Raw genomic sequence first — 57671 nt, 5'->3', positions numbered from 1 at the left:
AACATCCTCTAATAAGTGCTTTTCTATTTCTAAAAATAAGTTTTGATTAGTCATTTTGTACCCCCTAATTAATACTTATTTTAATGATTAACAATAGTTAGCATTTTTAAACAGATAATTTTAAAAAAAGGAACATATAAATAATATAGGAGGTAATTTTCTATGAGTAATACTATTAGATTATCAGGAATAGCCTATGAGAGCTTAGTAAATGGTCCTGGAATAAGAAGAGTTTTCTTTTCACAAGGATGTAAACATAATTGTATAGGTTGTTTCAATCCAGATACTCATGATTTTAATGGTGGAGAAGAAAGAGACATAGATGAATTAATAAAGGATTTAGCTGATAATCCATTTATAGATGGAGTAACATTTAGTGGTGGAGATCCACTAGAACAAGCTAATAAATTTATATATATTGCTAAAGCTGCAAGAGAATTAGGATTAAATATTTGGAGTTATACAGGTTATAAATTTGAATATCTATTAGAACATGCTAATGAATTTAATAAGTGGAAAGAATACTTAGAAAACATTGATGTTTTAGTTGATGGAAAATTTGATATAAATAAAAAAGAAGATGGATTAAAATTTAGAGGTTCTTCAAATCAAAGAATAATAAATGTTAAAGAAAGTCTAAAAGAAGGAAAAGTAATTGAACTAGAATTTTAAGATTAAAATTTTAATAAATTTCAATTGTAATATGTTCATAATAGTTTATTTAAAAAAGCTATGGTAAAATTATTTATATAAATTTTGGGAAAGTGGAGATTAAATGCTTAAGGGGAGTAGAAAGCGCATATGTTGGAATTTGTTTTAAACAAAAATGAATTTGTAAAATGTAGAAAAGAGTTTATAAGCAGAGAAATTTTCTTTTGGACTTTGTTTGAAATCATAGGGGCTGTATTTGTATTTATAATGACCATGGTTTTTATTAAAGCCAGCAAAGATTTAAACAATAGTTTTTATTTTGTTACATTATTAGCATGGTTTATTTTTTCTATAGTATGTAATATTAAAAATAAAAAAATAATAGAGCGTGATATAGAAGAGAAGGTTAGATTCTTAGAAAATAAAAATATGTTTGGTAACTGTAAAGTAGAGATTTTAGGAAATGGAATAAGAATTGAATATAATGAAGGAGCAGTAGAGAGAATATATCCTTGGAAAATTATAAGAGAGGTATTTTCTTTTAAGGAGAATATATATTTATTTATATCTTCAATTGATTATGTTTCAATTCCAAAAGGAGCTTTCAAAAACAAAGAAGAGCGTATTTCTTTTTTAAACAAGATAAGTAGTGATAGAAATAATGTTAGAGAACGTATATTATCTATTATTGGATTAGCATAAGCTTAACTTTTTAGTTAAGCTTTTTTTCTTATATTGATTTGGTAATCTAGGTTACATATTTTTTTATAAATTAGGTATATATTAAAGATAGATTATTAAAGGTAAGTGTGATATATTAATTATAAAAATTTAAAGAGGTGGAAAATAAATGTATAATTTTTTAGTGAAAAAATCAAAGTGTACAGAGACAGATGCATTATTAATCCCATATTTTGAAGAAAAAACGAATATACCTAATGAAGAAATAAACAATAAGATAAATATACTTAAGAAAAAAGAACAATTTAAAGGCTCTTATGGAGAAATATTTAATATAACTAGAACAACTGAGGATAATATACAAGATATTATATTATTAGGTCTTGGAAAAGAGACAGAGATAACTAAAGAAAAAATTAGAAGAGCTTTTGGTAAAGCTGTAAATGAGATTAAGAGATTAAAAAGTAAAAGTGTATTTTTAAGGTTTGATTCAGTAGAGGCTATTGGATTAGAAAATACATTAAAAGCAATGGTTGAAGGATTAGCCTTAGGATCATATTCATTTAATAAATATAAGAGTGATAAAAAAGAAGAGATTGAAGTTACAGTTCATATTGGTGGACACAATATAAAGGAAGAAGAGGTAGAGCTTTGCGAGAAAGCTATTGATGAGGCTATTATTCTTTCAGAGACTACTTGTTTAGCAAGAGATTTAGTAAATGAACCTGCTAATAATATGTATCCAGAAACTTTAGCTAAAGAGGTTAAAAACATAGGTTCTAAATATGGATTTGAAGTTGAAGTATTTAATGAAAATCAAATAGAAGAATTAAAAATGGAATCTTTCTTATCAGTAGGAAAAGGATCAGATAATTTACCTAGACTTATAGTTATGAGATACTTTGGAGATAAGGATAATATGGATCAAAGGTTAGCCTTAGTAGGAAAGGGACTAACATATGATTCAGGCGGATATTCTTTAAAAACTAATGCTGGAATGGTAACAATGAAGGCTGATATGGGTGGAGCTGCTTCTGTAATAGGAGCAATAAGTGCCATAGCTAAAAGAAATTTAAAAATAAATGTAATAGCCGTGGTAGCTGCTTGTGAAAACTTAATATCAGGTCATGCTTATAAGCCAGGGGATATTATAGGTTCAATGGCAGGAAAGACTATAGAAATATTAAATACAGATGCTGAAGGAAGACTTACTTTAATAGATGCTGTAACTTATGCTATAGAAAAAGAAAAGGCTAGTGAGATAATCGATGTGGCTACATTAACTGGGGCTGCTGTAGTTTCCTTAGGAGAGGATGTTACAGCCGTAATAACTAATAAGGATGAATTCTATGGAGAGCTAAGAGAAGCTTCTTATGAGACTGGAGAAAAGGTATGGCAAATGCCTAGCTTTGAAGATTACGGTAAGCTTATAAAATCTAACATAGCAGATTTAAAAAATATAGGTGGAAAGTATGCAGGAACAATAACTGCAGGATTATTTATTGGAGAATTTGTTCAAAATAAACCTTGGTTACACTTAGATATAGCTGGCCCAGCATTCTCAGAGAAAAAAGGAGATTATTGTCCAGCTGGAGGAACAGGTGCAGGAGTTAGAACTTTATATGAATTAGCTAATAGAAGATGTAAATAAGATAAAAAGTAAGAATTAAGATTATAACCTTTATTAATTTTAAAAGCTAATAGTTAATAAATAAAAAATATGTGTATCAAAATAACTTTTTATAAAACTTACAAACAGTATGAAGAGAATATCTAGATAAGCTTTAGAATTTAAATTATTACGGAGAAGATATTACGTTAAAAAACTGAGACTGTTCGAAGCGTAGCAAGTTTCGAAGTTTTAGTAATATCTTCGGAGTAATAATTATAAATTCTTAGCGAAATCTAGTAATTCTCAGAATATGTTTGTAAGTTTTATTTGTTATATTTTGATACAGACCATTTTAGAATTCTGCAGTACCAGTAGTTCTTGGGAATGGTATTACGTCTCTTATGTTAGCCATTCCAGTAATGTACATGATTAATCTTTCAAAACCTAGACCAAATCCAGAGTGAACAGTTTCACCGTATTTTCTAAGTTCTAAATACCACCAGTAATCTTCTTCATTTAAGTTTAATTCAGCCATTCTAGCTTTTAAGACATCAAGTCTTTCTTCTCTTTGGCTACCACCTATGATTTCTCCTATTCCAGGAACTAAGCAGTCCATAGCAGCAACTGTTTTTCCGTCTTCATTTAATCTCATGTAGAATGCTTTAATATCCTTTGGATAATCAGTTACAAATACAGGTTTTTTGAATATTTGCTCTGTTAAATATCTTTCATGTTCAGTTTGAAGATCTATTCCCCACTCAACAGGATATTCGAATTCTTTACCTGATTCTTGAAGTAATTTAACAGCTTCAGTATAAGTAACTTTTCCGAATTCTGAGTTTACAACATGGTTTAATCTCTCTAATAAGCCTTTGTCAACAAATTGGTTGAAGAAAGCTATTTCCTCTGGACATTCATCCATAACGTATTTTATAACATATTTTAACATGTTTTCAGCAACTTCCATGTCATCTATTAAATCAGCAAAAGCCATTTCAGGTTCTATCATCCAGAACTCAGCAGCATGTTTTACTGTGTTTGAGTTTTCAGCTCTAAATGTAGGACCAAATGTATAGATATTTCTAAATGCTAAAGCAAAACATTCAGCGTTTAATTGTCCTGAAACTGTAAGGTTAGTTTCTTTTCCGAAGAAGTCTTGTGAGAAGTCAATTCCACCTTCTTCTGCTATAGGAGGAGCCATCATGTCTAAAGTTGTTACTCTAAACATTTCTCCAGCACCTTCACAGTCTGAACCAGTTAATATTGGAGTATGAGTGTAAACAAATCCTTGATCTTGGAAGAATTTATGGATAGCGTAAGCTGCAACACTTCTTACTCTGAATGTAGCTGAGAAAGCATTACTTCTTGGTCTTAAGTGAGCTATTGTTCTTAAGTACTCAAAAGTATGTCTTTTCTTTTGTAGAGGATAATCTGAATCTGACATTCCTTCTACTATTATTTCTTCTGCCTGAATTTCAAATGGTTGTTTTGAATCTGGAGTCTCAACTAAAGTTCCTATAACTGATATTGATGAACTTATAGGTAATTTAGAAATTTCTTTGTAGTTTGATATCTTAGCGCTATCAAAAACTACTTGAACGTTTTTAAAGAATGAACCATCGTTAACTTCTATAAATCCAAAAGCATTTGATGCTCTTAAAGTTCTTATCCAACCTGAGATTTTTACTTTCTTATCACTATATTCACTAGTGTTTCTGTAAAGACTTTTTACTAAAACTACATCTTTCATTATTATTTCCTCTCTTTCCTAATTAAGTTTTATTCCAAATAAAAAAGCCCTTCATCCACATAATTAATGGGACGAATGGCATTATTCGCGGTACCACCCAAATTGCTATAAAATAGCCGGCTTTATGAACACAAAAATGTTCTTCAAGTATAACGGCCTGAAACCGTCTAAGTCTACTCTCCTAAAAAGGATTTCGGTTAGAAACTCAGAGATGTTCTTCAAAATAGGATACACTGCAGAACTCACACCATAATCTGCTCGCTGAGAGTTACTTCCTAAGTTTACTCTTCTCTTCATAGTAAATAAAATCGTATTTAGTTCGATTAATAATGATTTTACAATAAAACATTAACATTTGCAATATTAACCACATAGAAATATATAGATATAGTGTGTAATATAGGAGTTTTTATGTGCAATTTTTTTGAAGAAAAGTTTGAGCAAATAAATAAATTGAAACATTTAATGACTTTATCTAAAGGAAATAATCAAGCTAAAACATATAAAGAACAAATAGAAGATATTTTTAAAGAATTTCAAAGGGACTATATAAGAGAAGAGAGTAATACTATGCTTATTCTGACAAAGGAGGAATTAGCAAATTTTAATGGGGAAAATGGAAATCCAGCCTATATTTCTATAGATGGTATTATATATGATATTTCAAATATAGAATTGTTTAAACAAAGTCCTTATAACAGTTTAAAACTTGGAAGTGATGTAACAGAGGCCTTTGATGAATTAAATGATGGAGATGAATCTATATTAAGAGATATTCCTATGGTAGGGCTTTTAGCAGAACCTGAGGAAGCTGAAATTATGAATGGAGTGGAAGAGTATTACCCACAACAAAGACTAAAAATAATGAGTTCAGAAGAACTTAAAAAATATAATGGAGAGAATGGAAGTTTAGCATATGTAGCTATTGAAGGAATAGTTTATGATATAACCAATTTATCAGTTTTGGAGCTATTTAATGGGACAAAATTAAGATTAGGCTCTGATATTACTGAAGAATTTAAAACTTATTACAGAGGGGATAAGGAGCTTTTAAAGGATGCTAAAGAAGTAGCAATATTACATGATTTCAATGAAAGTCAAAGGGGAAAACATATTGAACGCAATCTTAAGGAGTTAACTTTAAAGGAATTATCAAAATATGATGGAAAAAATGGGAACCCTGCTTATATAGCAGTTAATGGCATAATATACGATGTTACAAATGAAGCTGTTTTTAAAAAAAGTCCACATAATTCAGTGAATTTAGGAGTTGATATTACTAAAGAATTTAATGGATGTTATAATGCAGATGAAGGCGTATTATCTAAGCTTCCTATAGTTGGAACTGTTATGTTAAAAAAAGAGCCTTTAGTGAAGGATACGGGTTCTAAGGAATTTAATATAAATGAACTTAGTAATTATAATGGAAAGAATGGAAAGCCACCTTATATAGCAGTATTTGGGACAGTATATGATTTAACTGATGTAGATAAATGGCAAGAAAAAAACATAAAAGTAGGATGTGATTTAACTGGAGAATATAAAGAGGTTTATGGGAATGATAAATCTCATTTAAAAAATTTAAAAGTTGCAGGGGTCTTAACTTGTAGTTTAAATGATTATTAAAAAAATAAAAGCTAGATTCACTTATGAACTACTTATTATAAAATTTAAAGAGAGAATTCTATAAAGTTTTTACACAAAAAAATTAAAATTCTCATCTATTGAAGTATAGTAGTTTAAGTTTAATCTAGCTTTTTATTTATTCTTTACCAAATTCATAAGAGTATATTAACTTTTGAGGGAAGTTTTTTAATTCCATATCTTTCATAGTTCTTCTAAATTCATAAGGAACAGTTTTCATTTCTACCTTTAATTTAAATTCATTTGAAAAATCTAATATAACGTAAGTAGCATGAGGTTTACCGTTTTTAGGTTTACCAACACTACCATCATTTATAATAACCTTATTACCTATTTTTTTAGCATATGGAATATGAGTATGAGCACAAACTAACACATCTTCCTTAAGCTCATCCATTATCTCATCTAATTCAGAATAATCTTCACTTAAATATTCATTTATTTTTCTTGGACTACCATGGACAAATTTTATTGATTTTCCACAAACATTCATTGAAAGATCATCAGGTAAGTTATCTAAATAGTATCTATTAGATGTTCTTAGTTCTTCTACAGTCCAAGGAAGAGAAAATGAGTTTATATCTGTGTCTCTAATGTATGTATAATCATTATCCACAACAGAAGCATCATAGTTTCCTTTTAAACATAAAATATTTCTTCTTTTTATAAGAGCTATTACTTCATTAGGATGAGGTCCATAACCAACTAAGTCTCCTAAACATATTATAGAATCAATATTTTGGTTATCTATATCTTCTAAAACTTCTCTTAAGGCATATAAGTTTCCATGTATATCTGATATTACTGCTATTCTCAATTTAAAGACCTCCTATTTGTTAAAAAATTTTACTATAAATATTATATAACAATTTAGTGGACAAAATAAAAAAATAAATATTACAAATAAATGTATATTATTAGATAATTTGAAATTATGATATAATTTATTTAATGAATTTTAACTATTAGAGAGGAGCGATCAAGGTGAAAGAAGGAAGAGTAAAAAGAATTTTAGAAGCTATGAAGGCAAATGATATACCTCAAATGTTAGTTTCTTCACCTGCATCAATATTTTATTTAACAGGTAAGTGGATATCACCTGGAGAAAGAATGATAACACTTTACTTAAATACAAAGGGTGAACAAAAGTTTATAGTAAATGAATTATTCCCAATAAATGAGGACTTAGGTGTTGATATTTTATGGTACAACGATACTATGAATCCAATAGACATCTTAGATAAGACAATAGATCATGAAGAAGTATTAGGAATAGATAAGGATTGGAAGGCACATTTCTTAATTCAATTATTAGATAGAAATTCAGCAAAGAAATTTGTTAATGGATCTCCTATAGTTGATAGAGTTAGAATGAGAAAAGATGATGAAGAAATAGCTTTAATGAAAGAAGCTTCAAGAATAAATGATATTGTAGTAGAAAAAGCAATAAAGAGTTTAAAAGAGGGCATGACTGAAAAAGAAGTAGTAGAAGTTTTAGGAAAAGGTTATGCTGAATATGGGTGTCAAGGATATTCTTTTGAACCAATCGTTGCTTTTGCAGCTAATGCAGCAGATCCACATGCAGAGTCAGGAGAACAAAAATTAGAAAAAGGTATGGGAGTTCTAATAGATACTGGATGTAGAAAAGATTATTACTGTTCAGATATGACTAGATGTGTATTCTTTGGTGAGCCAACAGAACATCAAAAAGAAATATTTAATACAGTTTTAGAAGCTAATAAAAAAGCTATAGATATGATTAAACCAGGAGTTAGATTCTGTGATATAGATAAAGCTGCTAGAGATGTTATAGAAAATAAAGGTTATGGCAAGTATTTCACTCATAGAACAGGTCATTCAATAGGAATAGAAACTCATGATTTTGGTGATGTTGGATCAACTAATACTGATGAAGTTAAACCAGGTATGATTTTCTCAGTAGAACCAGGAATATATCTTCAAGGAGATATGGGAGTAAGAATAGAGGATTTAGTCTTAGTAACTGAAGATGGTTGTGAAAGATTAAATCACTTAAACAAAGAATTAGTTATTATAAAATAATAGTTTAAATAAAAAGAACATTCTTCAATTGAAGAATGTTCTTTTATTTTTAAGTAATTTAAATTTTTCTAATTATTAAGCACTAAATAAGATACCTGCTATAGTAGCTGTCATACAAGTAGCTAATACACCACCTAAAAGTGCTTTGAATCCTAACTTAGCTATAGTTGGTTTCTTTTCTGGAGCTAATCCACCGATACCACCTAATTGTATAGCAACTGAACTTAAGTTAGCGAATCCACAAAGAGCATAAGTTAATATCATTATAGTCTTAGGTTCTAAAGTTCCGCTTGCTATGTAGTTTGATAATTGTGAGTAAGCTAAGAATTCATTAACTGCTAATTTAATTCCTAGTAAGTCTCCAGCTGCGAAAACGTCTTTAGTTGGAACTCCCATTATAAATGCTAATGGAGAGAATAATCTACCAAGAATCCAGTTTAAGCTTAACCAAGGTGCACCAAATATTCCACCAATTGCTCCAAATAAAGCATTGATCATAGCTATAAGAGCAACGAATGCAAGAAGCATAGCACCAACGTTTAAAGCTAATCCTAAACCTTCTGAAGCACCGTTTGCAGCAGCTTCAATAACATTTTCACTTTCAACTTTAAGTTCTAAAGTTGCGCCACCTTTAGTTTCAGGAACTTCAGTTTCAGGAACTAATATTTTAGCTAATATTAATCCAGCAGGGGCTGCCATGATTGATGCTGCTAATAAGTTACCAGCGTTAACACCCATAGCTACATAACCAGCCATAACACCACCGGCAACAGTAGCCATACCACCTATCATGATTGCACATATTTCTGATCTAGTCATGTTCTTTATGTATGGTTTAACTAGTAGAGGAGCCTCTGTTTGACCTAAAAAGATATTACCAACTGCACTGAAAGTTTCAGCACCACTTGTTCCTAATACTTTAGCAACACCCTTAGCAATAACTTTAACTACTACTTGAACTATACCTAAATGATAAAGTACACTCATTAATGATGAGAAGAAGATAATAGTTGGTAATACTTGTAGAGCAAATATTACACCGAATTTGTCTGTATCAAGTAATGATCCAAATAAGAATGAACTACCTTCTTTAGTAAAATCTAATAACTTAGTTATTCCGCTACTAATCCATTCAAATACTGCTCTACCGGCAGGAACTTTTAGGATTAATAAAGCGAAAATAATTTGTAATAAAAGACCTGTTCCAACCAATCTCCAGTTGATCTTCTTTCTGTTTTCAGAAAAAAGAACAGCTATACCAATAATACAAATAAGACCGATTACACCAATAAACCTATCCACATTTATTCTCCTTTTCTTATGTTTTTATACTAGTTTTATATTTAACAAAAGTTAAGAAATATATTAATTTAACTTTTTATTAAATCTCTTTTATAATGTTAGTCATTAATTCTATGAATGTCTTTCTAACTTTAGCTGAAGTTTCCATAACTTCTTCATGGTTAAGTGGTTGTTCTAAGATACCAGCAGCCATGTTAGTCATGCATGATACACCTATAACTTTCATTCCACTGTGGTTAGCTATTATAACTTCAGGAACTGTTGACATACCAACTGCATCTGCTCCTAATATTCTAGCCATTCTTACTTCTGCAGGAGTTTCGTAAGTTGGGCCACTAAACATAGCATATACACCTTCTCTTACTTCTATTCCTAAATTTTTAGCTATATCTTTAACTTGAGCTCTTAAATCTTTATCATATGCATTTGACATATCAGGGAATCTAGTACCGAATTCATTTAAGTTTTTACCTATTAAAGGATTTGATCCTGATAAATTTAAGTGGTCTGATATTATCATTAAATCTCCAGGAGTATAATCTTTGTTAACTGCTCCAGCAGCGTTAGTAACTACTAAAGTTTCAACTCCTAATAATCTCATTACTCTTACTGGGCAAGTAACTTCTTGCATTGAGTAACCTTCGTAGTAGTGGAATCTTCCTTGCATTGCAACAACTTCTTTACCTTGGAATTTTCCTATAACTAATCTTCCAGCATGACCTTCAACTGTAGATACAGGGAAGTTTGGAATTTCGTTGTATGGGAAATATTCAGCATCTTCTATTTGATCAGCTATAGCTCCTAACCCTGATCCTAATATTAATCCTATTGTTGGGTTATATTTACTTTTACCTTTTATGTACTCAGCAGCTGCTTTAATTTTGTTTGATAAATCCATAACTCTACACCTCTTCAATGAAATTTTATTTTAGTAATGATTTTAATTGTGGAATATTTCTAGTATGTGGTAACGCTTACTTTAAAATGTATAAAATTCTAAATTAAACTTGAAATTATTTTATTAACTTTTCTGAACCTTTCAAAACAAGTTCAGGAGTTATTATTATACTATTTAATTCTTTTTTAGAGTCATTATTTAAAGATTCTATTAGTAAATTCATACCAATCTCTCCAAGTTCTCTAGTTGGACCATTTATGTGACTAAGATTTATACCTAGTGTATCTAATATAGGTATATTATCAAAGGAAATTAATGAAATATCTTTTGATAACTCAAGGTTTGCTTCTCTTAAAGCTTTTAAGCAACCTAAAGTCATAAGATTATTACATACAAAAATGGCTGAAGGTCTATTTTTCATAGCTAAGATTTTCTTAGTACATTCATATCCACTTTCTTCTTCATAATTTCCATAAAAAATTAAGTCATTATTTATAGGAATATTATTCATTAATAATGCTTTTTCATATCCTAATAATCTGTCCTGAGCTGGTTTAGATGTCATGCGACCAGTAATTATTGCTATATCCCTATGATTAGCTTTAATTAAAGCTTCGATAGCATCATAAGAACCTTTAATGTTGTCCACAAAAACGCCGTTAAAATTATGATATTTAAGACTTCCATCAACTAATATGACTGGTATGCCTAAATTTGTAATAGCTTTTAAGTACTCGCTATTTAAATCATTTTCAACAGAGGTTGGACAAATTATAATTCCCCTAATTCTTTGTTCTTTTAATGTTTTAATAGCCTTTATTTCCCTATCGATACTCTCGTTAGAGTCACAAAGAATCAAATTAAGATTATGCACTTCTGCAACATCACTTATTCCTTTTATTATTGATCCAAAGAATGGATTTGTAATATCAGGAACTATAACTCCAATAGTATTAGTAATACTTTTTGAAAGACTTCTAGCAATAGCACTAGGAGTATAGTTATATTTATTTATAACTTTCATAACCTTTTCACGAGTTTCATCTTTAACATATCCAGAATTATTTATAACCCTAGAAACTGTAGCTAAAGAAACTCCCGCTTCTTTTGCGATATTATTTATTGTTACAGACATTTCATTCACCCCCTTGTACATTATTATAGATTAACTAGGAAAATAATTAAACAAATATTTCCCAATAAATAAATTCAATTAAAATTTGTGTGTTATCGCTTACACACAAATGTACAAAGAGAGAATCACTACATGTAAATGATAACATTATTTTTATAAGAATGCAAATAAAAAAAGACTATTTTTTTAATAAAATAGTCTTTAAATTAATTTAGTTTAAAAAAAGTTCACCAACTTTAACTACATCACCAGCTCCAACTGTTAAAAGTAAGTCACCTTTTGATAAGTTAGCATTTACATATTCTAATGCTTCTTCATGAGAGTGTACATTTGTACATTTAACTCCATGAGATCTTATAGCATCTCCTAATTGATCTGAATTTATTTCACCTAAATCTTTTTCTCTAGCTGCATATATATCCATTAAAACAAGCTCATCACAATCATCAAAACATTTAACAAAATCATTGAATAGAGTTTTTGTTCTTGTGTAAGTATGTGGTTGGAATACACAAACTATTTTATTGTGATTCATTTTTTTAGCTGTGCTTAGAGTAGCTTTTATTTCAACAGGGTGGTGAGCGTAATCATCAATAACAGTTATATCATTTTTAGTACCCTTATATTCGAATCTTTTATGAGCTCCTCCAAAAGATGAAAGTCCTGATACTATTGCATCAGCGTTTATATTGAATATTTCTGCTAAACATACAGCTGATAATGAGTTTGATACATTATGCATACCAGGTACATTTAAAGAAAGAGAAAGAAGTTTTTCTTCATTTCTAAATACATCAAAAGTAGCACAACCTTTTTCATTAAACTCTATATTTCTAGCTTGTATATCCCCATTATTAATTCCATAAGTTAATACATTGCATTTAGCTACTTCAAGAACTTCCATAACTTTTTCATCATCAGCATTTCCTATGATATATCCATCATTAGGTATAAGTCTAACGAATTGTTTAAATGTATCTTTTATGTGGTTTATGTCCTTATAAAAATCTAGATGGTCTGCATCTATGTTTAATATTATTCCAACATAAGGGAAGAATCTTAAGAAACTTTGTTTATATTCACAAGCTTCTGTTATAAAGTATTCACTGTTTCCAACTCTAAAGTTTCCATGAATAATATCTAAATCTCCACCAACTAATATTGTAGGGTCTAGATCTGCACTAAGGGCAACATGAGAAATCATTGAAGTAGTAGTAGTTTTTCCGTGAGTTCCAGCGACAGCAACATTGAACTTATGACCTTTCATAATTTGTCCTAAAAATTCAGCCCTGTCCATTAAAATAAGATTATCCTCTTTAGCCTTAATTATTTCAGGGTTATCGCTAGGTATTGCTGCAGTATATACAACTACATCAACATCTTGTAAATTATCTTTACTGTGACCTATGTATATTTTTGCACCTTCTTCTTTTAATCTATTAGTAATTTCTGATTCTTTTGAATCAGATCCTGAAACTTTGTAACCAGCGTTAAGTAATACAGCAGCTAAGCCACTCATACTAACTCCACCAATTCCTATGAAATGAACTTTTTTATTAATATCTTTTAATAAATCGAAAGACAAGATATCAACTCCTTTACTTATATACACTAATAATTATATACACTTTTTTGGAAAAGCACACAAAAAAATTCTTTTTAAAATCATTTTATGAAAATTTATTTAGTTTAGTGCTAAAAATAACTGACAAATATTTATATAGTTATTATAGAATAACTTAATAATTATCAAGAAAAAAGTCTTAAAATTCGCAATGAGTGATACATAACCGGTTAACAGTATTAACAAAGTTTGTTATAATTATTTTAAATGCAGAATAAGAAGAAAAATATTTATAAAAATATATGTGTTTTATAAAGAATAAAATATGAATTATAAGTGGAAAATATATACTGGGAAATTTATATAGGTCAGGTGATTAATATGGAGAAGTTAAGTAGAAATAGTAGAGTATCGATTATAACAAAAGTTCTTATAGAAAATCCTAATAAAATAATAGGATTAAATAAGTTTTCAGATCTTTTAAATGCAGCTAAATCAACTATAAGTGAAGATATAGTTATTGTTAGAGAAGTGTTATCTAAGTTTTCTATGGGAAAAGTTGAGACAATAGCTGGTGCTGCTGGTGGAATAAGATATATTCCAGAAGTAGGAGAAATAGAAAAAAGAAAGTTTTTAGAAGAATTATGTGATATTGCAAGTGAAAGCAATAGAGTTGTTCCAGGTAATTTTTTATATGTTACTGATATAATGTTTAATCCAAGTATAATAAGTAAAGCTTCTATTATATTAGCATCTTATTTTCAAGATATGGATATAGACTATGTGATAACTGTGGAAACTAAGGGAGTTCCATTAGCTTACGAAGTAGCTAAATGCTTAGGAGTACAATTAATAACAGCAAGAAGAGATAGTAAAGTAACAGAAGGATCTACAGTTTCAATAAACTATGTTTCAGGAACATCAGGCAAAATACAACAAATGTGTTTATCTAGAAAATCATTAAAGCAAGGAAGCAAATGCATATTTATAGATGATTTTATGAGAGGCGGCGGAACTGCTAAAGGTTTAGTTGATTTATTAAAAGAATTCGATTCTGAGCTTATGGGAATTGGAGTATTAATAGACAATAAATTATCAACAAACAAAATAACAAAAGATTATGTATCTTTAATTGATATTGTTGAGATAAATGAGGATGGAGTGAAAATGGTACCATCTATGTAATTTCTACAGTTGTTGTGTTAAAGAATAATTTACAAAAAATATGAAAAAAAGAAGGATTTCTATATTTTTCATAGAATATACATAATAACAACAACTGGAGGTGTACCATAATGAATATTACAGATGTAAGAATTAGAAAAATATCTGCAGAAGGTAAAATGAAAGCCATAGTTTCAGTAACTTTTGAAAATCAATTCGTAGTACATGATATTAAAGTTATAGAGGGACAAAATGGACTTTTCATAGCAATGCCTAGCAGAAAGACACCAGATGGAGAGTTTAAGGATATAGCTCATCCTATAAATACAGAAACTAGAGAGCAAATTCAAAAAGCTATTCTTGATGAATATGAAAAGGTTAAAAACTTAGATGTGCAAGAATAATTTTAATAAAAGGAAGATATCTTCCTTTTATTTTTTTGTCTAACATAATAAATTCCATGTAAATGGCATTAATAAGTTATTATTGAAATAAGTAATTTATTAACATATAATTGAAAATGAGAAATTTGAAGATTTCTGAAAAAAATAAGAGATTAAATTTAAATAGTATAGCTTATATAATAAAATGAGTATCACAAAGAGGTGTTTTTATGAATAAATGTGCTATAATATTAGCAGCAGGTCAAGGAACTAGAATAAAATCTAAGTTACCAAAAGTTCTACACAAAGCTTGTGGAAAAGAAATGGTTAATCATGTTATTGATGCTATGAGAAATGCAGAGATAGATGATGTTAATGTAATAATAGGAAAAGGTGCTGAATTAGTTAAAGAAAGAACTACATCAAGAAATGTTAGTTATTCTTTACAAGCAGAGCAGTTAGGAACTGGCCATGCTGTTAAATGTGCAAAAGACTTTTTAGAAGGAAAAACAGGAGTAGTAGCTATATTTACAGGAGATGCTCCTTTAATAAAGCCTGAAACTGTTAAGAATTTAGTTGATACACATATCAATGAAAAGAATTCAGCTACACTGTTAACATCAGTGATAGAAAATCCAACTGGCTATGGAAGAATAGTTAGAAATGGTGAATCAGTTGAAAAAATTGTAGAACATAAAGATTGTAATGAACAAGAAATAAAAATACAAGAAATCAATGCAGGAATGTATTGTTTTGATATAGAAAGTTTATTAACTTCTTTAGAACAACTTTCAAATGATAATGCTCAAGGAGAATATTACTTAACAGATGTTATAGAAATATTAAAGAAAGAGAACAAGAAAGTTGGAGCAATGATCACAGATTTTGAAGAAACTTTAGGGGTTAATTCAAGAGCTGAGCTTGCTAAAGTTGAAAGCATAATGAGAAATAGAATAAATAGAACTCATTTAGATAATGGAGTTACTATAATAGATCCTCTAAACACATATATAGAACCAGAAGTAGTTATTGGTAAGGACACTATAATCTATCCAGGTAATGTTATAGAAGGAAAAACAGTAATTGGAGAGGATTGTGTTTTATATCCTAATTCAAGAATTAACAATAGTACAATAGGAAATGGTGTTGAAATTCAAAGTTCAGTTATTTTAGATAGTAAAATAGGTGATGAAACAACTGTAGGACCATTTGCTTATGTTAGACCAGAAAGTAATATTGGAGAACACGTTAGAATTGGTGATTTTGTTGAAATTAAAAAATCAACAATTGGAAATAATACAAAGGTATCACACTTAACTTACATTGGAGACGCTGAAGTTGGAGAAAGATGTAACTTTGGATGCGGTACAGTTGTAGTTAACTATGATGGAAAGAAAAAACACAAAACAATCATAGGTGATGATTCATTTATAGGATGTAATACTAATTTAGTTTCACCTGTAGAAGTAAAAGATAATACTTATATAGCTGCAGGATCAACAATAACTAAAGAGGTTCCAGAAGGAAGTTTAGCAATAGCAAGAGCTAAACAACAAAACATAGAGGGCTGGGTTGAAAGAAAAAAGCTTAAATAAGCATTAAATATACAAATGCCAAAGGCTAGGTTTAATTTTAAGGAGGTCTTCACTAAATGGAAAATCATTCAAAAAACATAAAAATATTTACAGGTAATTCTCATCCAGAATTAGCTAGAGAGATTGCAAAGGCGCTAAACATTCCTCTAGGTAAAGCTGAAGTTGGTACTTTCAGTGATGGAGAAATATCAGTAAATATAAAAGAAACTGTTAGAGGTTGCGATGTATTTATAGTTCAATCAACTTGTAGTCCTGTAAATAATAACTTAATGGAGTTATTAATAATGATAGATGCCTTTAAAAGAGCATCAGCAGGAAGAATAAATGCTGTTATACCTTACTATGGATATGCTAGACAAGACAGAAAAGCTAAGTCAAGAGATCCAATAACAGCTAAGTTAGTAGCTGACCTATTAACAGCAGCGGGTGCAGATAGAGTTCTTACTATGGATTTACATGCAGCACAAATTCAAGGTTATTTTAATATACCAGTAGATCACTTATTAGGCTCACCAATTTTAGCAAAATATTTTGTTGAAAAAGGATTAGCTGATAGAGATGATGTAGTTGTTGTTTCACCAGATTTAGGTTCAGTAACTAGAGCTAGAAAGTTTGCAGATAAACTTAATGCTCCAATAGCTATAATTGATAAAAGAAGACCAAAAGCAAATGTATCTGAAATAATGAATATAATAGGAGATGTTAAGGACAAAGTTTGTATCTTAATAGACGATATGATAGACACTGCAGGAACAATAACTAATGCAGCTAATGCTCTTAAAGATTTAGGAGCAAAAAATGTATATGCTTGTTGTACTCATGGAGTATTATCAGGTCCTGCATTTGAAAGAATAAATAACAGTGCTATTGAAGAGTTAGTTATGTTAAATACTATAGCTCTTCCAGAGGGAGAAGGTTTAAATAAGTTTAAATCATTATCAGTTGCACCAATTATGGCAGATGCAATAAATAGAATTTATGATGATGAACCATTAAGTGGATTATTCCAAGACTAAAAAAAAGAGCGCATATGTCGCTCTTTTTTTTATAAAATCACTAAAAATTGAAACTTTTTTTAAACAAAAACGTTTAAATTTGATTAAAATGTAAAAATAAAATAATTTTGTTAATTATAAATTGATAAAAATCAATAAATGTTTTACACTTTATTTATATACATTAATAATATGTTAAATGAAAATATTTCATGTTTTTAAAGTATAAAACTGCATAAAATAAGGACAAATGTAGAATAGTTACAGAAAGGATTTTAAGAGGTGAATTTTATGGAAGGTTTATTAGGAAAGATTTTAATTGTAGACGACGATGAGAATATATGTGAAGTCATAAAAATGTATCTAGAAACTACAGGATATAACGTTAAAGTAGCTCATGATGGAAAGGCTGCTAAAGAAGAATTTGTTAACTTTAGCCCTAACCTAGTTGTATTAGATATGATGCTACCTGGAATTGATGGAATGGAAGTATTAAAGTGGATAAGAAAAGATAGTAACGTTCCAGTAATAATGTTAACTGCTAAAGGAGAAACTTTTGATAAGGTATTAGCTTTAGAAATCGGTGCAGATGACTATGTAGTTAAACCTTTTGAACCAAAAGAATTATTAGCTAGAGTAAAAGCGGTTATGAGAAGATATTCAGGAGAAGAGCCAGATAATGTAGTATTAAACTTCCCAGGTTTAACTATAGATGCTAACTCATATAAAGTTATATACAATGGAGAAGAAGTTAAGACTCCACCTAAAGAGTTTGAACTTTTACACTATCTTGCAAGCAACAAGAATAAAGTTTTCACAAGAGATCAATTATTATGTGAAGTTTGGGGATATGATTACCCAGGTGATTCAAGAACTGTTGATGTTCACATAAAGAGATTAAGAGAAAAATTAAACGGTGGAGAAGACTGGCAACTTGAAACTGTTTGGGGTGTTGGGTATAAATTTGAGGTGAAATAATGAGATGTCGTGGCTTAGTTCCAAAGTTAATCTTAACACTAAGCGTAACAATATGCATTACTTTCTTTATTGTAGGTATAATACTTTCTAGCTTGTTTAGAGAAGAATATTATCAAGAAAGATTAAAAACTTTATCTGGAGAAGCGGAAGTTATAGAACAAGTTGTAAATTCATTTATGAATAGTGAAACTACTTTAGGTGAATTAGATAAATCTATATCATTTATAGGAGATTCATTAAAAGCAGATATTTATTTAATTGATAGTTATGGTTACATATATTCAGTTTCTAATGAAAAATATGATTATTTAAAACGCACAAAAATAGATGATAATGATATGAAAACATTAAAGGAAAATATTCCTATAGAGCAGAAGAAAAAAAATGAATTTATATATTCTAAACCTATCTTCTACAAGGGGGTATTTACAGGCGCTGTTTCAATAGTTACTCCTTTGAGTGCTTTATCAGATTCTCTTGTTAGAATTAATCAAATTGTATGGATGTGTGTAGCTATAGCTATAATTTTTTCTGGATTAGCAATATATTTTATTTCAAAAAAGATAATCATAAAACCTTTAAAAGTTATAAATAATGCTGCTAAAAAGATTGCTAACGGAGAAATTGGAAATAGAGTTAATGTTTCTTATGATGATGAGGTCGGTGAGTTAGCTGAATCATTTAATATAATGGCAACTTCTATTGAGGAGGCAGAACTAAATAGAAGGGAATTTATATCTAATGTATCTCATGAGTTAAGATCACCAATGACATCGATTAAGGGCTTCATAACTGCCATATTAGATGGAGTTATTCCTAAAGATAAAGAAGAATATTATCTTGTTATAGTAAATGATGAGATAAGTAGATTAACTAGACTTATAAATGACTTACTAGATTTATCTGCTATGCAAGCTGGAAAACTAGAGTTTAATATAAGTGAGTTAGAATTAAATAGAATTATAGAGACAACTGTATTAAAGATGAATCAAAAGGCTGCAAGTAAAAATATAAAAATTGAAGTTCTCTTAGAGAGCGAAAAATTATATGTTTATGGAGATAATGATAGATTAATACAGGTTGTTACTAATTTAGTTGATAATGCTATAAAATACTGTGATGAAAATGGTGAAGTTAAAATATCAACTAAAACAAAGGGAAGTAAGATTATTGTTAGCATATTTAACACTAGTAAAGGAATAGATGAATATGATTTAACTCATATTTGGGATAGATTTTATAAAGTTGACAAGGCAAGAAGTAATAAAACTAGTACAGGGTTAGGATTATCTATTGTGAGAAATATAATACTGCAACTAGAAGAAGATATTTGGGCTGAAAATGTCAAAGATAAAAATGGTGAAATAAAAGGTGTTAGATTTAATTTTACTTTAACTAAAGTTAAATAAGTATTGCATAGGGGGTCTTTATGGGGAATTTTTTTAAGAACTCTAAAAAGGGGAAGGATCTCCATGGAGTAAATGAAAAAAACTATGACAATATAGTTATTAAAAAGGATAAAAAAAGGTTTTGGATAAAGAGCTTATTAAAGTTAATTAGTTTTGTTATTCTAGTTGTTTTAGTGAGTTTTATTGCCTTTAAACACTATACTAAAGATTTAACCATGAAAGAGCAAAAAGCAAATCTTTTAAATGAAATAAAAGATGGTAGATATGATATAACTAATTTAGTAAATAAATCAGGATGTAGTTTAGTTACAATCGGTGATGATAGTAATAACTTAGCTATAGGAAAAGATGATGGTAAAAATGTTTCTGGATCTATCATAAGAACAGATGGATACATAATAACTAGTTATAGTGCAATAAAGGATTTTTCAAAAGTCTATGTAAAAATATCAAGTAATGATATAAGTCCTTTTGAGGCTAGAATTGTTGGATTTGATAAGGATACTGACATTGCAGTATTAAAAATAGGGGCTAATGGATTAAAAAGTATTTCAACATCAGAATTAGAGGTTCTAGAAATAGGCGAAAAAGTTGCTACCTTAGGAAATACAACAAGTGAGGAACCTGTAGGTTTTGTATCTAATGGAATAGTTAGTGCGCCTATAAAGAAAACAAGCGTAGGAGAAGAAGGTCATTCTGATTCTAAGGTCTTTGATCTTATAGAAACTAATTCTTTAATAAATTCAGATAATAATAGTGGTATATTATGTGACTATAATGGAGTTGTTATTGGTATAAATAGTTTATATTTTACTAATAAATTTTCTAAACCAGGAATATATTATGCCTTAGAAATAAATGATGCTTTAAGAATAGCAGATTCTATAATAAGAAAAGGTGGCGTAACTGCAAGCGTAACCTTAGGAGTTACAGGATCTACTGTTGCAGATGAAAAGAGCAATATTTATGGAATTTATGTAGAAGATGTTGATAAAGGTAGCAATGCCTTTAATGCAGGAATAAAACCAACTGATATAATAGTTGAAGCTGATAATGAGAAGGTTAAGAATATAGAAAGCTTAGCTGACTTATTGAAAAAACATTCTGTAGGTGACATAATTAAACTTAAAGTTATAAGAGGAGATACCACAAAGGATATTTCTGTAACTTTAAATTGATTAAAAGAATATAACCCTTCACATAATTTAGTGAGGGGTTTTTTATTGTTTTATATTAATAGTAAAAGTATAATTAAAGAATGATTTAATTAAAAATTAAGAATTTAATCAACATGGAGGTTAATATGATTTTAATAGTTGGATTAGGAAATCCGGGAAAACAATATGAGCAAACTAGACATAACATTGGATTTGATGTAATTGATTATATGGCAAATAAGTATAATATTGATGTAAATAGGGAAAAATTTAAAGGTATTTGCGGTGAAGGATTTATAGAGAATAAAAAGGTTATTTTATTAAAACCTTTAACATATATGAATTTAAGTGGAGAAAGTATAAGAGAACTTGCTAACTTTTATAAGTTAGAAGATGATGAAATAATAGTAGTTTATGATGATATAAGTTTAGATATAGGAAGATTAAGAATAAGAGAAAAAGGTAGTGCTGGTGGGCATAATGGAATCAAGAGCATAATACAAAATCTTGGCGGAGATAAATTCCCAAGGGTTAAAGTGGGTGTAGGACAACCTAAAGATAACTTAGTAAATCACGTTTTAGGAAAATTCTCAAAGGAAGATAGGGAACATATAGAAAAGGTTATTCCAGTAGTAAGTGATGCAATAGTTGAAATTGTAAAAAATGATGCTAAGGAATCAATGAATAAATTTAATGGAGTTAATATAGAATAGTTTATTTATTTTAGAATGGTGGTGTTTAGATTGAGGTTACAGGGGTTAATGGCTCCCTTATTAAATAGTGAGGCTTTTCAAAAGGTTAAATCCTTTATGGAAAGCGGAAATTATCCAGTAATGATAAATGGTTTATCTGATTCGGGAAAATCATATTTTATAAATGGTATATATGAGGAATCAGATAAGCCTATAGTTGTTGTTACGCATAATGATATTGAAGCTAGAAATATATATGAGGATTTATCTTTTTACTTACCTAATGTGTATTATTTACCTTCAAGAGAGATTGTGTTTTACAATATAGATGCTATTTCTGGTGATTTAAGATGGGCAAGGTTAAAGGTTATAAAGGAAATGCTAAGAAGCACTAAAAAAATTATAGTTACTTCTATAGATGCTTTTGCAGCAACTTATACACCTAAGGAGCTTTATAAAAGTCATATATTAAAAATTAAAGTTGGAGATGAAGTCGATTTTAAAGAGATTTCTCATAAACTTATTGAATCAGGTTATGAAAGATTAGAGACAGTTGAAGGAAAAGGTGAATTTTCATTAAGAGGAGGAATATTAGATGTATTTCCTCCTAATTCTGCTAATCCTTTTAGAATAGAGTTATTTGGAGATGAAGTTGATTCTATTAGAACTTTTAATGTGGAGTCACAAAGAAGTATAGAAAAGGTAAAGAGGGCAGAAATATTCCCTGCTAAGGAAGTTATATTAAGTAAAGAAACTATAGAACATGCTATAGAAAAGATGAGAAAAGAACTTTCTGACTTTGAAAACAAAGTTTCTGATAAGGAAATAAAAGAGAGACTTAGAAAATTAATAGAAAGAAATATAGAATCATTACAAGAAAATTGGAGCTTTGAAACTATAGATAGTTATCTCCCATTTTTCTTTGATAAACCAGCAACATTATTTGATTATTTAAATAATTATACCTTTATAATTGATGACGCTAAAAGATGTAAGGGAAAGTTAGAAAGTACTGTATTTGAGTTTACTGAAAACTATGAAGCCTTCCTAGAAAGAGGAAGCATATTACCTTCTCAAATTAATTTAAGCTTAAGTGCTGAGGTGGTAGAAGAATCATTTAAGGGAAATAAAGTAATAAATCTAGCTCCTTTTGGAGATGGTGGATTTATAGAATCCTTAAACAAAGTTGAAGTGAAACAAAGTACTAAAAGTGGATATCAAGGTCAACTTGATATGCTTATAGATGATATAAAAGAGAATAAGAAAAATGGATTTAGAACTTTAATACTTTCAGGAACAAGACCAAGGGGAGAAAGATTAGTAAACACTTTAAGAGAATTAGAGATAGAAAGTGTATATAAAGACGAAGTTGATGAAATAAATAATGGAGAAGTTGTAATAACATTTGGAGAGCAGAATAAAGGATTTGAGTACCCAGATATAAAACTTTGTTTAATATCAGATAAGAGTGTTTTTGGTGAGGGTAAAAGAGCTAAAAAAACTAAGAGAAAAAAATCAAAAGGTGTATCTAAAATTAAGAGTTTTGCTGAGTTAAAGCCAGGAGACTACGTAGTTCATGTAAATAGTGGTATAGGTGTCTATAAAGGAATAAAACAAATAGAAGTTCAAGGACATAAAAGAGATTATTTAGACATTGAATATTCAAAAGGTGATAAATTATATGTGCCAGTTGAACAATTAGATTTAGTTCAAAAATATATTGGATCAGATAGTGCTTCTCCTAAGATAAGTAAATTAGGAGGAAATGAGTGGCAAAAAGCTAAGGCTAAGGTAAGAAAATCCATAAATGACATAGCTGGTGACTTAGTAAAATTATATGCTGAGAGATCTACTGTAAAGGGATATAAATTCTCAAAGGATACTCAATGGCAAAAGCAATTTGAAGATGAATTTCCATATGAAGAAACACCAGACCAATTATCAGCTATTGAAGATATAAAGAGTGATATGGAAGCAAACAAAGTTATGGATAGATTACTTTGTGGTGATGTTGGATATGGAAAAACAGAGGTTGCCATTAGAGCCGCATTTAAGGCCGTAATGGAAGGAAAGCAAGTAGCATTTTTAGTTCCTACAACAATATTAGCAGAGCAACATTATAAGAATATGAAAAAAAGATTTGCAGGATTCCCTATAACTATTGATATGATAAGTAGATTTAGGACTAAGAAGCAACAAACAGAAACTTTAAAAGCTTTAAAAGAAGGAAATGTTGATATATTAATAGGAACTCATAGACTTGTTTCTAAGGATATTCAGTTTAAGGATTTAGGGCTTCTTATTGTGGATGAAGAACAAAGATTTGGAGTGGCTCAAAAAGAAAAGATTAAGAGTTTTAAGAAGAATGTTGATGTTCTTACTTTAAGTGCAACACCAATACCTAGAACTCTTCATATGTCACTTACAGGAGTAAGAGATATTTCTGTAATAGAGACTCCACCAGAGAATAGATATCCTATTCAAACCTATGTTGTAGAACAAAATGATCAACTTATTAGAGATGCAATTTTAAGAGAAATTAATAGAGATGGTCAAGTTTATTTTGTTCATAATAGAGTTGAAAGTATTCAAGAGGTAGCTAATTATATACAAGAACTTGTTCCAGAGTGTAAGGCAACTGTAATTCATGGACAAATGACAGAGAGACAGTTAGAAACTGAAATGATAGACTTTATGGAAAGAAAGTATGATGTTTTAGTATGTACTTCCATAATAGAAACAGGAATTGATATTTCAAATGTAAACACAATGATAGTAAATGATGCAGATAAAATGGGACTTTCTCAGCTTTATCAATTAAGAGGAAGAGTTGGTAGAAGTAACAAGGTTGCTTATGCATATTTCTTATATCAAAGAGATAAGGTATTAACTGAGGTAGCGGAGAAGAGACTTAAAGCCTTAAAAGATTTTACAGAGCTTGGATCAGGATTTAAAATAGCCATGAGAGACCTTGAAATAAGAGGAGCTGGAAATATGATGGGATCAGCTCAGCATGGGCATATGGCGGCTATAGGATATGATTTATACTGTAGAATGTTAGAAGACACTATAAAAATTGTTAAGGGTGAAATAGAAAGAGAGCCAGTAGAGACAACTGTAGATTTAAAAGTGGATGCATTTATTCCTTCAAGTTATATAAAAGATGAAATTCAAAAGATTGAAGTATATAAGAAAATTGCTGCTATAGAAAATGAAGAGGATTATGAATATGTTAGAGAGGAATTAGAAGATAGATTTTCTAATATACCAAATACAGTTTATAATCTTATGGACATAGCTTATATAAAAAGTAAAGCTAAACTTTTAAATATTGAAGAAATAAAAGAAAAGAATGAAGATGTAATATTTATATTTGAAAGTAGAGAAAGAACAGATAAGAGAATATTTAAAGTACTTTTAGAAGAATATAAAGATGATATATTAATTGAATTTGGAGATAAACCAACAATTTTATATAGAGTGAAGGACAAGAAAAAAGAAGATGTTTTATCTACTTTTAAAGAGATGTTAGATAAGTTAATAGCTTTAAATAATTAATAATTTATAAATTGAAATATTACTGTAACATTGATATACTAAAATAGAATTTGACTAGAATATTATGTAAATTTTAATAGGAGAAAGGCGAGGTATTAGAATGGTAAGTGTAAAAAAAATAGTCGCATCTGCACTAGTGGGAGTTTTAATGTTTAGTGCTGTTGGGTGTAATATGGTAGAAAAAACTCAAGCCGCTATTGATAAGACGACTGTAGCTACAGTTAACGGAGAGAAAATAACTTTAGGAGAGGTTGATTCACATTTAAAAGGAGTCTTTGCTCAAATGAAAAGCCAATATGGTGATAAATATATGGATGACCCTCAAGTTGCACAACAAATATTACAACAAAGACAAAGTGTAGTACAGGGCTTAGTAACTGACAAAGTTTTAGGAATCGAAGCTGATAAATTAGGAATAAAACCATCAGAAGAAGAGATTAAGAAAAAAGTAGATGAGCAATTTGAGAATATCAAAAAAGGAATGGGAGATAATTTTGATAAAGCTTTAGAGGCTGAAGGATATACAGAAGATACATTCAAAGATGTAATAAAAAATCAAGTTATAAATCAAGCCGTTCAAGATTATATTATTAAAGATGTAAAGGTAACTGATGAGGATGCACAAAAATACTATGATGAGAATAAACAACAGTTTGTAGCTAAGGATTCTGGAGTTCTTACAAAACACTTATTATTTGAAAATGAAGAAGAAGCTCAAAAAGCTTATGATGAAATTCAATCAGGAAAAACAACATTCAATGATTTATTTACAAAATATGAAAATAATAAATCAGAGAATAAGAAACCTATAGCAGAAAACTTAGGAGTAGTACCTGCAGAAAACTCAGGATTAGTTCAAGAGTTTGTAGATGGATTAAAACCATTAAAAGAAGGAGAAATATCTAAGCCTATAAAAACTCAATTTGGATATCATATAATTCAAGCTGGAGCTACTTATGAAAAAGGAGCACAGTTATCATTTGATGAGGTTAAATCACAAATAATACAAATTTTAAAACAACAAAAAGATTCAGAGAAATTTAAAGCTGATATGGATCAATGGAAAAAAGATTTAAATGTTAAAGTTTATGATGATAAATTACAAGAAGGTTTAAAAATAAGCAAATAGTTTTATTAAGACTTATGGAAGTTATTCCATAAGTCTTTTTTTAGAGTTTTTTAAGAGATATTTTCTTAAATTGGCTATTAAATTTAAAGATGACATAAATATAATCAATATGCATAAAATTTCAAATAAATTAAATACTATTAGTGTAGACAAAGATTAGTGATTAGTATTTATACAGGGAGGTACATATAAATGAAAGCTACTGGAATAGTAAGACGTATTGATGATTTAGGTAGAGTTGTAATACCTAAGGAAATAAGAAGAACTTTAAGAATAAGAGAAGGGGATCCTTTAGAAATCTTTACTGATAGAGATGGTGGAGTAATATTAAAAAAATACTCACCAATAGGGGAACTAACAGATTTTTCAAAGGAATATGCTGAAGCTCTACAACAATCTACAGGACACATAATTCTGATATCAGATAATGATGCATTTATATCTGTAAGTGGAACTTCTAAAAAAGAGTTTTTAGAAAGAAAAATAAGTGATGAGTTAGAAGATATAATGGATAAGAGAAAATCAGTAGTATTAAGTGCTACTAATAAAAACTTAATACCAATCCATAGTGACGATGATGAAAGTAAATATAGTGGGCAGGTTATAGCACCTATATTAGCTGAGGGTGATGCTATAGGGTCTGTAGTTATACTTTCTAAAGAAGGTAAAGCTTTAGGAGAGGTTGAACAAAAACTAGCAGAAACAGCAGCTGCATTCTTAGGCAAACAAATGGAACAATAAAGCTATCATAATTAAATATTTGTATTTTAAATAGTAATAATACCTCTGAATTTAAAATAATATAAAATGAGACTTAATTTAGAGAAAGTAAATCCTTACTTAAATTAAGTAATATTAAATCCACGCACTTTTTATAGTATTTTAATATAATTTGGTTAATTTAAATTTGGAGGTATTTTATGAAGAAACAATCCCTTATAAAAGGTAGTCTTGTACTTGCTTGTGCTGGTATTTTAGCCAAGTTTCTTGGTTTATTTTTTAGATGGCCATTAATAATGTTAATAGGAGATGAAGGTTTAGGATATTATCAAATGACCTATCCCTTATATATGCTTTTTGTTGCCATTGCAGCAGGTATACCTATAGCAGTATCTAAATTAGTATCTGAAAAAAATGCTCTAGGAAAGTATGAGGAAAGTTTTCAGGTAATAAAAGAAGCTTTAAAGGTAATGGTTTTACTAGGAATAGGGACAAGCATCTTTTTAGCTGTAGGTGGTAAATTTCTTTTACCATTTTTAAAATGGGATGATAAGGCCTATTATTCTATACTAGGAATTTGTTTAGCTCCTACATTAATAGGAATAATAACCCCTATTAGAGGTTTTTTTCAAGGATTTCAGAATATGACTCCAACAGCTATATCTCAAATACTAGAGCAAATAGGTAGAGTTATAGTTGGTGTTGGATTAGCTTATATATTGATAGATAAAGGAATTGAATACTCAGCAGGGGGAGCATCCTTTGGAGCAGTAGCTGGAGCCTTTGTAGCAGCCTTATATTTAATTCCTAAATATAGAAAGATAAAAAATAGTTTTAAACTAGGTAAGATAAAAGGTAGTCATAAAATATTTATGGAAATAATAAATATAGCTCTTCCTATATCTATAGGTGCTGCCGTAGGAAGTGTTATGGGGGTTATAGATTCTGTCTTAGTTCCTCAAAAGCTTTTACAAGCTGGGTTTACTGGCCAAGAGGCCACAGTTTTATATGCTCAGCTTACAGGGAAAGCTACTGTGTTTACCAATATTCCTATGACCTTAGCTACTGCATTAGCTGCCTCAATAATACCTATAATTTCTGAATTATATATTCTTAAAGATAAGGTACAAGTTAAACAAAAAATAGATACTACAATGAAATTATGCATGATAGTTTCTATCCCATGTTTTTTAGGTTTATTTTTTATGGCAGAACCTATAATGAATCTTTTGTTTCCAGGAAAAGCTGATGGCTTTATGATATTAAAATATTTATCAATTAGTGTTCCATTTTTAGTTGGGACGCAGATAACAACATCCATATTACAAGGAATGGGATATTATTATAGACCTGTTTTTCATCTTTTTATAGGGTGTATATTAAAAGTGGTATTAACTATGAATTTAATACCTATAAGATCTTTAAATATTTATGGTGCTGTAATAGCAACAATAATATCTTATTCTGTGGTATTAATATTAAATTTAATATATATGGCTAAGAGATTTAAATACGCTCCTAATATAAAAGATGTAATAATAAAGCCTATCTTTGCATCAATTTTAATGATTGGTACAGTTTTATATTTATATACACAAGCTTTAAAATATAGTGGAAGTAACAGTATATCTTGCTTAATAGCTGTATTTGTGGGTATTATTATATATATGATATCATTGTTTGTACTTAAAATTTTTAGCGTAGAAGAAATAAAGGGACGACTAAGAAATTAATTTTTATAAGTTGCGAAGGAGAATATAGAATGCTTAAGATAATGGGTCTAGGGCCAGGTGCCTATGAAGCATTAACAATAGGTGCTTTAAAAGAATTAAAAAACAATAAAAATATATATTTTAGAACAGAAAAACATCCTACAGTGGATTTCTTAAAAGATGAAGGAATTAAGTTTGAATCATATGATCATACATATGAAAAATATGATAGCTTTGATGATGTATATAAATATATTGCAGAGGATTTAATAACTAAAATTAAGGATGATGAGGATTTAATATATGCAGTGCCAGGTCATCCTTTAGTGGCAGAAAAATCAGTAATTAATTTAATTGAATTATGTAAAGAAAATAATATTCAGTATGAAGTTTTGCCAGCAGTTAGCTTTGTAGATGCTATGATGGAAGCTTTGCAAGTAGATCCAATAGAGGGTGTAAAAATAATTGATGCCTTTGACATGAAAAATCAAATATTAGATAAGCGTGTTGGAACTATAATAACTCAAGTTTATAATAATTTCATAGCTTCAGAGGTTAAGTTAAGACTTTTAGAAGGATATGAAGATGATACTGAAATAATATTTGTAAGAGCGGCTGGAGTTGAAGGCTTAGAGAGTATAAGAAAAATACCTTTATATGAATTAGATTGGCAAGAAGATATAGATTATTTAACTTCAATATATATACCTAAGGATTTAGGAAATAAAAAAGATTTTCAAGATTTATTAGATATTATAGAAACTTTAAGAAATCCAGGTGGATGTCCTTGGGATAGAGAGCAAACTCATGAGAGTTTAAAGAGTGCTCTTTTAGAAGAATGCTATGAAGTGATAGATGCTATTGAAAATGAGGATGAGGATGCTTTAATAGAAGAGCTTGGTGATGTTTTACTTCAAGTCGTATTCCATGCTTCTATAGGTAAGGAAGATGGATATTTTGATATTATGGATGTAATAGGTGGAATATCAAATAAAATGATAAATAGACATCCTCATGTCTTTGGAAATGAAGAAGCAAATACCTCAGAGCAAGTTTTAGTAAATTGGGATGAAATTAAGAAAGAAGAAAAAGGTATTAAAACTTTAACAGAAGAAATGCAAAACATAGCTAAATCTCTTCCAGCTGCAACAAGAGCTTATAAGGTTCAAAAGAAAGCTAAAAAGGTAGGTTTTGACTGGGATGATGTAAATTGTGCTATGGATAAAGTAAAAGAAGAATTAAATGAAATAAAAGAGGTTTATAATTGTGAAGATAAGTCAATAATAGAAGGTGAAGTAGGTGACTTACTTTTTGCTTGTATAAATGTAGCAAGATTCCTAGAAGTTGATGGAGAATTAGCTTTAGATAAAACAATTAAAAAGTTTATAAAGAGATTCTCTTATATTGAAAATGAAGCAATAAAAAACAATAAGAATTTAAAAGATATGACCTTAGAAGAGATGGATAAACTATGGGAAGAGGCTAAAACAAGTGAAAAATAAGTGTTTTTACTAATTTATGGCTTGTTAAAATGAAAAAAAGCATAAATTTTAAAAAAAATGCAAAAATATCAGTATTTTTAGGGCAAAAATTGAAAGTATTGACTATACAAAGAAAGAAATATATATTATGATAATATAAGTTGATACTAGTTCATTTGGATAACTGGTAAACAATTATTGCAGTAAACTAACTGGAATTTTAAGGAGGATGTAAAAGTGAATAAAGCAGAATTAATAACAAGCATGGCTGAAAAAAGCAACTTAACTAAAAAAGATGCTGAATTAGCTTTAAAAGCATTCATAGAAAGCGTTAGCGAAACTTTAGAAAATGGTGACAAAGTTCAATTAGTTGGATTCGGAACTTTCGAAACTAGAGTAAGAGCTGAAAGAGAAGGAAGAAACCCAAGAACTAAAGAAGTTATAAAAATACCTGCTTCAATAGCTCCTGTATTCAAGCCAGGTAAAGAGTTAAAAGAAAGAGTTAACGCTTAATTTTAGATATTTTAAGTTTGGTTAATTTAACTTTAAAAAAGCCCGAGTTATTTCTCGGGCTTTTTTATCTATTAATGAAGTTTCTTTAAGATTAAGGAGGATATCCTATGAGATTAGATAAATATTTAAAGGTTTCTAGAATAATTAAAAGAAGAACAGTTGCTAAGGAAGCTTGTGAAAGTGGAAGAGTAATAATAAATGGAAAAGTTGCAAAACCTTCAAATGATATAAAAGAAGGGGATATAATAGAAATATTATTTGGAAACAGAACTTTAAAAGCAAGAGTTATAAACATTGCTGAGCATGTTAGAAAAGAAAATGCTAAAGAGATGTATGAGATATTAGAAGGCGAAGAAGATAAAGAATAATATGGTTTACTTAAAGCTTTATTATTAAAAATGACTAATATAATTTAAAAGATTATATTAGTCATTTTTTTGTGTAAAGATGAATAATCATAAGTTAGGGAAAATATTTTTTTACATAGGAGGCTTTCTTATGACTGATAAAAAAAGTGAAAATAAAACCATACAAGGTGCTAGCAGTTTATCTTTAGAAAATAGAAAAATTTTATCTATTACAGGTGTAAATGAAGTTATAAACTTTGATGAAGAAAAAATAAGTTTAAAAACAGATTTAGGTCCATTATTAATAAAGGGATCTGAGTTAAAGATGAATAAATTAGATGTTCAAAATGGGGAGGTTATAATAGGAGGATTTATAAGTAATATTGATTATTTAAATAAAAAAAATAAGCGTAAAAGAAATATAAATTTACTTTCTAAAATATTTAAATAGGTGGGAGATATGCTTTTAGATATAAATATTCAATTTAAAATTGTTATTTTTGCAATATTATCTGGAATAATAATTGGATTTTTGTTTGATATTTATAGAGAATTTAGAGGTGTTTGCAAAAATAAAATATTAATAACAATTGAAGATATATTATTTTGGATATGGTGTAGTTTAATTGTATTTGTATTTTTACTAAAATATAATTATGCCCTTATAGGTGTGTATGTATATGTGTTTATGGGGATAACTTTAGTTATTTATTTAAAAACATTATCTAAATATTTTAGAAGAATACAACATAAAATTCTAGCTATACTATTAAAGAATCTGAGAATAATATTCAAAAATATAAGATATGCATTTAAAAATACATTCACAAATTAAAAAGTTAATTCATAAGGTAAAAATTGCTTGAATTAAGCTATAATAGTGTTTACAATAGACTTATATCGTACCGTTGCAAGTATGGGGGTATAAGAGTGAAAAAAAGAATGAATTTAAAAAATATGGTAATAATTATATTAATTGCTATATTGGTTATTTCTTATGTTAGACAAGAACTTACAATGAACAAAATACACAAAGACATAGAAGCCAAGCAAACTCAGCTTAATGAGCTTCAAGATAAAAATAAGAAGTTACAAGATGAGGTAAACCAATCTTCAACAGACGAATACATAGAGAGAATGGCTAGAGAAAGATTAGGTATGATTAAGAATGGCGAGAAGGTTATTACTAACTCAGATTCACCTCAAGACAAGCAAAATAATTCTGAAGTAAAAAACAATCAGAATAAATAAGGTTATTATTAAAAATAACATATATTTTATTTATAAATTTAAGGAGGAAACTTTTAAACATGACCTTAATGGCAGGAAACATATTAGAGGGTAGAATAATTAACATCACAAACTTTGGTGCGTTTGTTGAAGTGGAAGGAAAGACAGGTTTAGTTCATATATCTGAAGTAGCAGATACTTATGTTAAAGATATAAGAGAGCATCTTAAAGAAGATGACAAAGTTAAAGTGAAAGTAATATCAGTTGATGATAAAGGCAAAATAAGCTTATCAATAAAGCAAGCTATGCCACCAAAGAAGAAATCTGTTAAACCTGCAGATTTTGATTGGAATAATGAAAAGAAAGCTAAGCCAAAACAAAACTTTGAAGATATAATGTCAAAGTTTTTAAAGGATAGTGAAGAAAGACTTCAAGATGTAAAAAAACATCAAGATGTAAAACAAAGAAAAAGAAAATCAATATAATATTTCTTAAAATCCCTTGGAGCATATCTAAGGGATTTTAAATTTAGCTTTTATATTTTGTCTTTGTATAATTTAATACTTATTTAAAATAGAATTTCAATAATAAAATATAGATTATAATAAAAATATTTCTTTATTTTAATTATTTTTAAGCTTAATTTTTTTATGTTTTTTAGTTTTTTCTAAAAAATCATATGAGATTATGGAGTTTTTTTATGATTTTTTTTAACTAAACCTTAGATTTCATGAGGGTTTATTAATATTTATAATAAATTTTATAAAAAACTTTAAAAAATATGTTGACAGTATGCTTGTGCTTATGTATAATAAATCTTGTCGTTGGGAAACACGATGACATGCCGAAGTGGCGGAACTGGCAGACGCACAGGACTTAAAATCCTGCGGTGCTAACACACCGTACCGGTTCGATTCCGGTCTTCGGCACCATAACATCGCGGGGTGGAGCAGCTGGTAGCTCGTCGGGCTCATAACCCGAAGGTCGTAGGTTCAAGTCCTGCCCCCGCAACCACATGGCGGGATAGCTCAGCTGGCTAGAGCATTCGGTTCATACCCGAAGGGTCGCAAGTTCGAATCTTGTTCCCGCTACCATTTAAACTTAATATATGCCGAAGTGGCGGAACTGGCAGACGCACAGGACTTAAAATCCTGCGATGCTAACACATCGTACCGGTTCGATTCCGGTCTTCGGCACCAATAATATCGCGGGGTGGAGCAGCTGGTAGCTCGTCGGGCTCATAACCCGAAGGTCGTAGGTTCAAGTCCTGCCCCCGCAACCACATGGCGGGATAGCTCAGCTGGCTAGAGCATTCGGTTCATACCCGAAGGGTCGCAAGTTCGAATCTTGTTCCCGCTACCATTTAAACTTAATATCTGCCGAAGTGGCGGAACTGGCAGACGCACAGGACTTAAAATCCTGCGATGCTAACACATCGTACCGGTTCGATTCCGGTCTTCGGCACCAAAACTCATCTTAAAATAAGATGAGTTTTTTATTTTTCTTTAATATATAATTATCTTTTTTGTAGATAAAAACATACTTTATTCAACAAAAAGTGTTTTTAGTAAAGTCTAAAAAAGATAATATATTTCTTAAAATTCATGTCAACTTATTTATTTCCAATTAAATGGTAATTAAATTATAAATCTTATATAAAAAATATAAATTCCATAAAATTTTTGTTTTATTATGTCTTAAAAAAATAAAAGCTTAATCTATATATTTACAAATTTTTCCTGTAAATCTTGCTATAATGTTGATAAAGATAGAAGGTTAGGAGGATAAATATGCAATATGGAGTTAAAATTGATAATTACAAAAGAGCAAAGGATTCAGAAAATGTAAAAAATAATATGAAAATAGAAGCTTCTAGCATTGGGCTTATTATGGCTATGGTTGCAGGTCTTTTAATAAGTAGAGTGTATTTAGATATGACTTTTGGAGTAGTTCAAGTATTAGCTCCATTTGGATTAGCATATTTAATTGCAATAACAAATTATGAAAGAAAATATATATTATCATCAAGTTTGGGAGTTATATTAGGGTACATTACCTTGTTTAATAAGGTTAGCAACTTTTCGGCTTACATAATAATATCAACTATAGTTACCATAATTTCTATGAGTAAACTAAATAAAAAGGCTAGAAATATAGCAAGTTTTATTATTGTATTTTCAGGATTGTTTGTTTATGGAGTTTTAGTAGGAAGTTCAGATATAATTTTACACTTAATAGGTGCGATTTCAGTGACAGCCTTAGTTTTTCCTATATATTATGTTGTGAGCTATACATTAAAGTGCATAGAAGAAATAAATACTCAACATTTTTTTTCAATAGATGAAATTGTAAGTATAGAACTATTTATATGTTTATTAATAGTTGGAATTGGAACTCTATCAATAAATGATATTAGTTTTAGAAATATAGCAGCTATACTTTTTATTATAGCTTTAGCCTTTATTTCAGATACTAATATGGGTGCTGGAGCAGGTATAACTATGGGTATAATATTAGGTTTTGCTACAGGGAATCTTATGGAGAGCATAGCTATTTATGGAGCTTGTGGCTTAGTTGCCGGGATATTTAGAGAGTCAGGAAAACTTTTTACAGCCTTATCATTTAACATAATTTTTATAATAGTAACTTTATATTCTGGAGTTTTTAATAATATTTCATTTATAGAAGCCTTAGTTGGAACAGGAATATTTCTTTTAATTCCTAAAAAAATATACAATAAAATTTCTTTAGAAATAAACAAGGATAAAAAGGTTGGGCATTTTAGTGAAGTTAGATTTGCTGAGATTAAAGATGAGTTAACTGAAAGATTAAAAGATTTTACTGAAGTTTTATCTATAATGGGTAAGTCATTAAATAATCTAGTTGGTAATGATAAATTAGCTATAAAAAATAAGGGGAATGCATTGGTTGAAAATTTATCAGATAGAACTTGTAGTGACTGTGATATGAGATATATGTGTTGGAAGAGAGAACTTCATCAAACTTATAATGCTTTTTCAGATTTAATAAGAAATTATGAAAATAATTCAGGTGCTTTTCCTCATGAGCTTGAGAAAAAATGCATAAAGAAATATGCCTTAGTTAAAAATCTAGAGGACATAATGAATATCTATATGGTAAATGAAACCTTAAAGAGTAGATTAGGAGAGGGAAGAAAAATCTTATCTAATCATATAAACAATATGTCAGTTACAATTAGTGAAATAGTTGACGAGTTTGGAAATGAACTGCATCTATGTACTGATGTAGAAAAAAGTATAAAAAAATCTCTTTTAAAGTATGGCATTAATTTTGGAAGCTTAATATGTTATAACGATAAAAATGGAAGAATTAAAATTAAGATGCAAATGGAAAATTGTATGGGATCTCAAACATGTATAAAAACAGTTCTTCCTATAATAAGCGAGACCATAGGAAAAAATATGAGTATTGGAAGTGAAGGGTGTAATATAAATAGCAAAAATAATATGTGTGAGATTGTTATTGAAGAAGCGCCTAAATATCATATTAATTCCCATGTAGCAGTTGCTACTAAAGAGGGAGAAAAATTCACTGGAGATTCATATTCATATGGTAGAACAAAGGATGGTAATTATATAACTGTAATATCAGATGGCATGGGATCAGGACCTGAAGCAGGACTTGAAAGTAAAGTTTCAGTAGAAATAATAGAAAAATTTATGGAAGTTGGTTTTGATGAAAAAATAGCTATTGATGCAGTTAATGCAATTATGAGTATAAAGTTTAGTGAAGATGAAAAGTTTTCTACATTAGATATGAATAAGATAGACTTATATACTGGAAATGCTAAGTTTATGAAAGTTGGAGCTATAGAAAGCTTTATAAAGAGAGGAAATAAGGTAGAGGTTATAAATTCAAATACACTTCCTTTTGGTGTCTTAGAAGAACCAGATGTAGATACTGTTGAAAAGCAAGTAAGTAATGGGGATGTAATAGTTAGTATAAGTGATGGTATTTTAGATGTTAAAAATGATGGAAGTTTTGATACTACATGGTTAATTGAATTTTTAAAGAATACTAAGTATAGACAACCTAAGGATTTATCAATAGCTATTTTAGAAAAAGCAAAGGAATTAAGTGGAGGAAAGGCTAAGGATGATATGACAGTAGTTGTATCTAAGGTTTTTGCAATAAATTAAGAAAAGGAGAGTGTATAAGAACTAAATAAAATCTATAAATTGTTTTGTGTGTAGATTTTATTTAAAAGAAAAGTTCTTATGCACTTTCTTTTATTTTTAAGTAAATAATTAGATTTATTATTTAAAATTAATTATACGAACTTTTTTAAGAACATAATGGATTTTTTATGTGTTATAATATTAGGGCAAAATATAATATTTATGGAGTGAGTTACAATGAAGAAAAAGGTTATAGATTTTATAAAGGAAAACTCCATGATTAAAAGTGGAGATAAGGTTTTAGTAGCTTTATCAGGTGGTCCAGACTCAGTATGTTTACTACATATTTTAAGTGAACTTAGGGAATTATTACACATAGAAGTATATGCAGCCCATGTGAATCATTGTTTAAGAGGAGAAAGCGCTTTAAAAGATGAAGCTTATGTAGAAGAACTTTGTAAGAATTTAAATATAAAATGTTTTGTAAAAAGAGTAGATATAAATAAGATAAGTGAAGAACAAAACATTTCTACAGAAATGGCTGGAAGAGAAGAGAGATATAAATTCTTTGAAGAACTAAAAAATGAATATTCATTAGATAAAATAGCTATAGCACACAATGCTAATGACCAAGCAGAAACTCTTATTATGAGAGCTTTAAGAGGAACTGGCATAGAAGGGTTAGTTGGAATTAAACCAGTTAGAGATGGTATTTTCATAAGACCTATATTGATTTTAAGAAGAAAAGAAATAGAAGAATACTGTGAAATAAATAATTTAAATCCTAGAATAGATGAAACTAATTTAGAAGAAATATATTCTAGAAATAAAATAAGGCTTAAGGCAATACCATTTATAGAAGAGAATTTTAATCCAGATATAGTTGCTACTTTAAATAGATTAGCTTATAGCTGTAGTAAGGATGTAGAGTTTATACAAGAAGAAGTGGAAAAGAGATTTCCTAAACTTTGTACAAAGGAAAATCGCAGCATTCTTATTAAAGAAGAAGCCTTTAATGAAAAGGAAGCTCTATTAACAAGAATAATAAAAAAGGCATTATTTGAAGTAAGTTCTAAACATAATAACTTTGAATTAAAACATATACAGGACATAATTGCCTTAAAAGATAAAGGGACAGGAAAGCAAATTAACATAACTAATGGGGTAATTGCTTTAAATGAATATGGAGATATAAGAATAAAATTAGTAGATAGCAAAAAGGTTAAAGAGAATAAAGTTTTAAATTTAGAAAATATTAAAGATGAACTAGATAAAAATCAAAAAGTTGTAATAGAAGATGATATTTTAGGAAATTATGAATTAATAGTAGAAGATTTAAAAAAAGGTGAAAAATTTTCAAAAGATAGATTTATAAAGTCTTTTGATTATGATAAAATTTCCAATATAGATATTAGATTTAGACAAAATGGAGATAAAATAATTCCTTTAGGAATGAAGAGTAGCAAAAAGCTAAAAGATATATTTATAAATAATAAAATACCTAAAGAAGAAAGAGATTTTATACCCTTAGTGCTATTTAATAATGAAATAGCATGGATTGTAGGATCTAATGTTAGTGAAACATTTAAAGTTACAAATAAAACTAAAAAGGTAATTAAAATTACTTTTAAAGGAAAGGAAAATTAATTATGATAAGAGACATAAAAGATGATGTTAAAAAAGTTTTATATTCAGAAGAACAATTAGCTAAACGTGTAAAAGAGATGGCTGAAGAAATTAGTAAAGATTATGCTGGAAAAGATTTATTAGTTGTTGGTATATTAAAAGGTTCAGTATTATTTACCTCAGACCTTATTAAAAATATAAGCATACCATGTGAAATAGATTTTATGGCTGTTTCAAGTTATGGCAACTCAGCTCAAACTTCAGGAGTTGTTAGAATATTAAAAGACTTAGATAGTGATATAGAAAATAAGCATGTTCTTATAGTTGAAGATATAGTTGATACAGGAACAACTTTAAGCTATCTTTTAGAATATTTAAAAGCTAGAAAGGCAGCAAGTATAGAAATCGTTGCTCTATTAGATAAAGAAGCTAGAAGAACTTCAAATGTTTCAGCAAAATACAAAGGATTTGATGTACCAGATGAATTCATAGTTGGATATGGAATAGACTATGCTGAAAAATATAGAAACTTACCATTCATCGGTGCTTTAAAAGAAGAAATTTATAATAAGTAATTCAAAATATTGTAAAATACTATTTCTTATGTTAAAATTCATTAAAAATGATGGTCAGAGAGGGGGGCATAGAGATGAAAAAATTACAAAGTATGATTACTTATATAGCTATTTTTGCTGTAGTGCTTATGTTTGCATTTGCTTTTTATAGAAATGGAACTCAAGGAAAAGTAATATCATATACTGAATTTAAAGAAGCATATGTAGAAAATAAAATTGAAACAATGACCATAAAAGAAGATAAAATGTCAGTTGATGGGGTTTTTAAAGATGGTAAGAGGTTTACTTCATATGTTTCAAATAAGATGTTAGACAATCTTTTACAAGAGACTCAAGGGGTAGAAACTGAAATAAAGTATAATCCACCTAATAATATGGGTATTTGGATTAGTTTCCTTCCAACAATACTTATAATAGGTGTGATATTCTTTGGTTTATTTATGTTCACACAGCAAGCTCAAAACAGTGGTGGAAATAGAGGAGTAATGAATTTCGGTAAAAGTAAAGCTAAGATGGCTAATTTAGACGGAAAGAAAGTTACGTTCAAAGATGTTGCTGGAGCTGATGAAGAAAAAGGTGAATTAGAAGAAATTGTTGATTTCTTAAAACAACCTAAGAGATATATAGAAATGGGAGCAAGAATACCTAAAGGAGTTCTTTTAGTAGGGCCTCCAGGAACAGGTAAGACACTTCTTGCAAAAGCTATAGCAGGAGAAGCTGGTGTTCCTTTCTTTAGTATATCAGGTTCAGATTTCGTTGAAATGTTTGTTGGAGTTGGTGCTTCAAGAGTAAGAGATTTATTTGAGCAAGCTAAGAAAAATGCTCCATGTATTATATTTATAGACGAAATAGATGCTGTTGGTAGACAAAGAGGTGCTGGACTTGGTGGCGGTCATGATGAAAGAGAACAAACATTAAACCAATTACTAGTTGAGATGGACGGTTTTGGAGTTAATGAAGGAATAATTATGATAGCTGCTACAAATAGACCAGATATCTTAGATCCAGCATTATTAAGACCAGGAAGATTTGATAGAAGAATTTTAGTAGGTGCACCTGATGTTAAGGGTAGAGAAGAAGTACTAAAAGTTCATACAAGAAATAAACATCTATCAGAAGATGTAGATTTAAAAGTTTTAGCTAAAATGACACCAGGATTTAGTGGTGCAGATCTTGAAAACTTAACTAACGAAGCTGCATTATTAGCGGTTAGAGGTGGCAAAAGTAGCATAGATATGGCAGACATTGAAGAGGCTATAACAAGAGTAATAGCTGGGCCAGAGAAGAAGAGTAGAGTTGTTAGTGAATATGATAGAAGAATCACTGCAGTTCACGAATCTGGTCATGCTGTTGTAAGTAATGTTCTAGAGTATGCAGATCCAGTTCATGAAATAAGTATAATTCAAAGAGGAATGGCTGCAGGATACACAATGAATTTACCAGAGGAAGATAGAACTCACACATCTAAGAAACAGCTTAAGGATAAGATGGTTGAACTTTTAGGTGGAAGAGTGGCTGAGAAATTAGTTATTGGAGATATAAGTGCCGGTGCTAAAAATGATATAGATAGAGCTAGTCACATTGCTAGAAGTATGGTTATGGAATACGGAATGAGTGATGTTATTGGACCTATATCATTTGGTAATAGCGATGGTGGCGAAGTATTCTTAGGTAGAGACATTGGAAAGAGTAGTAACATAAGTGAAGAAACTAGCGCTAAAATAGATGAAGAAATCAAGAAATTAATTGATGAAGCTTATAATAGAGCAGAATCTATATTAAGAGAAAATATAAGTAAATTAAATGCAGTAACTGATGTGTTACTTCAAAAAGAAAAAATTGATGGTGATGAGTTTAGAGAAATATTTAAAAACTCATAGTTAAAAGAGGTACTTAAGTACCTCTTTTTTTATAATTATTATTTAATTAAGAATTATTTTATATTATAATTTCACTAAAGATATTTTAATAATACGAACAATTTTTATAAAATATATAAAAATGTTCGATAAAACTCTTTGTTTTTTAATAAATTATGGGTATAATATTAAGTAGATTACTTTGGAATGAGGTGCGGAATTATGAAAAATGATATTGAAATAGCACAAAGTGCTAAAATGGAGCCAATAATAAATATTGCTAAAAAAATAGGTCTTGGAGAAGATGATATTGAGCTTTATGGAAAATATAAATGTAAGATATCTTTAGATGCAATAAAAAAACTAGAAAATAATAAGGATGGTAAGCTTGTTTTAGTTACAGCTATAAATCCAACGCCAGCAGGAGAGGGAAAATCTACTGTTACAGTAGGATTAGGACAAGCGTTAAATAAAATAGGAAAAAATACCGTTATAGCCTTAAGAGAGCCATCATTAGGCCCTGTATTTGGAATAAAAGGTGGAGCAGCTGGTGGTGGATATGCTCAAGTAGTTCCTATGGAAGATATAAATCTTCATTTTACAGGGGATATGCATGCAATAACTTCAGCTAATAATCTTTTATGTGCAGCTATAGATAACCATATTCATCAAGGTAATTTATTAAGAATAGATTCAAGAAGAATTGTATTTAAAAGAGTTATGGATATGAATGATAGAGCCTTAAGAAATATAGTTGTTGGAATGGGTGGTAAAATAAACGGATTCTTAAGAGAAGATGGATTTATGATCACTGTTGCATCAGAAATAATGGCTATATTATGTATGGCTAGTGATTTAGAAGACTTAAAAGAGAGAATGGGAAATATTTTAATTGCATATAACTTAGATGGAGAGCCTGTTTATGCTAAGGAATTAGAAGTTCAAGGAGCTATGGCTTTACTTATGAAAGATGCCATAAAACCTAACCTTGTTCAAACTTTAGAAAATACTCCAGCAATAATTCATGGAGGCCCATTTGCCAATATAGCTCATGGATGTAATTCAATAATAGCAACTAAGACAGCTTTAAAAATGAGTGATATAACTATAACAGAGGCTGGCTTTGGAGCAGATTTAGGTGCAGAAAAATTCTTAGATATAAAATGTAGATACGGAAATTTAAATCCTGATTGTGTAGTTTTAGTAGCTACTATAAGAGCTTTAAAACATCACGGTGGCGTAAAGAAAGATGAATTAAACATATCAAATGTAGATGCTTTAAATAAAGGAATGAAAAACCTAGAAAAGCAAATAGAAAATATAAAAGCTTATGGAGTACCAGTTGTTGTTGCTATAAATAAGTTTATAACTGATTCAGATGAAGAGGTTAAAGCTATAGAAGACTTCTGCAAAAATATAGGAGTAGAAGTTAGCTTAACAGAAGTATGGGAAAAAGGTGGAGAAGGCGGAATTGATTTAGCTAATAAAGTTATAAAAACAATGGAAACTGAGCCTTCAAACTTTAAGATGATTTACGATTCAGAAGAATCAATAAAGGATAAAATATTAAAAATAGTTCAAACTATATATGGCGGAAAAGGAGTAAACTATACTCCTCAAGCTCTTAAACAAATAGCTGAAATTGAGAAATTTAATTTAGATAAGCTTCCAATATGTATGGCTAAGACACAGTATTCATTATCAGATAATCCAAGTCTTTTAGGAAGACCTGAAAACTTTGATATAACTGTTAAAGAGGTTAGAGTTTCAAATGGAGCTGGATTCATAGTTGTTTTAACAGGGGATGTTATGACAATGCCAGGGTTACCTAAAGTTCCTGCTGCTAATAGAATGGATATAAAAGACAATGGAGAAATAGTAGGATTATTCTAAATGTTTAGATAATTTTGAGGCTTATATGACACTGTTAAAAAAATAGTCATATAAGCCTTTTTTTATTTAAAAACTAGTAATTGTAATTGCTTGACAAATGTATAGTAGTTGTTAAAATTAATATTGTTATATAAAGGGTACATGGTATTTTCCGGACAGCTTTATTAGCTGTCTTTAATTATATTAAGGTGGTGTAAAACACATGATTTTATTAATAGATGTAGGTAATACAAATATAGTTTTAGGGATTCATGATAATGAAAAATACATAGCATCATGGAGAATATCTACAGATTCTAAGAAAACATCAGATGAATATTCAATACAAGTTATGCAACTATTTAATCAAGCAAAATTAAATCCAGAAGAGGTTGAAGGAATAATAATTTCTTCAGTAGTTCCTAATATAATGCATTCTTTAGAAAACATGGTTAGAAAATGTTTCTGCAAAGAACCTATTGTAGTAGGGCCTGGAATAAAAACTGGAATTAATATAAAATATGATAATCCTAAAGAGGTTGGAGCAGATAGAATAGTAAATGCTGTAGCTGCTTTTGAAAAGCATAAAAAACCTATGATAATAATAGATTTTGGAACAGCAACAACATTCTGTGCCATTACTGAAAAGGGAGATTATTTAGGTGGAAATATATGTCCTGGAATTCAAATTTCAGCAGATGCTTTATTTGAGAGAGCAGCAAAGCTTCCAAGAATAGAACTTGAAAAACCAAAGAGTGTAATTTGTAAAAATACAGTTACAAGTATGCAAGCTGGAATAATTTATGGATATATTGGAAAAGTTGAATATATAGTTAAACGTATGAAAAAGGAAATGATGGACTTAGGAGAAAAGGAACCATTTGTATTAGCTACAGGAGGGCTAGCTAAACTTGTTTATAGCGAAACGGATGTAATTGATGAAGTAGATCGTAAATTAACTTTAGAAGGGCTTAAGATTCTTTACGAAAAAAACAAGGAGTAGAAAGTAATGAAAATATCAAACATAGTTTTAGAAAATAATGTTTTCTTAGCACCTATGGCAGGGGTTACAGATATATCTTTTAGGGGATTATGTAAAGAGATGGGTGCAGGAATTGTTTGCACTGAAATGGTTAGTGCAAAGGCATTGTACTATGGGAGTGAAAATACAAAAGAATTAATGAGAATTGCAGATGAAGAAAAACCGGTATCTTGTCAGATGTTTGGAAATGATCCAGAGATAATGGCTTATGTCACTGAGAAGCATTTTAATACAAATGATGATATATGTATAATAGATGTTAACATGGGATGTCCTGCACCTAAGATAGTAAAAAATGGTGAAGGTTCAGCCTTAATGAAAAATCCTAAATTAGCTTATGAGATCATGAGTAGCATAAAAAAAGTTGCAACAAAGCCTGTAACAGTTAAGTTTAGAATGGGTTTTGATGAAGAAAATATAAATGCTGTTGAGTTTGCTAAAATCATGGAAGAAGCAGGAGTAGATGCCATTGCTGTACATGGAAGAACTAGGGCTCAAATGTATGAAGGAAAAGCTAACTGGGATATAATAAGACAAGTAAAGGAAGCAGTTAATATTCCTGTTATAGGAAATGGAGATGTATTTACTGCGGAGGATGCTTTAAGTCTTAAAAATCAAACTAACTGTGATGGAATTATGGTTGCAAGAGGAAGTATGGGAAACCCATGGATCTTCAAGCAAATAGTTCAGAAATTAAATGGAGAAGAGGTTTATATGCCTACTCCAGAAGAAAAAATAGATATGTGTATAAGACACTATAATTTATCACTTAAATATGATGGAGAGTATAAGGCTGTAAGAGAAATGAGAAAACATGCAGCTTGGTATATAAAAGGATTAAATAATTGTACTGAAGTTAAGAATAGGCTTAATTTAGAAGCTGATCCAGAGAAGATTATGGGTATCCTTAATGAGTATAAAGAATATTTAATGAAAAATGATTTATAATATTTATCATAAATGGGGATATAACTGGATATAATAAAGCATCAGTAAAATATTAGATGTTTAATTTATACAAATAAAGGTGAGAATTAAAGCTAAATAATGATTTTTTATTTAGTGTATTCTATCTTATATAATATATAGTTTGACATAATAATCTTTAGGAATTATAATAATTTGAATAATTAGGCTTAATAATCTTAAAGTTTTTATGAATTGTATATTAACAGGTTAAGTTTAAATATGATATTATAATAATATGTTCAAAGGGGAGAAAGAAAATGAGCGAAAAGAAACATATAATGACATATGAAGGTGTTAAAAAATTAGAAGATGAATTAGAATATCTTAAAACAGTAAAAAGAAAAGAAATAACTGAAAAGATAAAAGTTGCTTTAGGATACGGAGATTTAAGTGAGAACTCAGAATATGATGAAGCTAAAAATGAGCAAGCTTTCACTGAAGGAAGAATAATTCAGTTAGAAAACATGCTTAAAAATGCTGTTGTTGTTGATGAGTCAGAAATATCAACAGATATAGTTACAGTTGGATCAATCGTTAAGGTTATGGACTTTGATTTTGATGAAGAAGTTGAGTATTCAATAGTTGGTTCAGCAGAAGCAGATCCAATGAACTTTAAGATATCAAATGAATCACCAGTTGGTGAAGGGTTAATGGGTAAAAAAGTTGGAGATGTTGTAGAGATAGAAGTACCAGGAGGAACTACTAAGTTCGAAGTTCTTGGAATAAGAAGATAGATAATATAGATGGAGGGATTTTTAAATGTCAAATGAGGAAATAAATATTCACGAAGCAGAAGAACAATTAAGTGAACAAGAGATGTTAAGAAGACAAAAGCTTGTTGAATTACAAGAAGCTGGTAAGGACCCATTTGATGTATACAAGGTAGAGAGAACACACTCTTCTGCTGATGTAAAAGATAATTTTGAAGAGTTAGAAGGTAAAGAAGTAAAAGTTGCTGGAAGACTTATGTCAAAAAGAGGTCAAGGTAAAGTAGTATTCGCTGATTTAGCAGATTTACCAGGAAAAATTCAATTATTTATTAAGATTGATAACGTTGGAGAGGAAGCTTTAAAGGAATTTAAAACTTTCGATTTAGGTGACTGGGTTGCTGCAACTGGAGAAGTATTTAAAACAAAAATGGGTGAAGTTTCAGTAAAAGTAACTTCATTTGAATTAATCTGTAAATCTTTAAAACCATTACCAGAAAAATGGCATGGTTTAAAAGACCCAGACTTAAGATACAGACAAAGAGAAGTTGATATAATAACAAACCCAGAAGTTAAAGATACTTTTATTAAGAGATCACAAATAGTAAAAGCAATAAGAGAATTCTTAGATAATAGAGGATTCTTAGAGGTTGACACACCAATTCTTTCACCGATAGCTGGTGGAGCTGCTGCTAGACCTTTCATAACTCACCACAATGCTTTAGATATAGATATGTATTTAAGAATTGCTACTGAGTTATACTTAAAGAGATTAATAGTTGCTGGATTTGAAAAAGTTTATGAAATGGGTAAAAACTTCAGAAATGAAGGGGTTTCAGTAAGACATAATCCAGAATTCACTGCTATAGAGTTATATGAAGCATATGCTGATTACAATGACATGATGGAAATCATGGAAAACATGATTGCTTATGTTTGTGAGAAAGTAAATGGATCAACTAAAGTTACTTATGAAGGAACTGAAATAGACTTCACACCACCATGGAGAAGAATTACTATGGTTGATGCAGTTAAAGAATTTGCTGGTATAGATTTCAACGAAATTAAGAGTGATGAAGAAGCTCAAGCTATAGCTAAAGAGAAAAACTTAGAATTCCCTAAACCATTAGATAAGGTTACTAAAGGTGAAGTTCTAAATATGTTATTTGAAGAATATGGTGAAGATAAATTAATCCAACCTACTTTCTTAGTAGATTATCCAGTAGAAATTTCACCTCTTACTAAAAAGAAAAGAGGAAACGAAATGTTTACTGAAAGATTTGAAGGATTTGTATATGGTAGAGAAGTATGTAACGCATACTCAGAGCTTAACGATCCAATAGTTCAAAGAGAAAGATTTGAACAACAAGCTAGAGAAAGAGAATACGGAGATGATGAAGCATACATGTTAGATGAAGAATTCATGAGTGCTTTAGAAACTGGTATGCCTCCAACAGGTGGATTAGGAATAGGAATAGACAGAATGATAATGTTCTTAACTGACTCTTCATCAATAAGAGACGTTATATTATTCCCAACAATGAAACCACAAAAATAGTTTATATAAAGTAGAAGTTTACTAAAAAGTAGACTTCTATTTTTTTATTTTATTTGAAGAGAAAAAGCTTAAAAAAATTCTAGATTATTTTTAAAATCTACTTAAAAAAACTATTGTATTTTATTTGAAATATGATATAATAAATTTGTAAATGTTCCTCGGTAGCTCAATGGTGGAGCACTCGGCTGTTAACCGATAGGTTGGAGGTTCGAGTCCTCTCCGAGGAGCCATTTTTTTTATCTAAAATTAATTAAGAAAGAATTTATAAATATATAAGCTTTTGTATGTTTATAAATTCTTTTTTTATTGACATATAATTTAGTTTTGATAAAATTAAGAGTATAACTAAATATGTACTATGATGAAGAAGAGTAATTTTAAAATCTTTTTTAGAGAGATAACGGTTGGTGAAAGTTATTAAAGGTTTAAAATGAAGGGAGCTTTTGAGTACAATTATTTTGAGAGATGAGCTTTTGCTAAAAAGGGTGGAACCGCGGAATTTTATTTCGTCCCTTTGAATGTAATGGCTTTTTTTATTTATATAAAGCCCTTAGGCTGTTAATCTAGATGAGTATTTCTAGCAGTGAATAAAACTGTTAGAAATATTTCTCAAGGAAGTTTAAAGTTCTTTATAAAGTGAAGAATTAATATAAAATAAGTTATTTAATATAAATGGAGGTAATTGTAATGGCAGTAGAAAAAACTATGGATAAAATAGTAGCCTTATGTAAAAACAGAGGATTTATATTCCCAGGTTCAGAAATATACGGTGGACTTGCAAACTCATGGGATTACGGCCCACTAGGAGTTGAATTCAAAAATAACGTAAAAAGAGCTTGGTGGAAAAAGTTTGTTCAAGAGAGCAAATATAATGTTGGATTAGATTCAGCTATATTAATGAATAGAGAAGTTTGGGTTGCATCAGGTCACGTTGGTGGATTCTCAGATCCTCTAATGGATTGTAAAGAATGTAAAGCTAGATTCAGAGCAGATAAATTAGTTGAAGATCATATGACTGCAAACGGAGCAGAAGTTGCTACAGCTGATGGATGGAGCAATGAAGAGTTAATGGACTACATAACTAAGAATAACATAGTTTGTCCAAAATGTGGAAAATTAAACTACACAGATATAAGAAAGTTCAACTTAATGTTTAAAACTTTCCAAGGAATAACTGAAGACAGTAAAAACGAAGTATATTTAAGACCAGAAACTGCTCAAGGTATATTCGTAAACTTTAAATCAGTACAAAGAACTACAAGAAAGAAAGTACCATTTGGTATAGCTCAAATTGGTAAATCTTTCAGAAACGAAATAACTCCAGGTAACTTCACTTTCAGAACTAGAGAGTTCGAACAAATGGAGCTTGAGTTCTTCTGTAAACCAGGAACTGATTTAGAATGGTTCAACTTCTGGAAAGATAGTTGTTGGAACTTCCTATTAAACTTAGGAATGAAAGAAGAAAACATAAGAATGAGAGATCATGGAGAAGAAGAATTAAGCTTCTACTCAAATGCTACTTCAGATATAGAATACTTATTCCCATTTGGATGGGGAGAACTTTGGGGAATAGCTGATAGAACAGACTATGACTTAAATAAGCATGCTGAACACTCAGGTCAAGACATGACTTACTTAGACCCAACAACAAATGAAAAATATGTACCATATGTTATAGAGCCATCATTAGGAGCAGACAGGGTTGCATTAGCATTCTTAGTTGAAGCTTATGATGAGGAAGAATTAGAAGGAGCTAATGGAAAAGTAGATGTAAGAACAGTTATGCACTTACACCCAGCTTTAGCACCATTTAAGGCTGCTATATTACCACTTTCTAAGAAATTATCAGAAAAAGCTGATGAAGTATATGCAGAACTTAGCAAACACTTCAATGTTGATTATGATGAAACAGGAAGTATCGGTAAGAGATATAGAAGACAAGATGAAATAGGAACTCCATTCTGTATAACAGTTGACTTCGATACTTTAGAAGATGGATGTGTAACTGTAAGAGACAGAGATAACATGGAACAACAAAGAGTTAAAATAGAAGATGTAAGAGCTATAATAGAAAAGAGCTTAGAATTCTAGTTTAAAAGTAAAAATAAAAACTTATAAATATATTCCACATATATTTATAAGTTTTTTTTATTTATGATTTTAAAGTACTAAAGGACATAGTTATGAATTTTGTTTTACAATTACGGACAAATGTATTTTTCGTGATATAATTTTATATGAAATTTATTAAAATGCTTTAAGGGAGACTAAAATATTATGATAAATGAAAAAAGAGTTTTAGAAAGTTTTTTAGATTATATCCAAATAGATAGCGAAACTTATGAAGAAGGTAATTTTGCTAAAAGATTAGAAAAGGATTTAATGGAAGCTGGATTAGAAGTTGAATTTGATAACAGTGGAGAAAAAATAGGTTCAAATACAGGAAACTTAATAGCTAAATTAAAAGGTAATGTAGAAGGAGAAACTATTCTTTTTGCATGTCATATGGATACTGTTAAACCTGGTAAAGGAATAAAGCCAATAATAAAAGATGGAGTTATATATAGTGATGGGACAACTATATTAGGTGGAGACGATAAAGGTGGAATAGCTGCTATAGTTGAAGCTTTAAGAGTAATAAAAGAAAACAACATAGACCATGCTAATATAGAAGTTGTATTTACAATAGCTGAAGAAACAGGTCTTTTAGGAGCTAAAAATTTAGATTATTCAAAAATAAGTGCAAAAAAAGCATTCCTTTTTGATACAAGTGGAGACCCAGGATTTATAACTACAATAGGACCTGCTCATGATACTTTAAAGGTTACTATAAAGGGAAAACCTGCACATGCTGGAGTTTCACCTGAAGATGGAATAAGTGCAATTTCCATAGCTTCAGATGCTATAGCAAACATGAAACTTTTAAGAGTAGATAAAGATACTACTGCTAATATAGGAAAAATTTCAGGAGGAGTTGCTAATAATGTAGTTTGTCCTGAAGTAATAATAGATGCGGAAGCAAGAAGTACCGTTACAGAAAAATTAGATGCTCAAACAAAACATATGGTAGAAACTTTTAAAGCTTCTGCTGAAAAATTTGGTGGAGAAGTTAATATAGAAGTAAATAGAATGTATGGTGCTTTTGTTATAGATGATAATGAAGATATAGTTTTACATGCAAAGAGAGCATTTAAAAAGTTGGGAATAAATGGAGAAACTAAAGCCTCAGGTGGTGGAAGTGATATAAATATATTTAACTGTAATGGAATAAAGGCTGTCAATCTTTCAAGTGGTGAAAGAAAGCCTCATACTTTAGAGGAACATATGAAAATTGAAGATTTAGGAACAATATCAAAAGTGGTTCTTGAATTAGTTAAAGAAAGTATAAATAAATAATTTTAATTTTAAGGATGAAGAATTTTCTTCATCCTTTTTCATAAGTTTTTAAAGTATATATTTATTTTGAAGGATTTAAAAAATTAATTATAATCAATAATATTTTAAAATAGATAAATTTATGAAAATAAGTGGTATTATATATAATAATTATTTTTATTTGGGAGGTTGCTATGAGTATGAGTTTTTTAAATAAAGGAGATAAAATAGGGATAATAAGTTGTTCAAATGGACTTAGCATAAAAAATAAAAACATAATAGAGGAATTAAAACTTAATTTAAAAAGTTTATATATAGATATGGTTGAAGGAGATACACTATATGCAAAAGAATATAATCTTTTTAGTGGGACAGGAGAAGAAAAAGCTAGAGCCTTAGAAAAATTATTCTTAGATAAAGATATAAAAATGATTTTTGATATTTCTGGTGGAGACTTAGCTAATGAAGTCCTAGATTTTTTAGACTTTAATTTAATAAAAGAAAATCCTAAACCTTTCTTTGGATATAGTGATTTAACAGTATTGCTTAATGCTATATATTCTCAGTGTGATATAACCACTTATAATTATCAATTAAGAAATTTAATTGGTAAATTTAAAGAAGAGCAAATGCAAAATTTTAAGGCTTCTTTTATAGAAGGAAAAGAAGATATATTTAACTTAGATTATAAATGGATAAATGGAAGTTATCTTGAAGGAATAGTTGTTGGTGGTAATATAAGATGTTTATTAAAATTAGCAGGTACAAAATATATGCCTAATTTTAAAGATAAAATATTATTTTTAGAAAGTTTTAGTGGAAATTCAGCTAAGATGGTAACCTATATAACTCAATATAAAAACTTAGGTGTTTTTAATGAGGTAAAAGGAATAATATTAGGTGAGTTTACTGAAATGGAAAGAGAGAATTTAAAGCCTGATATAGTAGAAATATTAAAGAGAGTTATAGGAGAAATTAATATTCCAATATTAAAAACAAGAGACCTTGGACATGGTGCAGATGCTAAATGTATTCCTATAGGAAAATATTTAATCTTTAAATAAATGACTTTATTAAATTATTTTGATAATATATTATATTATGAAACAATGAAGAATTTTTATAGGTTGTTAAGAAATCAGGGGGTTTATTAAAAATGACAGTAAATGAGCAAAACTTAAAAGAAGAAGCTTTAAGATGCTTAATGTGCAAAAATCCAAGATGCAAGGCTAATTGCCCAATAAGTACACCTATTCCAGAGGTAATAGGATTATTTAAAGAAGATAAAATAAAAGAGGCTGGGAAAATTTTATTTGAAAACAATCCTTTATCAGTAGTTTGTTCCATAGTATGTCCTCATGAAAATCAATGTAAGGGGAATTGTATAAAAGGAATAAAGGAAACACCAGTAAACTTTAGTGAAATAGAGAGAGAAATATCAGAAGAGTTTTTAGATAATCTAGAACTTACTCAAGATACTATTTTAGAAGATAAAATTGCTATAATAGGTGGAGGTCCTGCGGGAATAACAGCTGCATTTATATTAGCTAAAAAGGGATATCAAGTAACAATATTTGATGAAAATGATAAAATTGGTGGAGTATTAAGATATGGAATACCAGAATTTAGACTTTCTAGAGATATAATAGATAAATATGAAGAGGCACTTCTTAAGTTAAATGTTAAAATAAGACCTAACACTTTAATAGGAACAGTTATAACTTTAGATATGTTAAAAAGTGATGGTTATAAAGCGATATTTATAGCAACTGGAGTTTGGAATCCTAAGACTTTAAATGTTAAGGGAGAAACTTTAGGCAATGTTCACTATGCTATAGATTATTTAAAAGCACCAAAATCATATAATCTTGGAGAGAGAGTAGTTGTAATTGGGGCTGGAAATGTTGCAATGGATGCTGCTAGAACTGCGAAGAGAAATGGTGCAGATACATATGTGCTTTATAGAAAAAGCTTTGAAGATATGCCAGCTACTAAGGTTGAAATAGAAGAGGCTAAGGAAGATGGCGTAAAATTTGAACTTTATAAGTCTCCTTTAGAGATTTATGAGGATGGAGTAAAATACATACAAACAGAGAGAGTAATTTCTGAGGATGGAAGAGTATCATTTAAAACCTTAGAAGGTAGTGAAGGTGTGTTTAAATGCGATTCAATAATAGTTGCTATAAGTCAGGCTCCTAGAACTAATATAGTATCTAGTAGTAGAGATCTTTCAACAGATAAATATGGCTTAGTAGTAACTGACGAAAAGGGAATAACAACACTTAATGGGGTTTTTGCTTCAGGAGATGTGGTAAGTGGGCCTAAGACTGTAGTTGAGGCAGTTGCAAATAGTAAAAAGGTTGCTCATGCTATAGATGAATTTTGTAAAAATAATTAAAAAGTAATTAATTTTAATATTGAATTAAATAATTCATAAGGCTGTAGGAAGTTTATATAAAATAAATTTTCCTACAGTTTTTTTATGTAATTAAAAGAGCTAAGCATTAAATTGGTGATGAGATTAAGCTTGTGCAGGAAAAGAAATTATTATTTAACTCTAAATAAAAAACTCTAGAATCTAATTTAGATTTTACTAAATTGTTCTAGAGTTTTATAAATATTGGTTATATTATATTTTATTAACGAGTTTTAGTTTTAAATCCATTAGCTCTAAATCCAGGTCCGTCAGAAACTATTCTACCTATACCTCTAATTTTTCCAGAGATACATCCTCTACAATGAGCAGGTGTATCGCCTGTACATATTTTACCTGGATATAAGGCATAAAGTTTTCTATATTCACCTTCAGTAACGTTAGGCATTACTACATTTGCTCCACATTGAAGAGCTATTACTCTTCCTTGTTTATTTAATGTTTCCATAGCTGTTGTAGCAGGAATATTTATATCAGGTAAAAGTAATCTAACTATAGCCATTACTTTTAAGGCTAGTTCAAATTGTCCACCTTCAGCATCTTTTAGTGGAGTATCTTCATTTGGAATAAATGGTCCTATACCATTCATATCTACATCAAGTTCTTTGAAAAATAAAATATCATCAGCTAAGGATTCTATTTTTTGACCAGGAAGACCAACAAGACAGCCACTTCCAACTTCATATCCAAGTTTTCTTAAGTTTTTAAGACATTGAATTCTATTTTCATGACTCATACCTGGATCAAGTTCTTCATATAATTCTCTATCTGTTGTTTCAATTCTTAAAAGGAATCTATCAGCACCAGCTTTTTTTAAGGCTTCATATTCTTCAAAAGGTCTTTCGCCTATGCTTAATGTTAAAGCAACTCCTAAGGCTTTAAGATCTTTAACTATAGGAACCAAACGTTCAACAGTATAATAATCATCTTCACCGCCTTGAAGAACCAAGGTTTTATATCCATAACCAACGGCTTTTTTTGCAAAATCTATAATCTCTTCGTGAGAAAGTCTATATCTATTAAGATTTTTATTATCTCTTCTAAGTCCACAATACATACAGTTTCTTTTACATATATTAGTGAATTCTATAAGTCCTCTTAAATGTACTTCATCACCAAGGTATTTTTTTCTAACTTCATCAGCAGCTTTAAAAAGTTCATCATTTATAGAATCATCTTTTAATAATGCTATAATTTCATCTCTTGAAAGTTCATGAGTTTCTTTTGCTTTTTGTATAATAGTATTCATATTAATCCTCCTAATTAATCTGGGTATAAGGATTTTAGATATTAAAAATTACTCTTTTTATCCTAAAATAATTATTAATTAATAATTATAATTTAACAAGCTCTTTTAAACAATATAGTTAAAAATAGATTAATAATTTATTATAACATGAATATTTTTAGAAAATCATCACTAGAACAAAATAGAAGAATTCTGAATAAGTTATAATAATATGGAATGGAAAATTCCATAGTGTTATAATTAGAAAGAAATGGGATACAATTTATAAAGAACCATTATTAATATTGGTAAAAATTTTGGAGGCCACAAAATGAAGAGAGACTTTAATGAGTTTAAAGAATTTATAAAGGGAAAAAATGTAGCAGTTGTAGGAATTGGGGTAAGTAACATACCTCTTATAAAGTTTTTAGTTAAACTAGGAGCTAAAGTAACTGCTTTTGATATGAAATCAGCTGAGGAGTTAGGTGGAATTTCAAAAGAATTTGAAATATTAGGAGTAAATTTAGAACTTGGAAAAGGTTATTTAGATAGATTAACTGGATTTGAGGTTGTATTTAAAACACCATCTATGAGAATAGACAGTGAAGCTTTAGTAAGATGTAAAAATCAAGGCGCATATATTACTTCAGAGATGGAGGAATTCGTAAGATATTGTAAAGGTAAAGTTTACGGGGTAACTGGTAGTGATGGTAAAACAACAACTACAACAATAGTGTCTAAGTTATTATCACAAGAGGGATATAAAACTTGGACAGGAGGAAATATAGGTACTCCATTATTCTCAAACATAGAAGAAATAAAAGAAGAAGATAAAGTTGTATTAGAATTATCAAGTTTTCAGCTTATGACTATGGATGTTGAAATTGATGTAGCAATAGTTACTAATATAACTCCAAATCACTTAGATATGCATAAAGATATGCAAGAATATATTGATGCTAAGAAAAATGTTTTTAAATATCAAAGAGAAAATGATCTTTTAGTAATTAATGATGAAAATGAAATAACTAAAAATTTAGATAAAGAAGCAAAAGGAAAAGTTGTTAGATTTAGTTCAAAGAAAACAGCAGGAGAAGATGCATACTATAAAGATGGAAAGTTATATGTTCATGGTAAAGAAGTATGTAAAAAAGATGATATAATCATAAAGGGAATGCATAATGTAGAGAATTATTTAGCTGCATTCTTAGCTGTTTATGATGAAGTATCAATAGAATCAATGAAAAAGGTAGCAGAAACTTTTGGAGGAGTTCATCATAGATGTGAGTTCATAAGAGAAGTTGATGGAGTAAAATATTATAATGATTCTATAGCATCAACTCCAACAAGAACTTTAGCTGGATTAAAAGCTTTTGAAAAACCAGTTATACTTTTAGCAGGGGGATACGATAAACATGTACCTTTTGAGCCTTTAGCTTATGAAGGATATGAAAAAATAAAAGCTATAGTATTATTTGGAGTAACTAAAGAAAAAATAAAAGCAGCTTTCAAGAGATTAGAAGAGGAAAAAGGAATTCATGTACCAGTATACTCAGGAGAAAGCTTAGAAGAGGTAGTAAATATAGCTAAATCAATAGCTGAAAATGGAGATATAATAACACTTTCACCTGCTTGCGCAAGTTTTGATATGTTTAAAAACTTTGAAGTAAGAGGAGATAAGTTCAAGGAAATAGTAAATAATATATAATGAGATAAATATATCTTAAAATGAGCCATATTATGATTTTAGTTTAATTAATTCTATGAAATTATTAAATTTAAATCATAATATGGCTTATTTTTATTTGAATTTTAAATTGTTTTTATGTATAAAATATACTTCAGCAGACAATAATATATATGTCTCTTATGAAAATAGATAAAAACGCAACCTGGAGTATCAATAGTTGGATTTTAAACTAAACATAAGAAAAGTTAAGTATTTAAAGAATATTTTAGTAAAAGCTTGTTATTTATAATAAAATGTTATTGCTTATGATGGTAAGATAAATCTCGTCGCTAAGAGACACAGAAACAACTTAACAAAACAAATTAAAAGTTTTGAAAAAAGTTGTTGACAAAGTTTCAAAGTGATGTTAAACTAAGAAAGTCGCTTGAGGGCGACAAAGAAATGGTCTTTGAAAATTAAACAGAAGATATTAACATAAACCAGCAATTCTTTTATAAGTAATATGAGTATAGATTAAACTTTTAAATTGAGAGTTTGATCCTGGCTCAGGATGAACGCTGGCGGCGTGCTTAACACATGCAAGTCGAGCGATGAAGTTTCCTTCGGGAAACGGATTAGCGGCGGACGGGTGAGTAACACGTGGGTAACCTGCCTCATAGAGTGGAATAGCCTTCCGAAAGGAAGATTAATACCGCATAACGTTGAAAGATGGCATCATCATTTAACCAAAGGAGCAATCCGCTATGAGATGGACCCGCGGCGCATTAGCTAGTTGGTGGGGTAACGGCCTACCAAGGCGACGATGCGTAGCCGACCTGAGAGGGTGATCGGCCACATTGGGACTGAGACACGGCCCAGACTCCTACGGGAGGCAGCAGTGGGGAATATTGCACAATGGGGGAAACCCTGATGCAGCAACGCCGCGTGAGTGATGAAGGTTTTCGGATCGTAAAGCTCTGTCTTTGGGGAAGATAATGACGGTACCCAAGGAGGAAGCCACGGCTAACTACGTGCCAGCAGCCGCGGTAATACGTAGGTGGCGAGCGTTATCCGGATTTACTGGGCGTAAAGGGAGCGTAGGCGGATGATTAAGTGGGATGTGAAATACCCGGGCTCAACTTGGGTGCTGCATTCCAAACTGGTTATCTAGAGTGCAGGAGAGGAGAGTGGAATTCCTAGTGTAGCGGTGAAATGCGTAGAGATTAGGAAGAACACCAGTGGCGAAGGCGACTCTCTGGACTGTAACTGACGCTGAGGCTCGAAAGCGTGGGGAGCAAACAGGATTAGATACCCTGGTAGTCCACGCCGTAAACGATGAATACTAGGTGTGGGGGTTTCAACACCTCCGTGCCGCCGCTAACGCATTAAGTATTCCGCCTGGGGAGTACGGTCGCAAGATTAAAACTCAAAGGAATTGACGGGGACCCGCACAAGTAGCGGAGCATGTGGTTTAATTCGAAGCAACGCGAAGAACCTTACCTACACTTGACATCCCTTGCATTACTCTTAATCGAGGAAATCCCTTCGGGGACAAGGTGACAGGTGGTGCATGGTTGTCGTCAGCTCGTGTCGTGAGATGTTGGGTTAAGTCCCGCAACGAGCGCAACCCTTGTCGTTAGTTACTACCATTAAGTTGAGGACTCTAGCGAGACTGCCTGGGTTAACCAGGAGGAAGGTGGGGATGACGTCAAATCATCATGCCCCTTATGTGTAGGGCTACACACGTGCTACAATGGCTGGTACAGAGAGATGCAATACCGCGAGGTGGAGCCAAACTTAAAAACCAGTCTCAGTTCAGATTGTAGGCTGAAACTCGCCTACATGAAGCTGGAGTTACTAGTAATCGCGAATCAGAATGTCGCGGTGAATACGTTCCCGGGTCTTGTACACACCGCCCGTCACACCATGAGAGTTGGCAATACCCGAAGTCCGTGAGCTAACCGCAAGGAGGCAGCGGCCGAAGGTAGGGTCAGCGATTGGGGTGAAGTCGTAACAAGGTAGCCGTAGGAGAACCTGCGGCTGGATCACCTCCTTTCTAAGGAATACATCTTAGGACAACTAAGATGACAATGAATTCTGGATAATATCTCTGTTTAATTTTGAGAGACTAAATTCGACAAAATACTACAAAAAAGTATTGACAACGAAAAAGTTTCTTGATAAAATAATATGCGTTGTGAGAGCAACGATTAAATATGGGGGTATAGCTCAGTTG

Annotated in this window: 46 protein-coding genes, 9 tRNA genes, 1 rRNA gene and 2 other annotated features (2 of these 58 running past the window's edge); of the genes, 48 read left to right on the top strand and 8 right to left on the bottom strand. The window is 29.8% G+C overall.

What is annotated here, in order from left to right:
• Positions 1–54, bottom strand: partial view of an HD domain-containing protein gene (locus GOM42_RS13895; RefSeq protein WP_003456742.1) — the 5' portion only. Its footprint begins 555 nt before the window's first position; only the first 54 of its 609 coding nucleotides appear in the window; it begins with the start codon at positions 52–54; its stop codon lies off the left edge, out of view.
• A 108-nt stretch (positions 55–162) separates the two neighbouring features.
• Here GOM42_RS13895 and nrdG point away from each other — a divergent pair, with 108 nt between their 5' ends.
• From nrdG to GOM42_RS13880, 3 genes are all read left to right on the top strand, one after another.
• Positions 163–672, top strand: coding sequence for an anaerobic ribonucleoside-triphosphate reductase activating protein (nrdG, locus tag GOM42_RS13890; RefSeq protein ID WP_003450666.1), 510 nt, complete (start codon positions 163–165; stop codon positions 670–672).
• A 129-nt stretch (positions 673–801) separates the two neighbouring features.
• Positions 802–1353, top strand: a complete 552-nt coding sequence (locus tag GOM42_RS13885; protein WP_003456686.1) for a YcxB family protein — start codon at positions 802–804, stop codon at positions 1351–1353.
• A gap of 148 nt (positions 1354–1501) precedes the next feature.
• Complete coding sequence (locus GOM42_RS13880; RefSeq protein WP_003456695.1) at positions 1502–2983, top strand: leucyl aminopeptidase; 1482 nt, start codon at positions 1502–1504, stop codon at positions 2981–2983.
• Positions 2984–3296: 313 nt separating this feature from the next.
• Here the strand turns inward: GOM42_RS13880 and asnS are convergent, their stop codons facing one another.
• Positions 3297–4694 carry an asparagine--tRNA ligase gene (gene asnS, locus GOM42_RS13875; RefSeq protein ID WP_003450738.1) on the bottom strand — a complete coding sequence of 466 codons (1398 nt, stop codon included), beginning with the start codon at positions 4692–4694 and terminating at the stop codon, positions 3297–3299.
• A 64-nt stretch (positions 4695–4758) separates the two neighbouring features.
• Positions 4759–5000: a binding site (T-box leader), on the bottom strand.
• Between the two features lie 105 nt (positions 5001–5105).
• On the opposite strand from asnS, the gene GOM42_RS13870 reads away from it, so the two are divergent.
• A complete protein-coding gene (locus GOM42_RS13870) occupies positions 5106–6320 on the top strand; it encodes a cytochrome b5 domain-containing protein (protein ID WP_003456895.1) in 1215 nt (404 codons plus the stop codon).
• A 136-nt stretch (positions 6321–6456) separates the two neighbouring features.
• On the opposite strand, the gene GOM42_RS13865 is transcribed toward GOM42_RS13870, so the two are convergent.
• Positions 6457–7155, bottom strand: coding sequence for a metallophosphoesterase family protein (locus GOM42_RS13865; protein WP_003456816.1), 699 nt, complete (start codon positions 7153–7155; stop codon positions 6457–6459).
• Positions 7156–7322: 167 nt separating this feature from the next.
• On the opposite strand from GOM42_RS13865, the gene GOM42_RS13860 reads away from it, so the two are divergent.
• Complete coding sequence (locus tag GOM42_RS13860) at positions 7323–8399, top strand: Xaa-Pro peptidase family protein (RefSeq protein ID WP_003456773.1); 1077 nt, start codon at positions 7323–7325, stop codon at positions 8397–8399.
• 75 nt (positions 8400–8474) lie between these two features.
• Here GOM42_RS13860 and GOM42_RS13855 read toward each other — a convergent pair whose 3' ends face one another.
• The 4 genes from GOM42_RS13855 to murC all read right to left on the bottom strand — a co-directional run bounded on the left by GOM42_RS13855 (position 8475) and on the right by murC (position 13319).
• Positions 8475–9701, bottom strand: coding sequence for a NupC/NupG family nucleoside CNT transporter (locus tag GOM42_RS13855; RefSeq protein WP_003456809.1), 1227 nt, complete (start codon positions 9699–9701; stop codon positions 8475–8477).
• 79 nt (positions 9702–9780) lie between these two features.
• Positions 9781–10599 carry a purine-nucleoside phosphorylase gene (locus GOM42_RS13850; RefSeq protein WP_003456857.1) on the bottom strand — a complete coding sequence of 273 codons (819 nt, stop codon included), beginning with the start codon at positions 10597–10599 and terminating at the stop codon, positions 9781–9783.
• Between the two features lie 115 nt (positions 10600–10714).
• A complete protein-coding gene (locus tag GOM42_RS13845; protein WP_003450734.1) occupies positions 10715–11734 on the bottom strand; it encodes a LacI family DNA-binding transcriptional regulator in 1020 nt (339 codons plus the stop codon).
• A gap of 211 nt (positions 11735–11945) precedes the next feature.
• The gene (gene murC, locus GOM42_RS13840; protein WP_003463013.1) at positions 11946–13319 is read right to left on the bottom strand and encodes a UDP-N-acetylmuramate--L-alanine ligase; all 1374 of its coding nucleotides are present in this window, start codon (positions 13317–13319) and stop codon (positions 11946–11948) included.
• Between the two features lie 360 nt (positions 13320–13679).
• On the opposite strand from murC, the gene purR reads away from it, so the two are divergent.
• From purR to GOM42_RS13640, 40 genes are all read left to right on the top strand, one after another.
• Positions 13680–14483, top strand: a complete 804-nt coding sequence (purR, locus tag GOM42_RS13835; protein ID WP_003456678.1) for a pur operon repressor — start codon at positions 13680–13682, stop codon at positions 14481–14483.
• 110 nt (positions 14484–14593) lie between these two features.
• Positions 14594–14866 carry a septation regulator SpoVG gene (gene spoVG, locus GOM42_RS13830; protein WP_003450704.1) on the top strand — a complete coding sequence of 91 codons (273 nt, stop codon included), beginning with the start codon at positions 14594–14596 and terminating at the stop codon, positions 14864–14866.
• A 209-nt stretch (positions 14867–15075) separates the two neighbouring features.
• Positions 15076–16440 carry a bifunctional UDP-N-acetylglucosamine diphosphorylase/glucosamine-1-phosphate N-acetyltransferase GlmU gene (gene glmU, locus GOM42_RS13825; protein ID WP_003456738.1) on the top strand — a complete coding sequence of 455 codons (1365 nt, stop codon included), beginning with the start codon at positions 15076–15078 and terminating at the stop codon, positions 16438–16440.
• Between the two features lie 56 nt (positions 16441–16496).
• Positions 16497–17456, top strand: a complete 960-nt coding sequence (locus GOM42_RS13820) for a ribose-phosphate diphosphokinase (protein WP_003456820.1) — start codon at positions 16497–16499, stop codon at positions 17454–17456.
• A 270-nt stretch (positions 17457–17726) separates the two neighbouring features.
• Positions 17727–18413: a response regulator transcription factor gene (locus GOM42_RS13815; protein ID WP_003450635.1), complete on the top strand. Its 687-nt coding sequence runs from the start codon at positions 17727–17729 to the stop codon at positions 18411–18413.
• Positions 18413–19822, top strand: a complete 1410-nt coding sequence (locus tag GOM42_RS13810) for a HAMP domain-containing sensor histidine kinase (protein ID WP_003462996.1) — start codon at positions 18413–18415, stop codon at positions 19820–19822. The genes GOM42_RS13815 and GOM42_RS13810 overlap by 1 nt, the downstream gene beginning before the upstream one ends.
• A gap of 20 nt (positions 19823–19842) precedes the next feature.
• Positions 19843–21000, top strand: coding sequence for a PDZ domain-containing protein (locus tag GOM42_RS13805; RefSeq protein WP_003462949.1), 1158 nt, complete (start codon positions 19843–19845; stop codon positions 20998–21000).
• A 125-nt stretch (positions 21001–21125) separates the two neighbouring features.
• Complete coding sequence (gene pth / locus GOM42_RS13800; protein WP_003450588.1) at positions 21126–21692, top strand: aminoacyl-tRNA hydrolase; 567 nt, start codon at positions 21126–21128, stop codon at positions 21690–21692.
• A gap of 30 nt (positions 21693–21722) precedes the next feature.
• Positions 21723–25229, top strand: a complete 3507-nt coding sequence (gene mfd / locus GOM42_RS13795) for a transcription-repair coupling factor (protein ID WP_057232190.1) — start codon at positions 21723–21725, stop codon at positions 25227–25229.
• A gap of 100 nt (positions 25230–25329) precedes the next feature.
• Positions 25330–26358, top strand: a complete 1029-nt coding sequence (locus tag GOM42_RS13790; protein WP_110077496.1) for a peptidylprolyl isomerase — start codon at positions 25330–25332, stop codon at positions 26356–26358.
• Between the two features lie 192 nt (positions 26359–26550).
• Entirely contained in the window at positions 26551–27099 is a 549-nt protein-coding gene (spoVT, locus tag GOM42_RS13785) for a stage V sporulation protein T (RefSeq protein WP_003472465.1), read from the top strand.
• 179 nt (positions 27100–27278) lie between these two features.
• The gene (locus GOM42_RS13780) at positions 27279–28811 is read left to right on the top strand and encodes a polysaccharide biosynthesis protein (RefSeq protein ID WP_003467866.1); all 1533 of its coding nucleotides are present in this window, start codon (positions 27279–27281) and stop codon (positions 28809–28811) included.
• A gap of 29 nt (positions 28812–28840) precedes the next feature.
• Positions 28841–30292, top strand: a complete 1452-nt coding sequence (gene mazG / locus GOM42_RS13775) for a nucleoside triphosphate pyrophosphohydrolase (protein WP_110077497.1) — start codon at positions 28841–28843, stop codon at positions 30290–30292.
• 216 nt (positions 30293–30508) lie between these two features.
• Entirely contained in the window at positions 30509–30784 is a 276-nt protein-coding gene (locus GOM42_RS13770) for an HU family DNA-binding protein (RefSeq protein WP_003450698.1), read from the top strand.
• A gap of 107 nt (positions 30785–30891) precedes the next feature.
• Entirely contained in the window at positions 30892–31152 is a 261-nt protein-coding gene (locus GOM42_RS13765; protein WP_003450572.1) for an RNA-binding S4 domain-containing protein, read from the top strand.
• A 130-nt stretch (positions 31153–31282) separates the two neighbouring features.
• The gene (yabP, locus tag GOM42_RS13760) at positions 31283–31582 is read left to right on the top strand and encodes a sporulation protein YabP (protein WP_003479288.1); all 300 of its coding nucleotides are present in this window, start codon (positions 31283–31285) and stop codon (positions 31580–31582) included.
• Positions 31583–31591: 9 nt separating this feature from the next.
• Positions 31592–31966, top strand: coding sequence for a spore cortex biosynthesis protein YabQ (gene yabQ / locus GOM42_RS13755; protein ID WP_003467923.1), 375 nt, complete (start codon positions 31592–31594; stop codon positions 31964–31966).
• A gap of 95 nt (positions 31967–32061) precedes the next feature.
• Entirely contained in the window at positions 32062–32382 is a 321-nt protein-coding gene (locus GOM42_RS13750) for a septum formation initiator family protein (protein ID WP_057232185.1), read from the top strand.
• 59 nt (positions 32383–32441) lie between these two features.
• Positions 32442–32846: a S1 domain-containing RNA-binding protein gene (locus GOM42_RS13745; RefSeq protein WP_003450336.1), complete on the top strand. Its 405-nt coding sequence runs from the start codon at positions 32442–32444 to the stop codon at positions 32844–32846.
• A gap of 358 nt (positions 32847–33204) precedes the next feature.
• Positions 33205–33293 (top strand) — tRNA-Leu (locus GOM42_RS13740).
• Between the two features lie 6 nt (positions 33294–33299).
• Positions 33300–33375: transfer RNA gene (locus GOM42_RS13735), tRNA-Met, on the top strand.
• 3 nt (positions 33376–33378) lie between these two features.
• Positions 33379–33455: transfer RNA gene (locus GOM42_RS13730), tRNA-Met, on the top strand.
• Positions 33456–33471: 16 nt separating this feature from the next.
• Positions 33472–33560, top strand: a tRNA-Leu gene (locus tag GOM42_RS13725).
• Between the two features lie 7 nt (positions 33561–33567).
• Positions 33568–33643, top strand: a tRNA-Met gene (locus GOM42_RS13720).
• Positions 33644–33646: 3 nt separating this feature from the next.
• Positions 33647–33723 (top strand) — tRNA-Met (locus tag GOM42_RS13715).
• 16 nt (positions 33724–33739) lie between these two features.
• Positions 33740–33828: transfer RNA gene (locus GOM42_RS13710), tRNA-Leu, on the top strand.
• A gap of 323 nt (positions 33829–34151) precedes the next feature.
• Entirely contained in the window at positions 34152–36542 is a 2391-nt protein-coding gene (gene spoIIE, locus GOM42_RS13705; protein WP_049040128.1) for a stage II sporulation protein E, read from the top strand.
• Positions 36543–36758: 216 nt separating this feature from the next.
• The gene (gene tilS, locus GOM42_RS13700; RefSeq protein ID WP_049040127.1) at positions 36759–38168 is read left to right on the top strand and encodes a tRNA lysidine(34) synthetase TilS; all 1410 of its coding nucleotides are present in this window, start codon (positions 36759–36761) and stop codon (positions 38166–38168) included.
• Between the two features lie 2 nt (positions 38169–38170).
• Positions 38171–38722, top strand: coding sequence for a hypoxanthine phosphoribosyltransferase (hpt, locus tag GOM42_RS13695; protein ID WP_003459345.1), 552 nt, complete (start codon positions 38171–38173; stop codon positions 38720–38722).
• A 74-nt stretch (positions 38723–38796) separates the two neighbouring features.
• Entirely contained in the window at positions 38797–40602 is a 1806-nt protein-coding gene (gene ftsH / locus GOM42_RS13690) for an ATP-dependent zinc metalloprotease FtsH (protein ID WP_003479284.1), read from the top strand.
• Between the two features lie 201 nt (positions 40603–40803).
• Positions 40804–42474: a formate--tetrahydrofolate ligase gene (locus GOM42_RS13685; RefSeq protein ID WP_003459368.1), complete on the top strand. Its 1671-nt coding sequence runs from the start codon at positions 40804–40806 to the stop codon at positions 42472–42474.
• 202 nt (positions 42475–42676) lie between these two features.
• Positions 42677–43456, top strand: a complete 780-nt coding sequence (locus tag GOM42_RS13680; RefSeq protein WP_003450343.1) for a type III pantothenate kinase — start codon at positions 42677–42679, stop codon at positions 43454–43456.
• 6 nt (positions 43457–43462) lie between these two features.
• Positions 43463–44443 (top strand): tRNA dihydrouridine synthase DusB, encoded by a 981-nt coding sequence (gene dusB, locus GOM42_RS13675; RefSeq protein WP_003459360.1) that lies wholly within the window; start codon positions 43463–43465, stop codon positions 44441–44443.
• A gap of 278 nt (positions 44444–44721) precedes the next feature.
• Positions 44722–45198 (top strand): transcription elongation factor GreA, encoded by a 477-nt coding sequence (gene greA, locus GOM42_RS13670; protein ID WP_003450338.1) that lies wholly within the window; start codon positions 44722–44724, stop codon positions 45196–45198.
• A 25-nt stretch (positions 45199–45223) separates the two neighbouring features.
• The gene (gene lysS, locus GOM42_RS13665; protein ID WP_057232183.1) at positions 45224–46729 is read left to right on the top strand and encodes a lysine--tRNA ligase; all 1506 of its coding nucleotides are present in this window, start codon (positions 45224–45226) and stop codon (positions 46727–46729) included.
• 155 nt (positions 46730–46884) lie between these two features.
• A tRNA-Asn gene (locus tag GOM42_RS13660) sits at positions 46885–46959 on the top strand.
• A 119-nt stretch (positions 46960–47078) separates the two neighbouring features.
• Positions 47079–47246, top strand: a binding site (T-box leader).
• 170 nt (positions 47247–47416) lie between these two features.
• The gene (locus GOM42_RS13655) at positions 47417–48820 is read left to right on the top strand and encodes a glycine--tRNA ligase (RefSeq protein WP_003450306.1); all 1404 of its coding nucleotides are present in this window, start codon (positions 47417–47419) and stop codon (positions 48818–48820) included.
• Positions 48821–49006: 186 nt separating this feature from the next.
• Positions 49007–50125 carry a M20/M25/M40 family metallo-hydrolase gene (locus tag GOM42_RS13650; RefSeq protein ID WP_110077498.1) on the top strand — a complete coding sequence of 373 codons (1119 nt, stop codon included), beginning with the start codon at positions 49007–49009 and terminating at the stop codon, positions 50123–50125.
• Positions 50126–50298: 173 nt separating this feature from the next.
• Positions 50299–51168 carry a S66 peptidase family protein gene (locus tag GOM42_RS13645; protein ID WP_078209983.1) on the top strand — a complete coding sequence of 290 codons (870 nt, stop codon included), beginning with the start codon at positions 50299–50301 and terminating at the stop codon, positions 51166–51168.
• Between the two features lie 92 nt (positions 51169–51260).
• Positions 51261–52502, top strand: a complete 1242-nt coding sequence (locus tag GOM42_RS13640) for an NAD(P)-dependent oxidoreductase (protein ID WP_057232181.1) — start codon at positions 51261–51263, stop codon at positions 52500–52502.
• Between the two features lie 241 nt (positions 52503–52743).
• Here the strand turns inward: GOM42_RS13640 and hydE are convergent, their stop codons facing one another.
• Complete coding sequence (gene hydE / locus GOM42_RS13635; RefSeq protein WP_049039360.1) at positions 52744–53787, bottom strand: [FeFe] hydrogenase H-cluster radical SAM maturase HydE; 1044 nt, start codon at positions 53785–53787, stop codon at positions 52744–52746.
• 310 nt (positions 53788–54097) lie between these two features.
• Here hydE and murD point away from each other — a divergent pair, with 310 nt between their 5' ends.
• From murD to GOM42_RS13620, 3 genes are all read left to right on the top strand, one after another.
• Complete coding sequence (murD, locus tag GOM42_RS13630) at positions 54098–55474, top strand: UDP-N-acetylmuramoyl-L-alanine--D-glutamate ligase (RefSeq protein WP_003470204.1); 1377 nt, start codon at positions 54098–54100, stop codon at positions 55472–55474.
• A gap of 504 nt (positions 55475–55978) precedes the next feature.
• Positions 55979–57491, top strand: a 16S ribosomal RNA gene (locus GOM42_RS13625).
• Between the two features lie 162 nt (positions 57492–57653).
• Positions 57654–57671 (top strand) — tRNA-Ala (locus tag GOM42_RS13620); it runs 58 nt beyond the window's last position.

Source organism: Clostridium sp. 16K-1-R1 (assembly GCF_023921145.1).
GTDB classification, from domain to species: Bacteria; Bacillota; Clostridia; order Clostridiales; family Clostridiaceae; genus Sarcina; species Sarcina perfringens.
This window is presented reverse-complemented; position numbering and strand designations above follow the sequence as displayed.

Coding starts and splice junctions, on each gene's coding strand:
- nrdG (WP_003450666.1), top strand. CDS start 163: ATGAGTAATACTATTAGATTATCAGGAATAGCCTATGAGAGCTTAGTA.
- GOM42_RS13885 (WP_003456686.1), top strand. CDS start 802: ATGTTGGAATTTGTTTTAAACAAAAATGAATTTGTAAAATGTAGAAAA.
- GOM42_RS13880 (WP_003456695.1), top strand. CDS start 1,502: ATGTATAATTTTTTAGTGAAAAAATCAAAGTGTACAGAGACAGATGCA.
- asnS (WP_003450738.1), bottom strand. CDS start 4,694: ATGAAAGATGTAGTTTTAGTAAAAAGTCTTTACAGAAACACTAGTGAA.
- GOM42_RS13870 (WP_003456895.1), top strand. CDS start 5,106: ATGTGCAATTTTTTTGAAGAAAAGTTTGAGCAAATAAATAAATTGAAA.
- GOM42_RS13850 (WP_003456857.1), bottom strand. CDS start 10,599: ATGGATTTATCAAACAAAATTAAAGCAGCTGCTGAGTACATAAAAGGT.
- GOM42_RS13845 (WP_003450734.1), bottom strand. CDS start 11,734: ATGTCTGTAACAATAAATAATATCGCAAAAGAAGCGGGAGTTTCTTTA.
- purR (WP_003456678.1), top strand. CDS start 13,680: ATGGAGAAGTTAAGTAGAAATAGTAGAGTATCGATTATAACAAAAGTT.
- spoVG (WP_003450704.1), top strand. CDS start 14,594: ATGAATATTACAGATGTAAGAATTAGAAAAATATCTGCAGAAGGTAAA.
- glmU (WP_003456738.1), top strand. CDS start 15,076: ATGAATAAATGTGCTATAATATTAGCAGCAGGTCAAGGAACTAGAATA.
- GOM42_RS13820 (WP_003456820.1), top strand. CDS start 16,497: ATGGAAAATCATTCAAAAAACATAAAAATATTTACAGGTAATTCTCAT.
- GOM42_RS13815 (WP_003450635.1), top strand. CDS start 17,727: ATGGAAGGTTTATTAGGAAAGATTTTAATTGTAGACGACGATGAGAAT.
- GOM42_RS13810 (WP_003462996.1), top strand. CDS start 18,413: ATGAGATGTCGTGGCTTAGTTCCAAAGTTAATCTTAACACTAAGCGTA.
- GOM42_RS13805 (WP_003462949.1), top strand. CDS start 19,843: ATGGGGAATTTTTTTAAGAACTCTAAAAAGGGGAAGGATCTCCATGGA.
- pth (WP_003450588.1), top strand. CDS start 21,126: ATGATTTTAATAGTTGGATTAGGAAATCCGGGAAAACAATATGAGCAA.
- GOM42_RS13790 (WP_110077496.1), top strand. CDS start 25,330: ATGGTAAGTGTAAAAAAAATAGTCGCATCTGCACTAGTGGGAGTTTTA.
- spoVT (WP_003472465.1), top strand. CDS start 26,551: ATGAAAGCTACTGGAATAGTAAGACGTATTGATGATTTAGGTAGAGTT.
- GOM42_RS13780 (WP_003467866.1), top strand. CDS start 27,279: ATGAAGAAACAATCCCTTATAAAAGGTAGTCTTGTACTTGCTTGTGCT.
- mazG (WP_110077497.1), top strand. CDS start 28,841: ATGCTTAAGATAATGGGTCTAGGGCCAGGTGCCTATGAAGCATTAACA.
- GOM42_RS13765 (WP_003450572.1), top strand. CDS start 30,892: ATGAGATTAGATAAATATTTAAAGGTTTCTAGAATAATTAAAAGAAGA.
- yabP (WP_003479288.1), top strand. CDS start 31,283: ATGACTGATAAAAAAAGTGAAAATAAAACCATACAAGGTGCTAGCAGT.
- yabQ (WP_003467923.1), top strand. CDS start 31,592: ATGCTTTTAGATATAAATATTCAATTTAAAATTGTTATTTTTGCAATA.
- GOM42_RS13745 (WP_003450336.1), top strand. CDS start 32,442: ATGACCTTAATGGCAGGAAACATATTAGAGGGTAGAATAATTAACATC.
- spoIIE (WP_049040128.1), top strand. CDS start 34,152: ATGCAATATGGAGTTAAAATTGATAATTACAAAAGAGCAAAGGATTCA.
- tilS (WP_049040127.1), top strand. CDS start 36,759: ATGAAGAAAAAGGTTATAGATTTTATAAAGGAAAACTCCATGATTAAA.
- hpt (WP_003459345.1), top strand. CDS start 38,171: ATGATAAGAGACATAAAAGATGATGTTAAAAAAGTTTTATATTCAGAA.
- ftsH (WP_003479284.1), top strand. CDS start 38,797: ATGAAAAAATTACAAAGTATGATTACTTATATAGCTATTTTTGCTGTA.
- GOM42_RS13685 (WP_003459368.1), top strand. CDS start 40,804: ATGAAAAATGATATTGAAATAGCACAAAGTGCTAAAATGGAGCCAATA.
- GOM42_RS13680 (WP_003450343.1), top strand. CDS start 42,677: ATGATTTTATTAATAGATGTAGGTAATACAAATATAGTTTTAGGGATT.
- dusB (WP_003459360.1), top strand. CDS start 43,463: ATGAAAATATCAAACATAGTTTTAGAAAATAATGTTTTCTTAGCACCT.
- greA (WP_003450338.1), top strand. CDS start 44,722: ATGAGCGAAAAGAAACATATAATGACATATGAAGGTGTTAAAAAATTA.
- lysS (WP_057232183.1), top strand. CDS start 45,224: ATGTCAAATGAGGAAATAAATATTCACGAAGCAGAAGAACAATTAAGT.
- GOM42_RS13655 (WP_003450306.1), top strand. CDS start 47,417: ATGGCAGTAGAAAAAACTATGGATAAAATAGTAGCCTTATGTAAAAAC.
- GOM42_RS13650 (WP_110077498.1), top strand. CDS start 49,007: ATGATAAATGAAAAAAGAGTTTTAGAAAGTTTTTTAGATTATATCCAA.
- GOM42_RS13645 (WP_078209983.1), top strand. CDS start 50,299: ATGAGTATGAGTTTTTTAAATAAAGGAGATAAAATAGGGATAATAAGT.
- GOM42_RS13640 (WP_057232181.1), top strand. CDS start 51,261: ATGACAGTAAATGAGCAAAACTTAAAAGAAGAAGCTTTAAGATGCTTA.
- hydE (WP_049039360.1), bottom strand. CDS start 53,787: ATGAATACTATTATACAAAAAGCAAAAGAAACTCATGAACTTTCAAGA.
- murD (WP_003470204.1), top strand. CDS start 54,098: ATGAAGAGAGACTTTAATGAGTTTAAAGAATTTATAAAGGGAAAAAAT.